Here is a 42,311-nt window from a genome sequence, read left to right on the forward strand (position 1 = left end):
GGAAATTATATAGATTATTACAACTCAGAACGAAAGCAATGGGATTTAAAAAAGATGGCTCCGGAAGCATACCGAAACCATCTCATCGCAGTCTAAACTACAAACTCTCTTTTTATTAAGTTGTCTACTTTATAGGGCTCAGTTCAAAGATCAATAGGTCTTCTTTTTTATATCTGTCTTATCTTATGCAGTTGTACTTTTTTTACTTCTTACGCGCTTCTGCTTCGTCTAAAATTTCTCTTCGAAAACCTTCGATACTTTCTTTTCGGCGTTCATTTTTCTCTCGGATAGCTTCTCGATCATTGCCGGTAGTGTGTTCCATTGTTTCTTCGGCAGCCTCCATATTTTCCTTCGTATTATTCACCATTTTCTTTAACTTTTTCAAATTATCTGATCGATCATCTGGTTTCGGCTTATTGTTCTCAGTCACTTTTATTCCTCCTTGAATTTTTTTATCATACTCAAATTATTCTTCCCTAACTTCGAAAAAAAATTCGCTGGTTTAAGTTTTTCTTTTATTTCCTGGAATAATATCTTCATATTGGGACAAGATAGTAGAAGAAAATGATGAAGGGCGGTAATGGTTATTACTACAGAATGGTTTGACAGAGTTACAGAAGAGCTACAGGATCACTTGAATTCGATTTGCGAGGAGTATGACCAAGTAGGTCATATGAATATTAATCGCGCTTCTAAACACCCAAGAATTGAATTTTTTGTTAGTACTGATGAAGAGGCACGTGACTATTTTTGTACCATTCTGTTTGATCCATATAACGAAGAGTTCTATGTAGAAAGCTTCGATATTGAACTTCTCCAAGCAACTAGAATAATATTGGATGATATTACGGATATTATAGATGCTGTTCATGAAAGCTTTCACGAGTTTCTTACACACGATAGTGATAGTGAATTGGTTTATTTGGATGATGATGACGAAGAATACGATGACGATGATGAAATCACGATTGAAGAAATTGATGTGGAATGGGAAACTCCGGAGGTCACAGCATTTCTAATTGATGATAAAATTGAAGTAACTTATCAGTTCGGGGTAGACAGTTCCAATGGCGATGGCGTTCTCCGTAGAGTGAATCGAGTTTGGGTAGACGATGAGGTGCTCGAGGATGAAAGTACCTTTACTTATAAAAAAGATGAAGCCAGTACTATTATCGCGATGATCGCCAGCCATATGGATAGCCTGGTCGGATATGATGAAATTATAGACCTTTAATATTAGCACTCTCAATTGGACAAGTCGCCAGTTGGGGGTGTTTTATTGTACTCAAAAACTAATCACTTAAAGAGATATTCTGATAAGATGAAAGTAATTATAAATGGAAATGGAGAACATAACTTGAAAACCTTCAAAAAAATGTATATTGAAATTACTAGCGTTTGTAATCTTGCTTGTAGCTTCTGTCCACCGACAAGTAGAGCAAAGAATATTCTCAAACTGGATGCATTTAATAAAACATTGGATGAAATACGACCACATACAAAATATATTTACCTCCATGTGAAAGGTGAACCCCTTTTACATCCGCGGGTCGACCAATTATTAGACGCTAGTCATGCCAAGGGTTTTAAAGTCAATATTACGACAAACGGTACGCTTATCAATAAAAATAGACATAAACTGTTAGGGAAACCAGCACTTCGCCAAATCAATTTCTCTTTACATAGTTTCGATGGTCATGAAGGATCCGAAAATCGCGAAAAATATTTAGGAGATATTCTAGATTTTGTACGAGAAGCCAAGGAACATAATATTATTAATTCCTATCGGTTATGGAACTTACAGAGGGATGAGGTTTCAGAAGATGCACAGCGTAGAAATCGTGAAACATTGGAAATACTTGAAAATGAATACAATCTAGATTTTAATATTGAAGAAAAAGTACAACCAGGTAAAGGGATAAAAATTGCCCATAATATCTATTTGAATCAGGACCATGAGTTTCAGTGGCCAAGTTTACTTGCTCCAGAGGATAATGGAAAAGGATTCTGCCATGCTCTTCGAAACCAAGCAGCTATCCTTGTAGATGGAACCGTCGTACCATGCTGTCTAGATGGAGAAGGTGTGATTGACCTAGGGAATATCCATAATGATTCATTCTCAAACATTATTGAGAGTGAACGAGCGAATAATTTGTATGATGGATTTACAAGAAGAGAAGCTGTTGAAGAAATGTGCAGAAAATGTGGATATAGACAGAGATTTGGTGTTTGATGCACTTATTGTTGGATACAAAAGAATCCGAATGGTAATATTATATTTTTAGAGAGGAGAGATATATACATGGAATTTCTAACACTTAGTAATGGATTGAAAATCCCTCAAATTGGTTTTGGTGTTTGGCAAGTTGATAACGAAACAGAAGCTCCAGCTGCTGTAGAAGAGGCTCTTCGCGTGGGCTATCGTCATATTGATACCGCAGCTACTTACGGTAACGAAGAAGGAGTGGCAAAAGGAATTGCTGCTTCTGGTGTGGCTCGTGAAGATATCTTCCTAACTTCAAAAATTTGGAACGATGACGTTCGTGCAGGCCGTACAAAAGAAGCATTTCAAGAGTCCCTTAACCGTTTAAACACGGACTATCTAGATTTATGCTTAATCCATTGGCCAGTTGACGGTATTGTGGAAGCTTGGCGTGCACTGCTTGAGCTGTACAATGAAGGAAAAATAAAGTCAATTGGTGTATCTAACTTCAAAGAACATCACTTGGAGCAATTAGAGGCAGCTGGATTGATGACGCCTATGATCAATCAAATCGAGCTACACCCCCAATTACCACAGCAGAACTATGTGAATTATTTATCCGACAAAGGTATTCATGTAGAAGCTTGGAGCCCTCTTATGCAAGGGAAATTCTTGGATTTTGATTTATTCCACCAGTTGGCTGAAAAATATGGGAAGTCTCCATCACAAATTGTGCTTCGCTGGCACTTACAATTAGGACGAGTTGCTTTACCAAAATCGATTACTCCTAGTCGTATTCAAGAAAACTTTAATGTCTTTGACTTCAAATTATCGTCTGAAGATATGGACGCAATTGCTAAACTAGCTACAAATGTTCGCATGGGTCCTGACCCAGACGAAATTCAATTCTAATAGAAAAAAGCCGGAAGAAGTGTCTAAACTTCTTCCGGCTTTTTTCATGTATTATTCTTCTGCTATAACTTCGAAAGAATAAATTGTTGTAGTATTGTACTCATCCTCTGCTCGCAGAATTGAAGACTGAAAGATGGGGATGATGAATAGAATCAGGTGGACCTTGCGTTTCCAGGCATAAACCTAAATAGTCTCTTAGTTGTACGCCTCTCATTATTTCAGAGTTACCTAAGTTATTTCCTGTATAGAGAACAACCGCAGACTCTGTCGTTTTTACTACCAGTTTACGGGTCATCTGTTAATACCATTTCTCTAAGTCCATTTTCTTTCAGTAAAAATGGATGGTCGTAACCGTTGCCGATTAATATATTTTGCGCGTGATCAGAAGCTGCTCCATCAGCAATTTTACGACTTTTTCTCAAAACCGTTATTATTTCTTACTGTAAATAATGTAACCGGCAGACCGTCTATAAACCCAAAAAGTTTCTCTTGCACTAACACTCAGCAATCCAATCCTCTCCTATATTACTTTATCTCTACGAGTTCACCTGTTTGTATAGATTGATAACAAGCCTCTATTACTTGCATATTATTAATAGTAGAAATTCCTGTAATTTCCGGATCACCATTCGTTTGTATTACATCCGAAAAATGCTCCACTTCTAGTCGATATAGATCCCCGTATATATTTTCTTCACGGATTATATCTGCGACTTGAGTAATAACTTTTCCCACTCCCCCGTTATTATCTGGTCGAAAGGCAAAGGGTGCTTTGATCGTGCCTTTTGTACCTATTACTTCATATTCATTTCTTCCGGTCATATCAAAACTGCAGTCAAACATAGCTCGAATTCCTCTACCCATGTTCAAATATCCAAATGAACTCATATCTACGCCAGTTTCAGGATCTAGTTCCGCAAAGCATTGAACAGAAATTGGCTCGGAATCTAATAAATAGCGTATGACATGGATGCTATAACAACCAACGTCATAAAGAGAACCTCCACCCATTTCTTTGTCCATTCTAAATTTATCAACACGTGATTGTAAGTGAAAGGAATGACTCGATTTAATAAGCTTTATGTCCCCAATTTCCCCTGATGTTATAATTTCTTTCACACGCTGATGCTGTGGGTGCAACAGATACATATAGGCTTCCATGAATTTTACATTGCTTTCATGACATACTTCTACCATTTCTTCTGCTTCCAAGGCTGTTAACGCAACTGGCTTTTCGCATAGTATATGCTTTCCTTGTTTAGCAGCTTTAAATACCCATTCCTTATGTAAATGATTAGGAAGAGGAATGTAAACAGCTTCAATATCAGGATCTTGAAGAAGCTCTTCATAGCTTTCATAAGCTTTAGAGATACCGAATTTGGAAGCTACTGGATGTACTTGACTTCCTCGACTCGAAATAGCAATTAGCTCCGCATTACTTGCTCTGCCAATTGCGGGTATTACTTGTTGCTGTGCTATATTCGCTGTACTTAATACTCCCCACCGAATTTTCCCCATCTAATCATCCACCTTTACTTGTGCATATTCCACTAAAAATTCATCCCTTCCATATTCGCTATATTACCTGTAAAATCCTTCAATAGTTCCTTTACGATTGTGCCGCAGCCTTCATCATGAAGCAATGATATTTAGAATGTCCCATATCAATGCTATCCCTCCTTTCTCCTTTGAATTCAATTAGTCGCAAAAGAGTCGTTCAAAAGGTTCTTTTGAACGACTCTAATATGTTATTCTTGCATACTGCAAACAACTTGTCCGACTGCTTTCGCTGCAACTAATAGTGCATCCTCGTCGATATCAAATTTTGGATGATGGTTGAAGAATGGTTTTTCAACGCCTTTTGGTGTACATCCGATATAGAAGAAACAAGCAGGGAATTTTTCTGCATAGTAGGCAAAGTCTTCCGATGGTGCCATTGGTGGGACTTCTTTTACTTCAGTAATTTCTTTTACATTCGCATTTTTCAATGCTTCCGCCACTTTTTCTGTAAGTTCAGGATTATTGTACAAAGGTGGATAGTCTGGTGTATACGTAAGTTCACAAGTTACGTCAAACTCTTCTTCCAGTCCTTTGACAAGACGTCTTACTTCACGTTCAATCGTTGCTTTCGTTTCAACCGTCATGTAACGGATATCACCTTCAAGCTCGACACTATCTTTAATAACATTAAAGGTACCTGCTCCATCAAACGATCCAATTGTAATTACTCCAATTTCAAATGGACTTAAACGGCGGCTTACGATGGTTTGAACTGCAGTTACAAAATGAGCACCCGCAACTATTGCATCATTTGCCAAGTGAGGAGAAGAACCATGTCCACCTCGGCCTTGTATTTTTAGTTTCATATAAGCTCTACCGTTGAACACATAGCCTTTGTTGTAACCAACCACGCCAGCAGGTGCAATTGGTAGTAGGTGAATTCCAAACACTTCATCTAGATCATCCAACAACCCAGATTCTACAATGCTTTTTGCTCCACCTGGTGGAACTTCTTCCGCATGCTGATGAATGATTTTAATAGTTCCTGCGAGTTCGGATTTCAGTTGAATTAAACAATCGGCAAGAACTAACAAGTAGGCCGTATGACCATCATGTCCACATGCATGCATGACACCCTCTGTTTTCGACTTGAAGGGGACAGGTGTTTCTTCGACAATTGGAAGTGCATCAAAATCTGCACGCAAACCAATTGTTTTTCCTGGTTTTTCACCTTTTATAGTTACAATAATTCCGTAACCATTGCCGACATTTGTTTGTACATTAACGTCTTTTCCTTTGTAAAAGTCAGCAATATATTGAGCCGTTTTTTCTTCTTTAAATGATAATTCAGGATTTTCATGTAAAAAACGGCGAATTTGAATCATTTCATCTTTTCGTTCATCCAATATTTCCATTAATTTGTCTTTCATAACGAATTCCCGCTTTCTGAAGCAGCCAAGCGTGTTGATCGCTTGTCCTTTCTTTTTATCTTGAAAAAGGTATATACACGCCAACTTGTGTATTCGGAACTACTTTTTTCAATGTATGATGAAGCTTTTCATAAATACGTTGTAGCTCTTTCACATCGACCGCAGAATAATAGAACTCGTAGTAAAGAATATGCCATTTAATCACATAGGCCTCACCATACACTAACAAACAATGATGTAAAAACCCGTTCAGTTTGATGAAATATGGGTCTTCATCCATTGATATATCTTGATAGTCAACATGGCTAAATATAGATAGCTCATGCTTCTTTAAAAAGTTAATAGCAAGATCTGCTGTAAAGTAAGGAGAAGAAGTAGAAATAAGTTCGTCTGTTTCTACAGTTGGAAGAAATATGGTATTACATATCAAGTTTCGAATGCCGATGAAATTGAGTCGTAGTTCATCTTTTCCGTTAGTACCTGCTCTCTTACATCTTCTCGTAAAATTTCTTTTAACTCTCGTATCATCAAGACATGATCTGGTCTGCAAATGACTTTGTATTTGGAAAACGACTTTTCATGGCAATAGAAGAAATCGAATCCTTTGTATAGAGTAAATCCTTCACACTTTGTTTAAGTCGAATATTCATAAGAAACCGACTAAAACCCATGTCCATTACCTTCTTAAAATAGTGGGATAAGTAGTAACCTGGAGACACAAATGTTTTGTGAGCCATCTACTCTAGTGTAACTGGCTCATGAAAATACTCCTCCAAATAATCAACGATTTGACTAATTCGTTGATCCTCTGTATTTATCTTTTCAAATACACTTCCTTCTTCCTTAAAACGGCGAATAAGGATTAATAGAACTTCACTTGTGAGTCGTTGCATTTCAATTGTATAGATTTCTTCATAATAGGTAATCACCAATTCGCCAAAGAATGTCCTAAGCTGGTCGAGTAAAATTTCTCTCCCCATATCGATATCACCTGAAAAACATTCAAAACACCGATTCCTATATTCTCCATAAAACTGATCCATATATGATCTGAAATGAAAAACCGGAGAACGCTATTTTGTTTATTTCCTTCCTTTTCAAAAGCTCATTTCGATTAATGATGAGCAAGTCCTTATCCTTTAGTTGATTTATCCAATTTCTTGTTTCAACCTTAAGTTCCCCATCGATTACTAAAACAATTTCGATTCCCCGATTCAACGAGGGTACTACATAACCGATTTTTTTATTCGAAGATGAAAGTCATTTTGTTGTTCATCCACACAAGTCATCACCTAACCCTTTTTTGTTGCTACTTTTGAGATATCCTCTATTATATCTCTTTAAATATAAAGATTACACGATTCGTGTTAAAGCGAAATTTTTTCTTGGAAGGGAATTTATCAAGGGGAATTTTGATACTTTATTAGTGCGTACTTTATCAAATATATATACATTTTTTCTGTTTTTCAAACCATATTAAGTGGGCATCAAAAAAATCGTCGAGAGGGGTTTTCTTATGAAAAATGGTACTCATCCAAGGGCTAATAAAAGAGGTTCTATGGCGAAACGACCAAATAGTAAGAAAGAAGAGATTTCTCTAGAGTTAGCCGAGCTTGGTTTTTTAACACCGAAGCAAGGGTCAATGTCTCCAAATCGACGTGATATGAGTGAGAGGGATAGATCTTACTAAATCTAAGATGTCAAAAACGGACACAACAATGCGTTGTGTCCATTTTTTGTACATTATATTTTACACCTATACGTTCTTATTATTCATTTTGATATACCCATTGTTGTAATGCTTTTTGATATCGTGATATCATCCAACCTAAAATTCTCCCTATAAAATAAGCAGCAACTATTGTTCCTATGCCAATTGATCCAAATGACTGTATGAAAACTAACCCAATGGCTGCTGAGATAATAACATTTAGTAAATCACTCATTATTTTTGCTTTACTAAATTTGATTTTGAACCGTTCGCTTATAACATAAGTTAAAGCATCATAGGGCATCAGTGGAAGTTTTGCAGTAAAATACCCGATTAATGCGGCCGATACGACAAATAAACTAATAATTAGATAGACACATCGTAATACGATTGATTCAGGCGGTGGTAGTAGTTGTACGAGGAATAATGTGGAGTCCATAAAGAATCCAAACACAACCGAAATAAGTAGCTGAAGTATTAAATCTTTAATATCAATACGTTTGTTTAAAATGATTTGCACTACAATAAATAAAATATTTGCAAGAACTGTGGTAATTCCGATTGATAATCCTGACGTTAACACTAGTGCATATGCCAAAGAAGAAACTGGTGATACACCAAGCCCTGCCTGAATAGACAAACTAACACCAAGTGTCAATAAAAATAAGCCACCAACGTATAAAACAAGGCGCCTTATTGTAACATTCTTATGATCCATATATAGCTTCGCTTCCTTTTCTAATCTCCTATTTATCTTAACACTGCATTTAAGATATGAAAAATATATATATGATAAACTATTCATATGAAAATACATATAAACAGAGGTGCATAAATGGATATTCGACAATTACATTACTTTAGAGAAATTGTAAAACAGTCCAGCATTTCTAAAGCTGCAGAAGCACTTCATATCGCACAGCCACCACTCAGTCAACTCTTAAAAAAACTAGAAACAGAGCTTGGCACAACTCTAATCCATCGGTATCGTAAAAAATGGGAACTGACTGAAACAGGGGAAATATTATATCGATATGCGGATCAAATGATTATGCAAATGCAGGATGTGAAACAAAGAATTCAAGAAATAGAGCAAGGTGTAGCTGGAACTGTACGTATTGGTGTTTCTTCCGCATGCTCGAATATGCTGATCGACTATATTAGCATGTATAGAACACAATTTCCAAACGTCAAAATCAGTATTATTAACGGTAACTCTGAAGAATTATTAAAACGACTCGAACAAAGAGAAATAGATCTTGCATTCCTTTTACGTCTAAGCAATAGCGAGCACTATGAGATGAAAATATTAAAAAAACAACCTTATGTCGTAATTGTCCCAACTAGCTGGGCTACACCATTTTCACACCAACACGTAACATTTAAACAAATTGCCAAATTACCCTTCATCATGTTGGGAGCGATGGAAGGCCATTCTTTTCATGGAGATATACGTAAAGCGTTTGAAGAACATCATATAGAACCAAATATTATAATCGAGTGTAAGGATATATCCATGGTAGCAACACTTGTCAGTAAAGGTTTGGGAGTATCCATCATTCCAAGCATGGATTATGCATCTACTTTTTTAGAAAACCTAACACTATTTGAATTGAAAGAATTTAGTCATAATGTGGAACCTGTCATCTTAAAACTAAAAGATGCACCTACTTCAAAAGTAGCCGGTCAATTTTGGGATATAGTAGATTAATAAGGCTTAGCAAGGTATAGAAATTATATTCTATGTTGATAATAATAAATTTTTTTTAGAGTTTTGGCACTGGAATGGTGAAATGCGAGAAATAAACGAAAGCTGGATAGTAAAAGAATACTTTTCTTCGTGGAGCATATATACAGAATAGAAACTTAGATATTTACTTTTTGGTGAAGGGAGAATTTCATGCGTAATTTAGTAAATGATAATCTGTATGAAACGAGAAATAACTTAATAAAGGAGGTTGCTTCATTAAGTTATTCCCAATTTAATTATAGGCTTAGTATCGATATGTGGAGTATAGCACAAGTTTGTCATCACTTAGTTTTAGCGGAACAAGCAACAATAAAGGCTATTGCATGGGGATTAAAAAAGGTTGATAATACGCAAACAGAACGTAAAAACGTTCAACTTATTTTGGATCGAACGAATAAGTTTAAAGCTCCCGAGATCGTTGAACCAGATGTAGAACCATTTGAATTTGAGTCAATCATTGATTTGTTAAACAATTCGAGAGAAAATTTTCTGACCTTTCTTAGCACGATGGAGGATAAATCGATATTGACGGAAAGATCAATAAAGCATCCTGCTTTAGGTGAATTACCACTTGACCAATGGATTGAACAGGTATATTTGCATGAACAGCGACACATAGAACAAATAAAAGAGATTAAATTACTTTTAGATGCGAAGAATTAATAAACAGATTCCTGCTTAAGTAAGGGGAAAAAGAATTTTTAACTATGTGAAATAATAAAAGACCCATACCAATAAAGCGGTAACGGGTCTAATTTTGTGAAAAAACTATAGTAATTTAGAAAGGATTTGTCGCTAATAGACTTGCTGTTTTCACGTAAATTCTTGGATTCAATTTTAATTGTGAAATGATGAAATCGGCAATGTCTTCTGGTTGCATAAATTGGTCGACTTTATCTTTATCTACTAAAGATGAATTTATAGCAAGCTCAGTTACTACTGTACTTGGAGTCAGTGCTGTCACCCGTATATTATTTCGGCGAACTTCTTGAGCCAATGATTCTGTTAGTCCAATAACACCAAATTTAGATGCACTATAAGCACTTGAACCAGGTGCTCCGTTTAATCCATTTGTAGAAGAAATATTAATAATATCTCCTCCATTTTTTTCGATCAATTGTGGAAGCACTGTATGAGTTACATAATAAGTACCCATTAAGTTAACATCAATAATCTTCTTCCACCCCAAAGGATCCGTATCAACTAGTTTCTCAAAGCCGCCAATTCCTGCATTGTTTATTAATATATCGGCTGTGCCTAATTCATTCGTTAATTTTTCAATTGCTTGCTGCACTTGTTCTAATGAAGAAACATCTGCTGCTGCATAAGCGACTTTAACACCTAAGCCATCTATTTCCTTCGCTACATCCTTTAACGCTTCCTCTGTTCTTGCAAGTAATCCAACATTTACTCCTTCTTTTGCCAAAGCAATAGCTATAGCTTCGCCAATACCTCTTCCTGCACCCGTTACAAATGCTACTTTACCTGTTAATGATTGTCCCATGTTTAGCAACTCCTTTGTATTTAATATTCTCTTACTATCATAATCCTCTAAAATGGAAAACTCCAATTAGCCAACTCCACTAGTAAAATCATAAAAGCTTTTCGTTATTCGTCAACCACATTTTTATTAATTTTAAAGTCCCATGAACCCAGTATTCACTAGATACTTTTATATACTTACTATTATTCTGCAAGCAAAAGACCCGAGAGAAGTGATTATCACTTTTCTCGGCCCTTTTTAGTCTTCTACTGGTAACCAGCCTTTTACATTCATTAGTCTATCCCATAATGGATCTGGAATGACTAATTCCTCCTGAGCATGTCTAGAAAGCGTTTTACGTATTTGATCTTCCCCACCCGCTTGGACTTTCTCGATCCACTTCGGTTCCATTAGTAATTCACGACCTAACGCAACGAATGGGACTCCTGTTTCGAGTGCTTCTACCACTTCATCAGGTGTATGCAATGAACCTACCCCAACTACAGGTGTACGATTCCCTATTTTTTCATGTACCTTAATGATTCTTGACTGCGTTTTATCTTCTTCGCGGAAGGAGCCATTCCAAAAATGATTAACAGACACATGTAAATAATCTAATCCTTGATCTGCCAGCTTATCGACAAGTTGAAGTGTATCTTCCAATTGAATTCCTGGATTACTACCCTCTTCTGGAGAAATACGGTAACCAATGATAAATGGAGATTTTGCGTGTTCCTGTATTGCTTTTTTGACAGAATCTACGATTGCTAAAGGAAACTTCATCCGATTATCAAGGGATCCGCCCCATTGATCTTCTCTTCTATTAGAATGAGGCGAGAAGAATTGCTGCAATAAATAAGTGTTCGCCCCATGGATTTCTACTCCATCAAAGCCTGCTTCTATTGCTCTTCTAGTAGCATCTCCAAAAGCTTGTATGGTCTTATTAATTTCATCCTCTGTCATCGCTCTCGGAACTATTGCGCCATCTCGTTCTGAAGCAATTGCACTTGCCGAGACTGGTTGTTGATCTGGCAGTAGTTGTGGCGGTGACTGTCTGCCACCATGATAAATCTGTATAATAGCTTTTGTTCCATTCGACTGAATTGTTTGCGCTAGTTTTTTTAATCCTGGAAGGAATTGATCATCGTCTATACTGAATTGCCCTGGAAATCCTTTACCACCTTTGATCACATATGCACAGGCGGTGATGAATGTACCGACTCCACCAGAACGCTCTTTATAATAGGCTAGCTCTCTTTCAGAAACTTCTCCATTTTCTTCCGAGGAATAGTGAGTCATTGGAGCGACCATTATTCGATTTTTCACTTCTACTCCTGATGGAAACGTAAATTTTTGAAATATCTTTTCATATTTTTGCTTCATTTTATTAACTCCTTTACTAGCCATTCCTTAGAAGGACAATGTATTATCAATATCAATACTACAGAACTTATCGATAATCTTCCAACAATCTGCCACATAAAAGATCCCTATGCCGCACACACTCAAAGATAATGTGTGACACAGGGATTTATTTATTGCTCGGACCTAATTTTTTCTATTTCCTTCACCCAAGCATCAATGTTTTGGTGGATGCGTTCATACTCATCATCGACCTCTTTAACTTTGCCGGATTTTAGTTGTTTATTATTAACAAGGAGCTGATCTTTATGCTGATTGACCTTCTCGGTAAGTTCCTCTCCTTGATCCTTTGTAATCACCTCTTCAGAAACTAATAATTGAATCATTTCCCTAAAACGACTACTTTCTATGTTGACTGCATTATTTAGTTTCATGGACAGTTGTCCGATGGAATATTTTGCGTTAGAAACTGCAAAACCATTTGGCCCTGAGAGCTGAATATAAACTACATCTGTCATACTTGGGAAAACCCATTTTTCTGCAATGCTATTATTTAGTTCTTCGCTATTGTCAGCAGAAATATACTCTCCATTTCCTGCTTCAGCTACCACTTTTAACTGGTCTTCTCCTTTTTGATCCACATTAAATCCAATAATATTTACCTTGCGATTTTCGTTACCCTGTGCAAATTCTTTTGCCGCTTTAACTGGGTCTCCATCACAGGTTTCTGCTCCATCACTAACAAAATAAACCGTTAATGGACCTTCCATGTTTTTACTTTCTTCATGAACAGTCTGAATAGCGGCAGCTAGTGGTGTCCATCCTTTGGCAGCCACATTATCTACCGTAGCATCAAATTCTTTTTCCTTATAATTTTGCAATGGAAATACTTCATCTATTTTTGTACATGAAAGTTGCTTGTCTTTATCTTCCTGTGTTCCTGCGTGTCCATACACATAAAGGGAGACTTCATTGTCTTCTCCTAAAGTTTTCGCAAATCGCTTAACTGCAATTTTGGCTATACCCATTTTTTGCTTACCATCCACAGAGAGTAGCATACTTGAACTCGCATCCAATAACAGAAAAGCTTTTGTCGGAACCGCCTCCTGATTCCCACCCTCAACTCCAAACTCCTTAGTCGGTTTTGGCAAATACGGCTCGGTCATTACTGCAGCATAGTTCATTTGCTTATCTATTAAATCCTTATATACATTGCTTCCAAAGTAATAACGCAGTGCCTGGAACATTGTATCTGTGTCATCAGCTGCTGCTATCACAGTTTCTAACTCTTTCTTTTCCTTTGTACTTAGTTCTCTAGCTTCTTGGGGCCAGCTAGAAGTTTCATAATCTAATGTGTAGTCAAGAGCGAATAATCCAGGCTCGACATCCTTCAATTCTTCTATTGTAGTAGGAATTACCACTTGGTCGATTACACTAAAATCCGCTTCCTTAAATTCTGTCTTCCCCACTGCTTGTTTTTCTTCTACCTCCGTCTCTTCGACTTGCTCTGTAATCTTAGCTTCTTCACTTTCGCTACAGCCCGAGAAAAGCAAAGCCAGTAATGCAACTGGAATAATTTTTCTAAACATCGAAGACCTCCTTTTAACGCATTACTCTCTATACGTATGTAACCTATATTTGTTTCATTAAAAATGGATTACTGAGTTCAAGGTACAAAATTTCACAAAAAATACCAGCTCCTAATACAAATCGAAATTTGCATAGAAACTGGTACCTATTAATGATTATTTATTTGCATTATAAGCTTCTAAAAACTCTTTTACTTTCGCTGGATCTGCAACTAACTCATTTCCAGTATCAACAAGTGGGCTTACAGTAGAAACTGCTTTATTTTTGTTTCCTTGATAATAATTCAAAATTTCATCTTGGTTAATCGAATACAGAATAGCTTTTCTTAAATCTTCGCTATCTGATACTTCACGATTTTCCGTGTTAAACAATAGATATGAAACAGCGTTACTGTCACTTTTTTGAAGGGTTAACTTACTATCGCCTTCTACTAGGTCATATTTTGTTTCTGGCACTCCGTTGAATATATGAATTTCTCCATTACGCAATGCTGAAAGTGCGCTATCCGGATCTTGTATGAAACGTACAGCTACATTGGAAATCTTCGCTTCATTTTCAGTTCCTGTCATATACGCTGGGTTCTTTAGAAATACAGCTTCGTAATCATTTTTATGTGACAAGATATAAGGTCCACTTGCATATAACGTATTGTTATATTTGGCTCCCTCTGTAACTGTGTTTTGATCTCCATAAGGAATGTCTGTATTCACATCGAATGTTTCCACGTCGTACGTATTAATACTTTCTACTTGTTTCTTAGACACAATCCCCGCAGATTGATGTGCTAAATAATTTAGTACTTGCGGGAAAGGATTTACGGTTGTAATTTTCACTACTTGATATTTACCCGCTTTATTATCTGCTGTATTTTTGTCTTCTACTAATTCGGTGATTTTAGCATCTAAGCCTTCTTCAAGTGCTTCTTTTACGGTAACGTCGCTACCAGATTGTTTTACATCAAGCTCTGTTAGGTCCGTTACAACTTCTATTTCTTCCATGCTTTCATGTAAGCTGTATGTGCGATGGTCTGGTACAGATTTTTCGTCCTTAGCACGGTTTAATGAGAATACAACATCATCTGCACCAACGCGTTCCCCAGTATCCACTGCTTTTTCATTAGTAACAGCAGCAAAGTTGATGTCGTCACGTAGAAGGAAGTAATAGGATTGATTTCCCTCTGCGATTGCGTGGTTAAGTGACAAAGAGCCATCTGAAACTACTTTATCATCATCTGTTAAATTCACTAGTCTTACATACATATTTGTATTTAGCGTATTAATCGAACCGTCATTTCCTTTAATCGGATCTAAAGATGTTAGAACTCCGATTGCTTGCTGCATGATTAATGGTTGTGTTGCTCTTTTTGAAGTATCTGCAAAGTCAATAGATTCCCATGCACTTGCACGTGATTTTGCAAGTCTTACTGTATCTACATTTAAGATTTCTTTATTTACACCTTGTGCTTTGAATGAGTTATATAGAGGTGCAATGTATGCTTTATCAAATACGAGATGTTGTTCTAATTTTTTATATGTCTTCGTAAAATCTTCTTTCGTTTCTGTACTTGCTTGATCAATTAATTTATCCACTTCTTCATCAGCCATAATACTATTATCACCATCTGATTTGAATAGCGAACGTACTGCGTAATCAGGATTTCCTGTGACTGTAGTCCAGCTAGACAATGCTAAATCATAGTTACCAGCATCTTTTTGAGCTGTAAAGCTACCGTAATCTGGTTGGATATTCAACTTCACATCAAAACCATTTTTTATCAGTTGGTCACGTACGATGTTCATATCCGCTTCCCCAGTGCTCATACCTAACAGTTCAATAGCTACTGGACTATTATCCGTTTTTACATCTTTGTTATCATTTCCTTTATCCGCAACGTCCGATTTCGTATTTACACATCCTGCTAATATCAAAACAAAAGTGAACAGGATTGCCAATAAACTTTTTTTCATATTCATTTCCTCCTAAAATAGTTTTATTTAATCCATTCTTGGATCAAAAGCATCTCGTAACCCATCTCCTAAAAAGTTGAAAGATAATACAAGACCAATAATTGCTAGCCCCGGTATAATCGCTAGATAGGAATGTGATTCAAGATAAGTACTTCCTACTTTTAAAATATTTCCCCACTCTGGAATATGTGGTTCTACCCCAAGCCCAAGGAAACTTAAGCTACTCGTAGCAATAACAGCTCCACCAATAGTTAAAGTTGCTTTTACAATCATCGGTGCAAGTGAATTTGGCACAATCTGCTTGAAAATAATTGACAAGTCAGACGAACCTAGCGCACGTGCAGAATCGACATATTCATAATTCGATACCATGAGTACGTTAGCTCTCATCGTTCGTGCATAGCTTGGAATGGCGCCAACACTAAGAGCTAATATTAGATTCATCGTGTTAGCCCCGAATGCAGCAATAATAGCTATAGCTAGCAAAATCCCAGGAATTGCATACAAAATATCTAGTAATCGCATGATAATATTATCCGCACGTTTCGTATAATATCCTGCTATTGCGCCAAGAAAACCACCAATAATTAGTGGAATGATGGTAGATGCAAATCCTACCAGAAGAGATATTCTGGCACCGAATATAATTCTAGAAAATAGATCCCTTCCAAAATCATCTGTTCCAAAAGGATGTTCTAAGCTAGGTTTCTGTAGCAAACTACCATAATCATTTTCTACAGCCATATCATAATCGAATGTGTACTTACTACAAACTGATAGAGAAAGCATTAGAATGATGAAGAACATTCCTAATATAGCTGTTGAATTTCGAGTAATTTTATTCCACATCGTGTTCCACTTCATAATTCGGGAACGATCATGGCTGCGAGTCTTCAAAACTAAACTAATACCTAGTAACAGATTAAACAAATTACCAGTTAGCGAAGTAATAATTAATACTATAGTAATAATAAGGAACCAAGAGGGTGCAGATTCATCCTGTACATATTTCGATACAAGAATTAAAGTTACTATTTGAAAAATTAGAATTCCCACCAGAACACCCATTGCAGGTAAAAAAGTATCAGTCACATAAGGTTTAAATAAATTAAATGTAGATACTGCAATAACGAACAGCTGTGTAAATACCATAAAAACCGCAAATGTGTACTCTGGAGTTTTTTTCTTTTTGATCAAGTTAAATGCAAATGATGCTGTAAAAATATTTGCACTCAAAATACTTAGAAGCTGAATATATCCTAACTTTCTTGTAATAGGTTGAATGTCACCGAATTTCAAAAGATCCTTTTTAATTTTCCAAGTTAGGAATAACTGATACATAGTGAAAATTGCATAAACTAGAAATATAGTAAAAACGAAAGACTTAATCGTTCCTTCTTTATAGTTGAAGCTATTAACTAGAAAGATTAGGCACACTACAAAAGAAAGCACCCATGCAAAGTTTGCTTGCGTATACTCCCGAGACAACTTTAAAGCATGTTTTTTATATGAATTCACCTCTACACCTACTTCTAAATTACAGTTGCTTCATCTTAGATCGAATGCGAGGGTCAAAAAACGCATACAAAATATCGATGAGCACGTTTACTAACGAAATTGTTATAGCAATATAAATTACTCCACCCATGATGGCAGGAATGTCGGGGATAAATTGTTTATCTACTATATAGCTTCCTAGGCCACTAATGTTGAAAACTTTCTCAGTAACTGCTGCTCCCCCGAGCATGTCTCCAAACAACAAACCAATTACTGTAATGATGGGGATCATTGCATTACCTATAGCATGTTTCCAAAGTACTTGCCGTTCATTTAACCCCTTAGCCTTCGCCGTAATAATATAATCTTCATTTATTATTTCTAGCATAGACGAGCGAGTCATCCTTGCAACAGAAGCAGTAAGCCCCGTCCCCAAGACTATAACTGGCATAATAATCGACAACATATTTTGAGGGTTATATGTAGCAGGTAACCATTGCATTTTAATAGAAAAATTTAATATAAATATTAAGCCCTGCCAGAAATTCGGTATAGACAATCCTATTAACGCAATAAACATAAAGGAATAATCTAAAAATGTATTTTGTCTAGTAGCTGATATGATTCCAACTGGAATTGCAATAACTATTGCCATCAAAAGTGAAAAAACAGCAATTGTTAAAGTGATTGGAAACTTATTAGCAATGCTTGCTGCTACATCCTCATTTCCAGTAAAGGATGCTCCTAGATCAAATGTGAAAATTCCTTTTAAAGCATTCCATAATTGTGCCAAGTAAGGCAGATCCAAACCATAAGTATGATTAAAAGAGGCTATCTGTTCCTTTGTTGCTGCTTCTCCCAAAAGATTCGCAGCAGGATCAAAAGGAGACAAATATAAAATGGTAAACACTAAAACGGAGACACCTGCTATAACAAAAATACTCATAACTAGACGCTCGAATATAAACTTTATAAAAAAATTACTAAACAAAAATAGTAGTATATACATAAGTATTCCAGGGATAAGCGATACTATCAAAAACAATGGCTTTTTTATTAAAGTTTGAAAATATGAAATATAAGTGAGCTTCACAAAACCCTGCTGTTTATACTCAGCATCAACTTTTTCCGCAAGTATTTTCAAGTATCGTTCCTGTGCAATCCGTTCTACTTCCCTATTCATATCCTGTTCATCCACTTTTTCCTGAAAAAAAGCATGTTTACGAACGTATTGTTCTTTAAAATCTCTTATCAATTTTTCTTTAAGCCCTGCGGTTTGTAACGAAGTATTTATTTTATTGCGAATGGTAAAATATGTATCATTTTTTCTTTTCACTCGGTAAAAGAGAAAAACAATAAGATGTAATGGGAATCCTAAAATTAGTAGTAAATACCTATATGATGTCCTCTTCATCATTTTTCCAAAAACATAAGAAAGATGATCAGCAAAACCAAAATTGACCGATGATTCCTTATGTAATCCCATCGACTATTTACCTCCTTTCTGATATTGTATAATTCCTAGTGGTATTGTATAGTATAGATAGCAAATATTGTTTAGTCAATGATATTTATTGAAATTTACATATAAAATAATTAGGCGGGTGTTTACGTTGGAGACGATCCTAAAAGTAAAAGATTTACATATCTCGTTTCTAACCAGCGACAAAGAATTTGAAGCTGTGCGAGGTGTCAGTTTTGAAGTGAAAAAAGGAGAAACTATTGGTATTGTTGGAGAATCTGGTAGCGGAAAGAGTGTCACTGCCCGTTCCATCATGAGACTTCTCCCTTCCCCTCCTTCGTTATTGAAAAACGGAGAGATTGAGTTTCTCGGGGAAAATCTTATAAATAAGTCAGAAAAAGAGATGGAAAGTATCCGAGGTAAGGATATCAGCATGATCTTCCAAGACCCGATGACTTCACTTAATCCTACTATTCGAATTGGTAAGCAAATAGCTGAAAGTCTAATAAAACATCAAAAGTACTCCAAAAAGGAAGCTAAAAACCAAGCGATTGAATTACTAAAGTTAGTAGGGATTAAAAATAGTGAAGAACGGTTCACTCAGTATCCTCATGAATTTTCTGGAGGGATGCGTCAAAGAGTGATGATTGCAATAGCATTGGCTTGCCGCCCTACTCTACTAATTGCAGATGAGCCTACAACTGCACTTGATGTCACGATTCAAGCACAAATATTAAATCTGATGAAAGATATGCAGACACGTTTTGGAACATCCATTATTTTAATTACACATGATCTTGGTGTAGTTGCGGGGATGTGTGACCGAGTTGCCGTCATGAAAAATGGGGAAATAGTTGAAACTGGTACAACGGAAGAAATCTTTGGAAATCCTCAACATGAATATACCAAAAAACTACTTAACGCTCTCCCACGTTTAGATCAGAAGAAGAAACCTAAACGTCCTGCTCTCCGTTCTGTTGGAACAGAAGATGGAAATCCGTTACTAGATGTACGTTCGCTTAAGCTGCATTTTGATACTGGAAAAGGAAATGTACTTAAAGCTGTCGATGATATTAGCTTTTTCATAAAACCTGGTGAAACGTTAGGGTTAGTAGGAGAGTCAGGTTCAGGTAAATCTACAACTGGTAGAGCAATACTGCGACTCCACGAACCAACAGATGGCGATGTATTATACCAGGGGTTAGCGATAAATAGACTAAGTAAAAATGAAATGAAAACAATGCGCCGACATATGCAAATGATCTTTCAAGACCCTTATTCTTCTTTGAATCCACGCCTTAAAGTACTGGATATAATCGGGCAAGCTCTAGATATCCATCGTTTAAGTAAAAACAATGAAGAAAGAAAAAAGCGTGTGGAAGAGTTACTCCTGATGGTCGGACTAGAACCTGAACATGCAATGCGTTATCCACATGAATTTTCTGGGGGACAACGGCAAAGAATTGGAATTGCTCGAGCACTTGCAGTTGAACCTGATTTTATCGTTTGTGATGAACCTTTATCTGCTTTAGATGTCTCCATCCAGTCACAAATCGTCGAGTTACTAGAGGATCTCCAACATCGTTTGGGACTTACCTATTTGTTTATTGCGCATGATTTGTCGATGGTCAAACATATTAGTGACAGAGTAGCAGTTATGTATGCAGGAAAAATTGTAGAGCTTGCAGAAAGCGAGGAGCTATATTCTAATCCTCAACACCCTTATACAAAATCATTATTAGCTGCAATTCCAATTCCTGATCCCAAAATTGAAGCAAAGAAAAAACGGTCTCTTATGGAAGAAAATTTGGACACAGACAAATACAAATTAAATCAATCTGAGTTAGTAGAGGTATCCCCAGGTCATTGGGTAGCTCTACCTAAAAAATAAGCTAACATGCTCTTTCCGCGATAAAAGGTGCTAGGTTCTGATACAATTCAGAACCTAGCACCTTTTAGATGTTCCTGGTTATTTAGAAATCTAATCACCCTTACATTCTCACTTATTTCTAATAAATGTATTCCGGTATCACCAGTTGCAAATGCATATCCGGTAGTATTTGGTTGTTGGAGAAATGCCTTGATGAACTGTGAAATAAACCCACCGTGAGAGACAATTGCCACCCGATTATATGCCTTATAATCTAGCATGATTTTATGAAAAATTTTCTCTGCCCGGAACCTGAAGCTCAATTCCGATTCACCCTGTTCAATAGGAATATGTATAGGTCTCCCTTTTGGAGGTAAAGGGTATTTTACACTTGCTTCTTCTCTCGAAAGACCTGCTAGCACACCATTATTAAATTCCATTAAGTCCGTTTCTAAGAGCAAGTCGCAGCCTACGAAACTTTGTAGTGTTTCGGCAGTGCTTTTTGCTCTTAATAAAGGACTCGTCAGGATAATATCAGGTGGGAGATTTTCTGCTACATATGCTGCCATACTTTTTGCTTGTTGCTCCCCTAATTTAGTTAAGGGAAAATCAGCCCTTCCTTCATGCACTCCTAGTAAATCTGCTTCTGATTGTCCGTGTCTCACTATCAGTAACTCCACCTGTACCTCCCCCCTTTACTTCATTACATATTCTGCTAGCACACTTTGAACCTTGTATATATTTAAGGATTTATTAAATCTTTTCTGAATAGGAGCAGCACTTCCTGATAACCAGATTTTCAGCTCTGCATCCAAGTCGAAGGTACCTGCCGTTTCAATTGAAAAGTGCACGACACTTTTATAAGGAATGGAGTGATACTCTACCTTTTTCCCCGTCATGCCTTGTTTATCAATCAGCATTAATCGCTTGTTCGTAAAAACGATTAAATCCCGTATCAGCTTATACGCATGCTCCACCTTTTCGGAAGGAGCAAGTAAATCTTTCAACTCATTTTGGACCACTTCATTTTCTATCTCCGACGCATTCCCCATCAAACCATCTAAAAATCCCATCCCTATTCCTCCTAAAATACATTTTAGTATTCATTCAAGAACTGTACCTAGTTCTCCTGCTAATATGTGTAAAAATTTAATAATGAGTGCACAATCATTTGAATTACCTAACACTAGACTTTAATACAACTCTAATTCTTCCACTTCTATACAAGATAAACGGTGCGTAAAGATTCCCAGTCCCTTCAGATCAAAACCTGTTTTGTCAGTTTTAATGGCCTTTGGACAGATGTTTTACTATATGATTACCGATTGGTTTTTAGGGATGCTAGAGAATAAAACGATTCATTTTAACCATGACTACTCTTATCATATAAGCTATAGGCTATGCTCTATCTTATAGTTGAGCACTTAACTTTTTTTCGACGTAACACGATTAAAGTAAGCCCGAATTACGTTTGACCTCGAGGAACAAGACCGTCAATTGACAAAATACTTAGCTGCTAAGTGGGATGCAATCCTTAAAGAAATGGGTGCTGATCATGTGGATGTTAGTGGAGACCTTAGACCATACAATGTCGCTGAAAATCAATCTACTCAGAACACTGGGGGGTAATTATGGGTGCTGATCCTGAGACTTCTGCAGTCAACAATTACTCTCAAATGTGGGATGTCGAAAACCTATTGTTGTAGGTGCGTCATCGTTCCCACAAAATGCCGGATACAACCCAACAGGTACAGTAGGTGAATTATCTTACCGTGCAGCTGAAGGTATTCTTAAGTATATGGAAAAAGGCGGATCACTAATTTAATTAATTATTTTATTCCATAGAATTAGTAACCATTAATAGCTACTCTCCTCTTATTGAGACGCGAGTAGTTTTTTTTAATAGAACCAGAGAATCTAATCCTAAATCTAAATACACAGAAAAAGAGTGACCCCGGGGGATCACTCTTTTTCTGTTATAACTGCTCAGAGGAGAAGAAAGGTAGCTTCAAATCCTAAGGCATTTGTTATCCGATTAAACCAACTTACTATTCCTGTCTACATTATCCACTACAATATCGGTTTCAATCTTATTCGCTTTATTGTTTTTCGCCTTAATAAAGAACATGATTGTCAAAATAACCGTTAATACGATTCCCACGTAGTAGGAGAGCTTCAAGTCTAAGCTAAACCCAATCTTAGCGTTTAGGATATAGACAAAAACCATATAAGTGATAAAAAGTGCTGGGACTAGCGACACAAAATAGTTCTTCCCTTTAATAAACAAATACATCGTAGCAATCCATAAGGCAATCGCGGCTGTTGCTTGGTTTGCCCAAGAGAAATATCTCCATAAAATGTTGAAGTCAATTTGCGTTAACATTGCTGATATAACAAACAATGGAACAGCAATCATTAAGCGTTTGGCAATTTTCTTCTGATCAATTTTCAAGTAATCTGCAATAATCGAACGTGCAGCACGGAACGCTGTATCGCCTGAAGTAATCGGTAGTACGACAGCACCTAGTACTGCGATTGTTCCACCAATAGCCCCTAATAAAGTCATAGATACTTCATTGACAACTGCTGAAGGCGTGCCTGTTTTGATAAACTCACTTAAAGTTTGTCCATCCAACATACTCATTGCAGCAGCAGCCCAAATCATCGCAATGACTGCTTCCGTAATCATCATGCCATAAAATACATAACGACCTTGTGATTCTTTTTCAACTGTTCTAGAAATAATTGGTGATTGTGTCGCATGGAAGCCAGATAGTGCACCACATGTAATCGTAAAGAATAGAATTGGGAAAATCGGCAAATTATCTGGGTGCATATTTGTTAATGTCAATTCTGGAATTGTATAATCAGAGAATAGTAAAGCACCACCAACTCCAACAGTACCTATTAAAAGTACTGCCCCAAAGTATGGGTACAGTCTCCCTATAATTTTATCAATCGGAAGAATAGTAGATAGGAAATAATAAATAAAAATAACTGTAATCAAAATCCACAATGCAACTTTACCATCCATTAAAATCGATAGAAGGGAAGCTGGCGTCGTCACAAATACTGTTCCTACTAATAACAGAAGCAACAATGCGAAAACATTTACAATATGTTTCGAAACATTACCTAAGAACTTTCCAGCTAGTTCTGGAATATGTGCTCCTTTGTTACGAATGGAGATCATACCTGTTAAATAGTCATGTACAGCTCCTGCAAAAATGGCTCCGAAAACAATCCATAAGAAAGCGACTGGCCCGAATAACGCACCCATAATTGGTCCGAAGATTGGACCTGTTCCAGCTATATTTAATAGCTGAATAAGCGCATTTTTTTGTTTATTCATCGGCACGTAATCGATACCATCTGCATTTGCATATGCAGGTGTTTTTCGAGCATCCGTAGGATCAAAAATCTTTTCAATCAATTTCCCATACGTAAAGTAACCAATAATTAATAGTACAATTGCACTTAAAAATGTAATCATATGAGCACCCCTCTTTTTCTTTTTTCTCCCCGTGCATTAAGTTTAAAGTAAATATTCAAAAAAAGGAGTTTTTCAGTTTAACATGCAAGTTTAAGAGTTTAACATGCATATAAAGGGGTTTAACATGTTTTTTTATAATTCCAAGCGCAATCGTAAATCTTTCACGTAATTTCTGCTAACCGAAAGCTTCTCATCTGACCCTTCCAATTCAAGCTGATACGCCCCATTAAACCATGGAGTTAATCGACTGACATACTTTAGATTGACGAGATACCCTTTATGTATCCGAAAAAACGAAAATGGTAATAGACGATTTTCCAACTCTTTCAACGTTGTCCGCACATCATAATTTTCGGTTTGCGTTATAATTTTTGTTACTTTGTCATCCCGATAAATATACAAAATATCCTGTGGAAGAACATAATGAATTTCGCCGCCTGTTTCTACTGCCAATTTGCTTAGTTTCTCCAGAGTATCTGCCGGTTGTGCTGGTGACAACGTTTTTTCAATTCGCTCGATTGTTTGACTTAGCTGTCTATCATCATACGGTTTCAATAAATAATCGACGGCATTAATTCGAAAGGCTTCCGCAGCAAACTGTGGATAAGCAGTTGCAAAAACGATGAGTGGCACTTTTTTTAATCTTACCAAAGTTTTAGCTGCTTCTATTCCGTTCATTTTAGGCATCTCTACATCCAGAAAAACAACATCCGGTTGGAGCTGTATTGCCTTTAAAATAGCAGCCTCCCCACTCTCGGCCTCCCCCAATACTTGAACAGTGGGAAACTTACTTAGTAAATACTTCAATTCATCCCGTGCATATCGTTCATCATCTACTATCAAAGCACTAATCGATCCCATTAAAGAACTACCCCCAACTTAGGAATTCTAAAGGAAATAGCTGTTCCTTCATTTACTTTGCTTGTAATTGTTAAAGCTGCTGAATCGCCAAAAGTCATGATCAGACGACGATTAATATTGAATAGACCAACACCAGTTCCGGATTCAGACTCCAACTGCATGGTGCCCAAATCAGCGAGTCGCTCAGGTGATATCCCTTTACCATTATCCTCCACTTTAATTTCAATTTCTCCACCAAGGTCACGCACCGTCATTTTGACTATACTATTATTCTCCATATCATTAATACCATGGTGGATAGCATTTTCAACAATTGGCTGTAAAGTGAAAGGCGGAATTTTTTCATACAACAAATGATCGTCCACGTTATACAAAATGGTCAGTCGATCTATAAATCTTGCTTCAATGATTTCCAAATAGGCTTTAACGTGGGAGAGTTCTTGCTCCAGTGTAATTTGCGAAGCAGTTGTCCCGGTGACATTTTGCCGCAAAAAGTAAGATAATGACGTTAATAGTTTGCGGGCCCGATCAGGATCTGTACGGATCAATGACACAATAATATTCATCGCATTAAATAAAAAATGTGGATGAATTTGTGCCTGTAGTGCTTTAATTTCCGCCTCTTTTGCCAGTTGATAAGCATAATCGGTTTCGGCAATTTCTAGTTGGTTACTTAATAATGAGCTCAGTCCAACGATCAGTTCAATATTAACATCAGTGATGACTTTTTCAGACGGATAGTACAGTTTAAGCGTTCCAATCGTTTCTCCTCGCCGAATAAGTGGGACAATAACCGCCGCTCCTAAACGGCAACCAACATAATCACAGTGAATGGTGCCATCATTCACAACGACTACCTCCCCGTGGTCAATGACATCCTTCGTTTCATCCGTCCGAATTGAGCTGCCAGCCTTATGGTGATCACTTTCTAGCCCAATATGTGCAAGAATGTCCGTTTTATTGGTCATAGCAACAGCACTTGGTTGTAATTCTCGGTATAGAATATGACAAACAGCTTGTGCAGTGTCCATGTTCATGCCTGTGCGCAAGTAACTTAGTGTTTGGTTGGCAATGCGTAGCATTTTCTGCGCCTGCAATGCCATTACTTTCTCTTGTTGGCTCATCACATTATAAACAATTAATAGAAATAGTGCAGTTCCAATACCATTTGCTAAAATCATCGGTAAACCAATAACCTTAACCAATGTAAGTGCTTGTTCAAAAGGTTTAGATATCAATAAAATCATCGACATTTGCATCGCTTCTGTAAGTGCCCCGATGGCAAACACAGTAAGCGGTTTAAGGGCTCTCCTTTTCCTATAAAAGAAGCCCGCTATAACTCCCGCAATGATGGTCGAAACTCCACAGGAGATAGCTGTAAATCCGCCCAATGTCATACGATGAATACCTGCTATCATGCCTGCTCCAATTCCCACACGATAGCCACCTAACAGTCCTGCAACTACTATACCGACGACACGTGAATTCGCGATTGCCTCTTCCGAACTCAATACTGCTGAGACACTATTAAAATGCAGTGTATTCGTATCAAGTGCGACTCCAAGATACGTACCGACAATACCAAAAAAGCCAAAGAACAAAATCGCAGTAATCTCCTGCTTGCGATTCAATTTATCACGATATATCAGGTTTTTAAAAAACCGAAAACGAGTCAATAGGAAGGCGACCGCAACAATCATGCCAACCCTCTCAAGCATTATTACAAGCAAGTCCAACAACGGAATCCCACCTTATTTTATAAAACAGATTGGTTAAATTATACAGTAGTTACAGAGGAATATATATCTCTCTATTTCAGTTCTTGGGAACAAGGACTCCTACTATCTCCTGTTCTACTAGCTGTCTTCTAAAAGCAAAAAAGAATGGATACTTCTACTACTGTAGAGTATCCATTCTTTCCCACCAGATTGTTCATTTTAACGGAATTTGCACGTGGACGGTTGTTTCTGATTCTGCAGATGACTCAATGGAAATCTTCCCATTATATTTATTTACAACTTCTTTCACGATAAACAAACCTTGCCCTCTTACTTTGCCTTCTTCTGCTTTTTTCGTTGAATAGCCTTGCATAAAGATCAGTTCATTATCGTAAATTTCACGTCCTGTATTCCTAACTTCAAATAAATAATGAGTATCATTCGCATTACATTCAATCGTTATTGCCCGCTCTCCCTCTGGCAGTTCGATCGTTGAATCTATCGCGTTATCGATTAAATTGGATAAAATAATTATCAAATCGGTAGTTTTTATCCGCTCGAATGAACTATTATTGATCACTATATCCATATGAATACGATGATTTTGAGCAGCGATCTTCTTTGTTTGCAACAATATCGAAAGACCTGGATGATCTATATCTATTTGAAACGACTGTATTGTTTTTACTTCCTCAAAAAGAGAGCTCGCATATTGTAAAGCCTTATCTGGATTCCCTATTTTTAATAGTCCATGTAAAACTAGAATATGATTCGAAAAATCATGTCGTAGGGAAGTAACGGAAGTTATTAATGTTTTTATCTCTGTTTGATATGTGTCCTCCGTATATCCTACTTCCTTGTTAACCTCCCTTTGGTACCATCTTTGTATTAATAGGAAGGAGCCTATCACGATGAAAATGAATAGACCGTTGAAGATAAGCATTAAATTATTCCTTTCTAACGCTGCCCCTTTAATCTGATTGATGGTATCTACACTCGTATCGATGCCTAAATAACCTATTATTTTTCCTTCATCGGTCTTTATCGGTGCTCCTACAGATAAATAATCTCCATAATTCGGATCATTCAGCACTCCGGTTATATATGTCTTTTCCTCATAGGCTTTCTTTACTTGCTCTTCTGGTACAGTGCATGGATCTCCTATCTGATAATTATCTAAACTTGCAATTTTACCAGAGTGCCCCAATATCATCGATTTAGATACTTTAGGATTATCGACCTCTAATGTATAAACATATAAAGCACCCAACTTTTCACGTGCGTCTTTCAAATAGATTTGAATCTCTCGAAAATGTTCATTTTTCTCTGGTTTATCCAAAAATTTCTGATACGTTTCGGTATCTATAGAGGATGCTATGGACTTGGCCGCCTCTAAACTTTGCTTTGCGACTGATTCTTCGATTGTATTTTCCATTCTCACGTATGAAGTATACATATTTATCGCTGGAAAAAAGATTAGTAAAATAGCAGATAAGATAAAAATTTTATGTCTTTTCATTTATGTACTTCCTTCGGTTATTTCTATTTTAAAGTATATTTTTCGACATTTATTTTGTAAATAATGTAAGTATACTATATTACTTTACTAATAACCGTGTTTGTTTCATATATTCTATTTTTCAATAACACCGTTTGCGTGTATACTACATTTGTTTACATACCATTTAAAGGAGGAATTTGAATGCACAAAATAGAAAATATTATAGAAACGAGAGATTTCATTAGGAGCAAGACAGATTACCAACCCGTTATTGGAATGATTCTAGGATCCGGCTTAGGAAAACTTGCTGATGATATTAAAAACCCCATCAAAATTCCTTATAGTGAAATCCCACACTTTGCAAAATCTGAAGCAATTGGTCATGCGAACGAATTGGTCATTGGGGAATTAAACGGAAAAATAGTTGCCGCTATGAAAGGTCGTTTTCATTATTATGAAGGTTTTACTTTAGATGAAGTAACCTTCCCAGTGCGCGTGATGAAAGCACTTGGGATAGAAAAAGTACTTATTACAAATGCTTGTGGTGCAGTAAATACAAGCTTTAAACCTGGGGATTTAATGTTAATTACGGACCATATAAACTTAGTTGGGGCTAATCCTTTAATAGGTCCAAATAATGACGAATTGGGAACACGTTTCCCTGATTTATCAGAAGTATATAACAAAGAGCTACGTAGTATTGCAACAAAAGTAGCGGATGAGCAAAACATACAATTGCAAGAGGGAGTGTATGCTTGGTGGAGTGGACCTACTTACGAAACTCCGGCAGAAATTCGTATGTTCCGTACATTAGGAGCCGACGCAGCAGGTATGTCCACAGTACCAGAAGCGATTATAGCAACTCATGGCGGTATGAAAGTACTTGGTATTTCTTGCATTACAAATATGGCAAGTGGAATATTAGACCAGCCACTAAACCATGAAGAAGTTATAGACGTTGCAGGAAAAGTTAGAGTTAAATTTGTTGAATTAGTTAAAGGAATTTTAGAAGAGATTTAGTACGGGAAAGTAAAGTGAATTATACACAAAAAGAGTGATCCCAAGGGACCACTCTTTTTGTGCTGTCATAGCTGCTCGGAGGAGAAGAAAGGAAGTTTCAAATCCTTTGGCACCTGTTACCCGAGATTTTATAGATTTTTTATAGCTGAATATTGAACGTTAAAATGTAAGAATGTTGAGCGCTAACCTTTTAACTTTGAACGCTAAGCTTTAAGCTTTCTACCATTCGTAGTGGTTAAATTTGAGAGCAGGATTTAACCCAGATCCTGCAAACGGGGAAACTTTCTTCTTTTTCGCTAGAACAGCAAGTTCCAAACTTATTTATTGTTTAATAGTAATTAACGTACGTGCATTAATTTCACTTAGCGCTACATCAACGTCATCTTCGAAAGACTCAATGTCTAAAGCCATCTTTGTGGAGACTTCTTTTACGTGTATTGGGTCAATTAGTTTTGTTTCCTCAGATTCCCAAAATAATTTTTTATACCCTTCAACCGCGGTTAAATCCGTTTTACCATCTTTAGAGATCATACTATTTAGCTGCGTGTCTAGTCTATCTTGTGCAAGTTCATTATTAACCTCTGCTTTTTCTTGAGACTGAGCATAATCTGTATTCATTTTGCGAAGGAGTGTTTTTTCTATTTCAATAAAGTTTTTACGCTCAATTGCATCAGCTACCGTCATTTTGACTCCAGAAACTTCGACCATAGTTGTAGCGTTAGATTCTACAATTGATTTTTTTATTTGTTTTCTGCGATCCATCAAATCTTTTATAGATTGTAGGCTCTCTTTCGCTTCCTTTTCAAATTCATCCACTGTTTTAAAACCACGAATATTCTCTTTTGGTTTTTTAGAAGCTGCGAAAGTTGTCTCGTTAATCTTTTTCAAAATACGTGCATCCAATGTTTTTAACTCACGCAAAGCTTTTGTAATAGAAAATTCCATCGGCGTTTCACTCCTCAGTTGGGTCATTATGGTAATTATTAGTCTACTTTAGATTACTAGAGTATTCAAGTAATTGGCTAATCGCTTAAGGTATAGCCCATCGATGGGTTACTTTTCATAGTTAAATGATAGAACTGATCCATCAATCGGAAATATCTATATTCATGATTTGATAAAACCCAGAGCTATCGATCACTACGGTATACACTTTATCCCGATTATAATACATATATTCACCAGCAGCATTAATAAAGTCAAATTCCTCATTAGTCGAAACTAGTGCATAATCATCATACATCTCTACGCCAGTAACAGTATTATTAGTGAAGTCAAAGGTCATCCCCTGCCCTACATAGTGTGAGGTGCCAGGTTCTAATACCATTCAAAAACATTATAAAATCTGGCACAATAAAGCAAAGCTAATGATTCTAAAAACGAAAAATCTTACTTAACAAATAACCTTCCAAATATATTGGAAGGCTAAATAATATTATTACTCTCTTTATATAATCATTCCGAAAGAAGACGTTTTCCCTTCATTACATAAACTTGATTCAAGATAAGTGCTCCAATCATCTGAATAACTGTTTTTACGATAATTTGCCCTACGATAGCAGCTGGTACTGCCTCCCACGGAAGAAAGTTCGCTCCAAGTGGACTTAACCCAACCACAACAAAAATGACTGAATCCAGGAATCCTCCCACGATGCCACTATAGAATACCCGCCAAGCCATTGGTAGTTTCAATCTTGTGTAAATCTCTGTATCTGCTGTTTCAGCGACAACAAATGAAATTGCTGAAGCAAGCACAATTAATAACGTATCCCCCAACATAAATGAAGCCAATGCAGAAAATGCTAAAGCTACAAATATGAATATGTACGTCTTCCCCCTACCGTATTTGTTTTGTACAAGATCTCGGAAAATGAAGGTCGCTCCTATTAATAGCGTTCCCATAGGGACGATAAACATGCCAAACTGTAATGGTGCAAAAGCTGCTGTTACAACATTAGCAGTCACAATAGAGATTAAATAAAATAAGATTCTCATAACGTTTCTCCTCCAGTAAAATTAAATAAAGTTTAACGCTGACCACTATACGCCTCTTTTATTTCCCCAAACAAGGGCGTGCAGCTGTGGCAGTACTTTGACATCTCTTAATTCTTCATCCTCAATCACCCAGTCGATGAGCTCTTGGTATTTCTCTAATAGATGGCTGATTAGCCGTGGGTTGTCAGTCGTCGTGATATCATCATTACCGATTTGGAGATAAAAAGGGATTTTCGGGTATCGAAGGTGAACTTGCTTGGCATATTCATAATCCTTTTTATTAAAAACGACTATTTTGAGGGATATATGCTGCTCGCTATTCCGATTGTTAAGCTTTTCGATGATATCCGAAAGCACAGAAAAGTCCGTGATCATTCCGGAACTGGGAGGCTTTGGTGAAATCGTCAGTTCATCGATATCATACAGCCACTCCTGCCATCTGCTTCCCTGTGTCTCCACTCCGATCTTTATGTCGTTTTCCTTTAAAATAGCAATAAGTGCATCCAAGTTTCGAAGGAGTGCCGGATTTCCACCCGAAACCGTGACAAAAGAAAAACCACTGCCTCCAAGGCGTTTTAACTCAGACCAAATCTCTTCTGCAGTCATTTGGACAATAAGATGCTTACCACTACCATCCCATGTAAACGATGAATCACACCAGGAACAGGAATAATCACAGCCTGCAGTCCGCACAAACATTGTCTTCTGGCCCACTACCATTCCTTCGCCTTGAATCGTCGGTCCAAAAATCTCCATAATGGGTACCTTACTCAACTTCCATCCACTCCCTTCTTGCTTCAGCATAGCTTGTCGGAGTTTCATACAACTTGATAAATTCTACACGTGCCCCATTATATCGTTGTTCACCAAGCAAATGTTCAGCCAACTTTTCGTAAATCCAGACGACGATATTCTCTGCCGTCGTATTCATCGTTGGAAGGGTTTCATTCAAATAACGATGATCCAAATATATTTCTATCTTTTGTTTCCATATTTCTTTTATATCGCCAAAATCAATCATCAAACCGCGGTCATCCGTGTATCCACTCAATCCTAATACGGCACGATACGTATGGCCGTGTAGATTTTTACATTTCCCTTCATAATTATGTAAATGGTGGGCAGCATCGAAGGTAAATTCCTTGCTCACGAGAACACGCTTTGAATGATACTTTAATTGACTACTTTGAATATCTTCATCTATTTTTTGAAGCTTATCGACAATTCTAAAACCAGTCATTTCTTAGGACCCCTTCTTGAAGCTTAAATACTCATCAAGCCCTCTTTTTCTCAGCTTACACGCTGGGCATTCCCCACAGCCATCCGCTATTACTCCGTTATAACAGGTTAGCGTTCTCTTTCGAACAAACTCCAACGCTCCAAGCTGATCTGCAAGTTCCCATGTTTGCGCTTTGTTCAACCACATGAGTGGTGTATCAATCACAAACGTCGTATCCATAGATAGATTAAGTGTTACGTTTAGGGACTTCACGAAAATATCACGACAATCCGGATAACCACTAAAATCAGTCTCACAAACGCCCGTTACGATATGTTTTGCTCCTACCTGGCTCGCTAAAACCCCGGCAAAAGATAGAAAGAGCAGATTTCGACCAGGTACAAAAGTCGACGGCAATCCACCATCTTCTCCGTCCTCTACTTTTATGTCATCTCGTGTCAATGCATTCGGTGCAAGCTGATTTAAAAGCGACATATCTAGTATGTGATGTTTAACACCAAGCTCCTTAGTTATTTCCTTGGCACATTCGATTTCAAGACTATGTCTTTGCCCATAATCAAACGTCACTGCCTCGATTTCTTTAAAACGTTCCTTCGCCCAAAACAGACAGGTCGTGCTATCCTGTCCCCCACTAAACACGATAATTGCTTTTGCCTGCTTCATCCATACAAACTCCCTTTTAACGACAAAACAGCACCCTAAGAAGTGCTGTTGTCTTCTTTGTTTTTTAAAGAGGGTAGCTAATAACCTCTTCCTTCAATAAGAATAATTTAATTAACGATTATCAATTTTTTCTGGATATAGATCATGGTTCATCAAACGGAAATCCGCCATTTCTACATATTTCGTACCAGGTCTTCCATAGTTACACCAAGGATCAATCGAAATACCTCCACGTGGAGTGAATTTCCCCCAGACCTCAATATACCTTGGATCTAACAATTCAATTAAATCGTTCATAATGATGTTAACGCAGTCTTCATGGAAATCACCGTGATTTCTAAAGCTGAATAAATACAATTTTAACGATTTACTTTCTACAATTTTTTTATCCGGGATATACGAGATATACATCGTTGCAAAATCCGGCTGATTTGTAATTGGGCATAAACTTGTGAATTCTGGACAATTAAACTTCACAAAATAATCCCTAGTAGAATGCAAATTATCTACAGACTCTAATACCTCAGGTGCATAATCAAATGAATATTTGGTGCCTTGGTTACCTAACAACGTTAAATCCTTCAAACCTTCATCATGACTTCTTCCAGACATAATAAAAAACCTCCCATAAAAAATGTTTCCCAACACTTTCCAAAGAGGCTTCATAAACCAATCTATACAAACAAAAGGATAAAAACAAAAAAGCCACGTCCAAATTATATGGACATGGCAAATAGTCATGTATCCATAGTTTTTTATAGAGGGTATAAGCTATGAACCTCTCCCGATCAAATGCCGGTACTAAATTATAATATAGAATATTGACCAAAACGTCAATTAGACATTTTAGTGAAAAGAACATCCAATTCTCTTTTTAAGAGATTTAAAAACTTTTTTATAATATCATGCATAAACTTGAACTAGATTGCCTATATTGTTAATAGAATACGAGATTAAAGGAGGAACAGAAATGAAACATCCATTAAGCTTACCGGAACAATTACCAGAAACAACAGAAGAGTTATTAAAGCTTATATTACAAACTATCTTAGCCTAGGAGAGATTTAGATTATCAAAGAGATTAGGAAACATATAAAAGTAGATACCTCTACTTATGTGGAGATATCTACTTTTTTCTATGTTCATCCCCTTCTTGTTCAATAAGCATCTCCATTGCCCTCGTCGTATATCGCTAAATACCCTTCCCACAACCCTTCCAATTTCTTTTTACTTAATTGTACGGAACTTAAATTTTTATAATAAAAAACTAACTCAACATGAATTAGTTTAATAATTATAGTAAAAAAAGTGCAGCCTATCTAATTACAGCGAATATAGACTCTTTCATACTAATTAGTTAATTTCACAAGGAACCCACCATTAAATCTAGTGGGTTCATATGAAATAATAAATGCTTTTGGAGATATTGAAGTTATAAATCTTTTTAATTTCTGTTCATTTTTCCTCTTCGCTAATACTTTCATGCAAAGTCTTTTACCATCTTTTCCGTCTGCAACCCAAGATGTTACACCATACCCTTTTGCACGGATTTGACTAGGTAGCTCAATTTCTAATGAATCTACAATTACTTCAAATACAACATAACCAAGTGCTAATCGATTTTCAATAATACTACCCAGGTATACCCCAAGACCCCATCCAATACAATATGCCGCTATATTTAATGGGTCGTCAAGATTATCTAACACCATTGTCAAACCCATCAAATAAATAAATACTTCTGCCATTGATAAAAATGATGCTATTACCCGATAACCTTTAATGACTAATATTAATCGTAAAGTAGTGAGTGACATATATATCACATTAATAACAATGATAAGCAATATTATTGAATTCACATTCTGATCCAGCTTTCTTTAATAATAGTAATTAAACAAAATCACGGTCCACTTCGAATTTTTTTAACTCATCATAGACTACTTCTTCACCTTCAAAAGCTTTTAAATGATTTGTAATATAGAACTTGGTTCCACTTGATTTCATCGTACTTGATGATTCTAATCGAGTTTGCCATTCTTCCCTACCTACTGTTAAAGTCCAGTCACACTGAACGAACGCAGATAATGGGTCTCCCTCGACTATTTTGTAAACATTACGATTTTCACTTCCATATTCAATCCCGTTATATGGCAAAAGTCGGAAACCTTCATCCGAGAAATCGTCTAAAATCCATTCATTCGTAATGGTATTATGTCTAATTTCTCTTGTTCTTACGGCTTCTCTTAATATTTCTCGTTCCATAACTTCCGCAATTTCGGGAGATTCAAAAGGTCGGATTTCTTGTACTTCATCAGTCTTTGTATAAATAGGTAATAATAACTTAGACTCTTCATCCTTAATAACTTGAATTACTGCTTCCTCAGCAGAAGGCCATGCATGCGGCCAATTCGTTGGAGAAATAGATACCTGAAGCTTATGACCCTTTGGCATTTTATACCCAATGGCATCAAGCTCAATTGTTACTATAATTTCTTCATTAATCGGTACATCTTCTGGAAACTCATGGCTATTTCTGTGTGTCAAATTCAATTGACCCCATGTGATTAACTTCGAAGTTCCCTCAGGAGATAAATCACTTAGACGTACAGTTATATTAGCTTGTTTTTTATCGCATAATAGCTTTAACTGAATACTTGGGAAACCTAAAATAGCTACTTCCTCTACTAGTTCCTCACTAGTAAATGTTGTGGAAAGACCGTTTTCGATGCCTTGGTCAGAAGCCATATCCCCTTCTTGACCAAATGGACAATAGACCCCAGAATAAAGACCATGCTGTTGATGTGTTTTCAAGTTCTCCAATCCATTTTTAGGTTGTTCAATTAACTCTTGGACACCAAAATAATATGTTTTGTCTGTTACATTTTCCGTCGTCCAACCATCTTCCACAATCCACTCTCCAGGTCGAGTATAATAATCTGTTTTAGGAGGAACTGCGTCTTGCATATATACTCGGAAGTTTGGCTCGTCCATAATTCCAGTTTCTTGACCTTTCAACCAATGATCCCACCAACGTAGACATTCTTGTAAAAATCCTATTTGTGGGCCTGGAGTTGCTACCTCTGGATATTCATGTGCCCATGGACCAATCAAACCTTTTACTGGCCCTTTTAAATTCTTCATCAAGCGAAATACCGCGTTTGTATATCCATCTGCCCAGCCACCTACTGCATACACAGGAATTTTGATGTCATTATAATTTTCACCAACCGAGCCATGCTTCCAAAACTCATCTTTACGCTGATGACGCATCCATTCCTCTATAAAGGGTGGTGTTTTTTCTAAGCGTTCCAACCAATTTTCTCGCCAGCTATCTCCTACATACTTTGGATCAGCGGGACGTGCATTGTAAATTAGCATTGTCGAAGCCCACCAGAGCATGTCCGATGCTAGTAAAGCTCCACCTTTATAATGAACGTCGTCTGAATAACGGTCATCTGTAGAACATAATGTAATAATTGTTTTCAAAGCAGGATGTTGTCTTGCAGCTACCTGTAATCCATTGAAGCCACCCCAAGACTTACCGATCATTCCAACTGAACCCGTTGACCACTTTTGCTTTTCAATCCAATTCAATACTTCTATTGCATCATCTTGCTCTTGTTTCAAGTATTCATCGTATAAAATACCATCTGAATCTCCTGAACCCCGTATGTCTACTCGAACACATGCATAACCATGACCAGCAAAGTATGGATGACGAATAGAATCCCTCAACGCTGTAAAGTCATTTCTTCTATATGGAATATATTCTAAAATGCTAGGTACCGGATTCTCTTCTGCATCTTTTGGCATCCAAATGGTTGCAGCCAATTTTGTTCCGTCAGACATTGGAATCCATATATGATCAATTTGCATAATTTCTTTTGGAAATTCTGTTTTTACTTTTCGTGTATCGGAATCTTTTATATTGAATACCAATTTTCTCACCCTTTTAGTTCCTATTTTTACTTATGCTAATCGTTTTTTAGTCTTTTTCTCGATTTTTCCCAATACAAAGTCAGCAATAATCGCAAGTAACGCAGCTGGGATTACACCGGAGTAAATTTTTGTAGTATCTAGTGTATTAATACCAGACACTATCTCTACACCTAGACCATCCGCACCTATGTAAGGACCAAGACAGGCAACAGAAACCGCTATTACAACTGCCACTCGTAAGCCGGCCATCAAAAAAGGAATAGATAAAGGAATTTGTACTTTTGTTAGAACCTGCATTGATGTCATTCCAATCCCAACTCCTGCTTCTAAAATCCCTGCTTTTACTTCCTTAATTCCAACATACGTATTACGAACAATTGGCATCAAAGAATATAAACATATGCCGATAGTCATCGTAAGATTTCCTAACCCAAAGTAAAGCATTAATACTGCTAACATAGCGATACTAGGGATTAATTGTAGTACATTTGTTAATGAGAGTATCACTGGCGCAGCTTTTTCAAATTTAGCTGCAATAATCCCTAGTGGAAAACCTATAATTAATGCTAAACATATTCCAGCTACCACCAGGAATATATGCGTACCTGTTAACGATAATAAATCAGTAAAATTTTTACTAATATACTGAATAAATTCCATATAGAATCACCTTTTTTTGATTAGTTTATCAATCCTTTTTCTTGTAAGTATGTCTTAGCTGCTTCTTCAGTACTACTACCAGAAATATCTACTTCATACATTAGTTGTGTCATATCTTCTGTGCTAATTGAACCTACAATTGAATCTAGTACTTCTGCAACCTCTGGATATTCTTTAATGAGTTTGTTTCGTGCTACGAGAGATGCCTCATATGGCGGGAAGAAGTTTTTGTCATCTTCCAACAGTTTTAAATCATATTCTATTATTTGAGGATCTACTGTATAGGCTGTAACTACATCTAGCTGATCGTTTTTTATACCTTGATACATTAAAGAAACTTGCATACCTTTTGCGTCACCAAACTTATATCCATACATTTCTTGATAAGCGCGATATCCATCGTTTGGTCGCTCAAGCCATGACGTATCTGTACCAATAGTTAAGTCTGGAGCATATTTACTTAAGTCTGACATCTTCGTGATATTATTTTGTTCTGCAAAATCACGTTGGGTTGCAATACCATATTGGTTACTAAATCCAATGCTGTCATACCATTTCAAATCATATTTTTTTCCAAACAAAGACTGTGCTTGTTCCAGTGTTTTCGCTGGTTCTGTTGAGAATTCTACTTGATCATCGTCAAAATGATTATTATATACTTCCCCTGAATACAATACCGCAAGGTCAAATTCTTCTTTCTCTAGTGCAGTCATAATTTGTGGACTTGCTTGAATATCTTCCGTAATCTCTACTTCATGATCAGTCTGATCTTCAATCAATAACTTCACTATCTGTGCCATAATTTTAGGATCTGTATTTGTTTGTGTTCCAAATTGAAGCACTTTTCCACCATCCGAGGAAGTCTCCTCTTTGCCACAAGCTACTAACATTAAAACAAGTGCTAAAAATAAACTTCCTAGTATAAATCTCTTCATATTGTTCATCCCCTTTTATATTTTTTAAAAATACTTTTTTCCACTCTTCCAAGTAGACCATCCAATATTAATGCTATTAATATGGAAAGAATAGTCCCCGTAAAAATCATGTTTTTATCATTAAATCCTATTCCGGCTAAAATGAGATCCCCTAAACCTCCTGCACCAACAACAGCAGCTAATGCCGTCCAACTAATTATGTAAACACTAGTCGTGCGAATCCCCGACATTATATAAGGTAACGCTAATGGCAACTCTATTTTTAAAATACGCTGAATAACGCTAAAACCCATTCCCTTTGCAGCTTCTACTATACTTTGGTCTATCGAACTGATACCAGAATAGGTGTTTCGTAATAATGGCAGTATAGAGTATAAAAACAATGCTGCAACTGCAGGTTTAAACCCAATTCCTAGAAATGGAATCATTAGTGCCAACATAGCTATTGTAGGAATAGTTTGCAAAATATTCGAAATACTGAAGATAGCATTCTTCACTTTTTCATTTTTTATTTTGGTCATATATATCGCTAGAGGAATGATAATGACCACCGCTAACACTATTGCAACAAATGAGATTGTAATATGTTGTAATACATATTCAAAAATTGAATCATACCTATCCTGCCAAAATTCAATGTAATCCGTAATCACTTCCATTTATCAAACACCACTCTTACTGCCAATGACTTGACTCATTGCAAGGAATAAGCTGTGTCTATCTAGCACACCTACATACTTTTCCGCATCCGAAACAACTGGCAAAATAGCAGGATTTAATTCTTCTATTTTTGTAATAACATTACCAATTCCAGTGGTTTCCAATATGGGAGGTTGACTCTCTAATATATCTTCTACTAATTTCGTACTGTTATCTAATGCCTTATAGAGACTAACTACACCAAGGTATCTCTTGTCATCATCAAGAACAGGGAGGTGAGAAATATTGTGATTTAACATTGTCTTAATCGCACCTTTTATACCACTCTGCAGAGTAACGGTCGGAAAATCAGATTGAACAAATTCAATTACCGATGGCAGTAGATTCTTATTCTTATTTCGCAGTCGTTCTTGTCCAATAAATTGTTTAACAAATTCATTTGCAGGATTAGTTAATAATTCTTCAGGTGTTCCCTTTTGAACGATTACGCCATCCTTCATTAAAATAATTTCGTCTGCTATTTTAATAGCTTCATCCATATCATGTGTAACAAATATTATTGTTTTTTTAATTTCTTTTTGAATACGAATAAGCTCTTCTTGAAGATTTTCTTTACTGATAGGATCTAAAGCACTGAAGGGTTCATCCATAAGAATGGTCGTTGGTTCTGCTGCAAGAGCACGAATAACACCTATTCTTTGTTGTTGACCTCCACTTAGTTCGGAAGGGTATTTGTGTTTGTATATTTTTGGGTCAAGATGCACCATTTCTAATAACTCATCTACTTTATTGTTGATTCGATTTTTATCCCATTTTAATAGCTTGGGAACAGCTGCAACATTTTCGTAGATTGTCATATGTGGAAATAAACCGATGCTCTGGATTACATACCCCGTTCTTCTCCTAAGTTCAATTGGATCGATTTCTTTAATATCTTTCCCGTCAATGGTTAACTTTCCGCTAGTATGCTCGGCTAACCTATTAATCATCTTCATGGTTGTGGTTTTTCCACATCCACTAGGACCAATTAATACATTAATCTTTCCTTCTTCAAATATTAGGTCTATTTCTTTTAAAGCCTGAAATCCATCAGCATAAACTTTACTAACTTTCTCTAACTTAATCAAAAAAATTCCTCCTATCGTTATAAGCGGAGAATCCATTTTGATAAACCTTTTTTCAAAGCTACAAAATCTACTCCAAAATGATGAATGCTTTTCTATCAATCTTTTCTTTGGTATTACATTATTTTTTTAATTTTTTATTGTTATTAGAAATATCCCCAGAGCATTGTAAAGTATAAGTATGTAACCCTTTCCTTCTCCATTTAATTTCCCCTTTATGGTCATTACTAATCGAGTTTAAAAAATAATCATGATTACATTTTGTTACTTCGCTATTGTATCATGGTATAATTACGACATCAATATGTATTCTGAAAATTATTTTTATTCTAAAAGTGAGGAGATTGAATGGATAATAGAGAAATTAAGCGAAGAAGAATGTGGACGTACTTTATCGATGCCACCGAAGAACTTATAAAAACGGAGGGAATCCAACAAGTTACGATACGAAATGTCGCAGAAAGGGCCGGTTATAATAGTGCCACCATTTATAATTATTTTAACGAATTCTCCCACCTACTATTTTTCGCATCTTTTAAGTTTTTGAAACCCTATCAAGTAAAAGTTGGAAGTGAGATGAACAAGGTAGACGACCCTGTACAAAAATACATAGTAGCCTGGCAATGTTTTAGCGAATACTCATATAATAACCCTGATATTTTCAATGCTGTTTTCCTTATGGACCTTGGTGATCATCCTGAAAATTTATTGGTTCACTATTATGAACTTTATCCTGCTGATTTACTAGAGGTACCCGAATCGCTACAGCCAATAATATTGGACAGAAATCTCTCAACTCGAGGACGGTTTGCACTAAGCGGGATTGTTAAAAGTGGTCTCTTAACTGAAGAGAAAGCGGAAGAATTAAATGAATTGACCAATTTAGTATGGCAAGGGATGTTCTCCAACTTGCTAAATAATCGCACTTTGTATTCGCCTAAAGAAGCACATGAACGCACGATGAAATATATAAAAACAATAATCAATTCTATGATTAATAATAATAATTAATTAAATAACATTTAGATATCGATGAAAATTAAACTTTCAAAGTAAATGACTTGCTATTTTAAAAATCGTGATATAATCGCTTGGAATTTATTTCATAAAGATAGGGGAAGATTTTATGTTGTTACGAGACGTTTTTATATACTTATCAGAAAACCGCACGTTGAATGCGGCAGCAAAAAAATATGGTTTAAAAATGGGTGTGTAATGCATAATGAAAGTACAGAACTTTGCAATGAATTTGTACAGAGTTCTGCATGAGAAAATCATGTAAATAAAAAAGGACTTGCCAGCCACCCAAGTCAACCTCTACTGTTAAAGTGCGAACTCAAAACAGATGGAGGTTAGGAAGGATGCTAACAATGTCCGATATTAATTGTATCAAACACTTACGAAATGAAAAAGGTTTATCGATCGGTGCGATTGCAAAGGCGCTTAATATTAATTGGAGAACCGCTAAAAAGTATGCAGATGAAAACGAGCTACCATCTTCCATCATTAAGCCACGAAAAGGTATGATGTATAAGGAAAAATGGGGTCTAATGGTATCCGATTGGTTATTTGAGGATGCTAGAGAAAAGAAAAAATTAAGACGTAATAACTTACAAATTTTTAATGAGCTAAAAACCTATGGTTTCAAAGGTTCTTATAGAACAGTATGTAATTTTATTGAAGAATGGGAAGTTCAAAATGATCCGACTGTACCTGATAAAGGATCTGAAAGGTTAGAACACCCTTCGGGAGAAGCACAAGT

General features: G+C 36.5%; 45 protein-coding genes, 2 pseudogenes and 1 riboswitch. Of the genes and pseudogenes, 13 read left to right on the top strand and 34 right to left on the bottom strand.

The genetic code is table 11. The features are described from left to right. Window positions 1-9 precede the first annotated feature (9 nt). Window positions 10-96, top strand: coding sequence for an IS3 family transposase (locus LDK52_RS15940; RefSeq protein WP_407081798.1), 87 nt, complete (start codon window positions 10-12; stop codon window positions 94-96). Between the two features lie 106 nt (window positions 97-202). On the opposite strand, the gene tlp is transcribed toward LDK52_RS15940, so the two are convergent. Next, on the bottom strand, window positions 203-430 hold the full coding sequence (gene tlp, locus LDK52_RS15945) for a small acid-soluble spore protein Tlp (protein WP_277586934.1): 228 nt from the start codon (window positions 428-430) through the stop codon (window positions 203-205). A gap of 156 nt (window positions 431-586) precedes the next feature. On the opposite strand from tlp, the gene LDK52_RS15950 reads away from it, so the two are divergent. From LDK52_RS15950 to LDK52_RS15960, 3 genes are all read left to right on the top strand, one after another. Further along, window positions 587-1,234 carry a hypothetical protein gene (locus tag LDK52_RS15950; RefSeq protein ID WP_277586972.1) on the top strand — a complete coding sequence of 216 codons (648 nt, stop codon included), beginning with the start codon at window positions 587-589 and terminating at the stop codon, window positions 1,232-1,234. Between the two features lie 123 nt (window positions 1,235-1,357). Beyond that, a complete protein-coding gene (locus LDK52_RS15955) occupies window positions 1,358-2,233 on the top strand; it encodes a radical SAM/SPASM domain-containing protein (RefSeq protein WP_277586973.1) in 876 nt (291 codons plus the stop codon). 69 nt (window positions 2,234-2,302) lie between these two features. Further along, window positions 2,303-3,115: an aldo/keto reductase gene (locus LDK52_RS15960; RefSeq protein ID WP_277586935.1), complete on the top strand. Its 813-nt coding sequence runs from the start codon at window positions 2,303-2,305 to the stop codon at window positions 3,113-3,115. Between the two features lie 100 nt (window positions 3,116-3,215). Here the strand turns inward: LDK52_RS15960 and LDK52_RS20150 are convergent, their stop codons facing one another. The 7 genes from LDK52_RS20150 to LDK52_RS15990 all read right to left on the bottom strand — a co-directional run bounded on the left by LDK52_RS20150 (window position 3,216) and on the right by LDK52_RS15990 (window position 7,025). Continuing rightward, window positions 3,216-3,410 carry an aldose epimerase family protein gene (locus LDK52_RS20150; protein ID WP_407081829.1) on the bottom strand — a complete coding sequence of 65 codons (195 nt, stop codon included), beginning with the start codon at window positions 3,408-3,410 and terminating at the stop codon, window positions 3,216-3,218. Continuing rightward, window positions 3,400-3,537, bottom strand: a complete 138-nt coding sequence (locus LDK52_RS15965) for a hypothetical protein (protein ID WP_277586936.1) — start codon at window positions 3,535-3,537, stop codon at window positions 3,400-3,402. The genes LDK52_RS20150 and LDK52_RS15965 overlap by 11 nt, the downstream gene beginning before the upstream one ends. A gap of 103 nt (window positions 3,538-3,640) precedes the next feature. After that, complete coding sequence (locus tag LDK52_RS15970; protein ID WP_277586937.1) at window positions 3,641-4,633, bottom strand: Gfo/Idh/MocA family protein; 993 nt, start codon at window positions 4,631-4,633, stop codon at window positions 3,641-3,643. 230 nt (window positions 4,634-4,863) lie between these two features. Further along, window positions 4,864-6,045 (bottom strand): amidohydrolase, encoded by a 1,182-nt coding sequence (locus LDK52_RS15975; RefSeq protein WP_277586938.1) that lies wholly within the window; start codon window positions 6,043-6,045, stop codon window positions 4,864-4,866. A gap of 55 nt (window positions 6,046-6,100) precedes the next feature. Then, window positions 6,101-6,475: a hypothetical protein gene (locus LDK52_RS15980; RefSeq protein ID WP_277586939.1), complete on the bottom strand. Its 375-nt coding sequence runs from the start codon at window positions 6,473-6,475 to the stop codon at window positions 6,101-6,103. A gap of 97 nt (window positions 6,476-6,572) precedes the next feature. Next, window positions 6,573-6,782 (bottom strand): helix-turn-helix domain-containing protein, encoded by a 210-nt coding sequence (locus tag LDK52_RS15985; RefSeq protein ID WP_277586940.1) that lies wholly within the window; start codon window positions 6,780-6,782, stop codon window positions 6,573-6,575. Further along, entirely contained in the window at window positions 6,783-7,025 is a 243-nt protein-coding gene (locus LDK52_RS15990; protein WP_277586941.1) for a hypothetical protein, read from the bottom strand. A 536-nt stretch (window positions 7,026-7,561) separates the two neighbouring features. Between LDK52_RS15990 and LDK52_RS15995 the strand changes: the two genes are divergently transcribed. Continuing rightward, window positions 7,562-7,735, top strand: coding sequence for a hypothetical protein (locus tag LDK52_RS15995; RefSeq protein ID WP_277586942.1), 174 nt, complete (start codon window positions 7,562-7,564; stop codon window positions 7,733-7,735). A gap of 79 nt (window positions 7,736-7,814) precedes the next feature. On the opposite strand, the gene LDK52_RS16000 is transcribed toward LDK52_RS15995, so the two are convergent. Beyond that, window positions 7,815-8,474, bottom strand: coding sequence for a YczE/YyaS/YitT family protein (locus tag LDK52_RS16000; RefSeq protein WP_277586943.1), 660 nt, complete (start codon window positions 8,472-8,474; stop codon window positions 7,815-7,817). A gap of 117 nt (window positions 8,475-8,591) precedes the next feature. Here LDK52_RS16000 and LDK52_RS16005 point away from each other — a divergent pair, with 117 nt between their 5' ends. Then, window positions 8,592-9,467, top strand: coding sequence for a LysR family transcriptional regulator (locus tag LDK52_RS16005; protein WP_277586944.1), 876 nt, complete (start codon window positions 8,592-8,594; stop codon window positions 9,465-9,467). 189 nt (window positions 9,468-9,656) lie between these two features. After that, window positions 9,657-10,169, top strand: a complete 513-nt coding sequence (locus LDK52_RS16010; protein WP_277586945.1) for a DinB family protein — start codon at window positions 9,657-9,659, stop codon at window positions 10,167-10,169. 115 nt (window positions 10,170-10,284) lie between these two features. Here LDK52_RS16010 and LDK52_RS16015 read toward each other — a convergent pair whose 3' ends face one another. The 6 genes from LDK52_RS16015 to LDK52_RS16040 form a co-directional block, all read right to left on the bottom strand. Continuing rightward, window positions 10,285-11,010: a 3-ketoacyl-ACP reductase gene (locus LDK52_RS16015; RefSeq protein WP_277586946.1), complete on the bottom strand. Its 726-nt coding sequence runs from the start codon at window positions 11,008-11,010 to the stop codon at window positions 10,285-10,287. A gap of 237 nt (window positions 11,011-11,247) precedes the next feature. Continuing rightward, on the bottom strand, window positions 11,248-12,372 hold the full coding sequence (locus tag LDK52_RS16020; protein ID WP_277586947.1) for an NADH-dependent flavin oxidoreductase: 1,125 nt from the start codon (window positions 12,370-12,372) through the stop codon (window positions 11,248-11,250). Between the two features lie 152 nt (window positions 12,373-12,524). Then, entirely contained in the window at window positions 12,525-13,940 is a 1,416-nt protein-coding gene (locus LDK52_RS16025) for a vWA domain-containing protein (protein WP_277586948.1), read from the bottom strand. Window positions 13,941-14,096: 156 nt separating this feature from the next. Then, on the bottom strand, window positions 14,097-15,908 hold the full coding sequence (locus LDK52_RS16030; protein ID WP_277586949.1) for an ABC transporter substrate-binding protein: 1,812 nt from the start codon (window positions 15,906-15,908) through the stop codon (window positions 14,097-14,099). A 27-nt stretch (window positions 15,909-15,935) separates the two neighbouring features. Beyond that, entirely contained in the window at window positions 15,936-17,426 is a 1,491-nt protein-coding gene (locus tag LDK52_RS16035; RefSeq protein WP_277586950.1) for an ABC transporter permease, read from the bottom strand. 19 nt (window positions 17,427-17,445) lie between these two features. Next, complete coding sequence (locus LDK52_RS16040) at window positions 17,446-18,891, bottom strand: ABC transporter permease (protein WP_277586951.1); 1,446 nt, start codon at window positions 18,889-18,891, stop codon at window positions 17,446-17,448. A 127-nt stretch (window positions 18,892-19,018) separates the two neighbouring features. Between LDK52_RS16040 and LDK52_RS16045 the strand changes: the two genes are divergently transcribed. Further along, window positions 19,019-20,758 (top strand): ABC transporter ATP-binding protein, encoded by a 1,740-nt coding sequence (locus tag LDK52_RS16045; protein ID WP_277586952.1) that lies wholly within the window; start codon window positions 19,019-19,021, stop codon window positions 20,756-20,758. 47 nt (window positions 20,759-20,805) lie between these two features. Here the strand turns inward: LDK52_RS16045 and LDK52_RS16050 are convergent, their stop codons facing one another. Both LDK52_RS16050 and LDK52_RS16055 read right to left on the bottom strand, forming a co-directional pair. Beyond that, window positions 20,806-21,417: a histidine phosphatase family protein gene (locus LDK52_RS16050; protein WP_277586953.1), complete on the bottom strand. Its 612-nt coding sequence runs from the start codon at window positions 21,415-21,417 to the stop codon at window positions 20,806-20,808. A gap of 15 nt (window positions 21,418-21,432) precedes the next feature. Beyond that, on the bottom strand, window positions 21,433-21,810 hold the full coding sequence (locus tag LDK52_RS16055) for a PH domain-containing protein (RefSeq protein ID WP_277586954.1): 378 nt from the start codon (window positions 21,808-21,810) through the stop codon (window positions 21,433-21,435). Window positions 21,811-22,198: 388 nt separating this feature from the next. Here LDK52_RS16055 and LDK52_RS16060 point away from each other — a divergent pair. Continuing rightward, window positions 22,199-22,562: pseudogene (locus LDK52_RS16060) on the top strand (GMC oxidoreductase); the annotation flags it as partial. 210 nt (window positions 22,563-22,772) lie between these two features. Here LDK52_RS16060 and LDK52_RS16065 read toward each other — a convergent pair. The 4 genes from LDK52_RS16065 to LDK52_RS16080 form a co-directional block, all read right to left on the bottom strand. Continuing rightward, window positions 22,773-24,230 (bottom strand): carbon starvation CstA family protein, encoded by a 1,458-nt coding sequence (locus LDK52_RS16065; protein ID WP_277586955.1) that lies wholly within the window; start codon window positions 24,228-24,230, stop codon window positions 22,773-22,775. 132 nt (window positions 24,231-24,362) lie between these two features. Continuing rightward, a complete protein-coding gene (locus tag LDK52_RS16070) occupies window positions 24,363-25,091 on the bottom strand; it encodes a LytR/AlgR family response regulator transcription factor (protein ID WP_277586956.1) in 729 nt (242 codons plus the stop codon). Next, a complete protein-coding gene (locus LDK52_RS16075; RefSeq protein WP_277586957.1) occupies window positions 25,091-26,830 on the bottom strand; it encodes a sensor histidine kinase in 1,740 nt (579 codons plus the stop codon). Before LDK52_RS16075 ends, LDK52_RS16070 begins: the two co-directional genes overlap by 1 nt. Before the next feature lie 193 nt (window positions 26,831-27,023). Beyond that, window positions 27,024-28,328, bottom strand: coding sequence for an ATP-binding protein (locus tag LDK52_RS16080; RefSeq protein WP_277586958.1), 1,305 nt, complete (start codon window positions 28,326-28,328; stop codon window positions 27,024-27,026). A 183-nt stretch (window positions 28,329-28,511) separates the two neighbouring features. On the opposite strand from LDK52_RS16080, the gene LDK52_RS16085 reads away from it, so the two are divergent. Next, window positions 28,512-29,330, top strand: a complete 819-nt coding sequence (locus tag LDK52_RS16085; protein ID WP_277586959.1) for a purine-nucleoside phosphorylase — start codon at window positions 28,512-28,514, stop codon at window positions 29,328-29,330. Window positions 29,331-29,651: 321 nt separating this feature from the next. Here the strand turns inward: LDK52_RS16085 and LDK52_RS16090 are convergent, their stop codons facing one another. The 7 genes from LDK52_RS16090 to queF all read right to left on the bottom strand — a co-directional run bounded on the left by LDK52_RS16090 (window position 29,652) and on the right by queF (window position 33,840). Further along, complete coding sequence (locus LDK52_RS16090; RefSeq protein WP_277586960.1) at window positions 29,652-30,275, bottom strand: hypothetical protein; 624 nt, start codon at window positions 30,273-30,275, stop codon at window positions 29,652-29,654. Window positions 30,276-30,417: 142 nt separating this feature from the next. After that, entirely contained in the window at window positions 30,418-30,615 is a 198-nt protein-coding gene (locus LDK52_RS16095; RefSeq protein WP_277586961.1) for a TcaA NTF2-like domain-containing protein, read from the bottom strand. Window positions 30,616-30,785: 170 nt separating this feature from the next. Beyond that, a complete protein-coding gene (locus LDK52_RS16100; protein ID WP_277586962.1) occupies window positions 30,786-31,325 on the bottom strand; it encodes a VUT family protein in 540 nt (179 codons plus the stop codon). A gap of 45 nt (window positions 31,326-31,370) precedes the next feature. Then, window positions 31,371-32,099, bottom strand: coding sequence for a 7-carboxy-7-deazaguanine synthase QueE (queE, locus tag LDK52_RS16105; protein WP_277586963.1), 729 nt, complete (start codon window positions 32,097-32,099; stop codon window positions 31,371-31,373). Further along, a complete protein-coding gene (queD, locus tag LDK52_RS16110) occupies window positions 32,092-32,565 on the bottom strand; it encodes a 6-carboxytetrahydropterin synthase QueD (RefSeq protein WP_277586964.1) in 474 nt (157 codons plus the stop codon). The genes queE and queD overlap by 8 nt, the downstream gene beginning before the upstream one ends. Before the next feature lie 3 nt (window positions 32,566-32,568). Then, window positions 32,569-33,228, bottom strand: coding sequence for a 7-cyano-7-deazaguanine synthase QueC (queC, locus tag LDK52_RS16115; RefSeq protein WP_277586965.1), 660 nt, complete (start codon window positions 33,226-33,228; stop codon window positions 32,569-32,571). 111 nt (window positions 33,229-33,339) lie between these two features. Continuing rightward, window positions 33,340-33,840 (bottom strand): preQ(1) synthase, encoded by a 501-nt coding sequence (queF, locus tag LDK52_RS16120; RefSeq protein WP_093061915.1) that lies wholly within the window; start codon window positions 33,838-33,840, stop codon window positions 33,340-33,342. Between the two features lie 129 nt (window positions 33,841-33,969). Beyond that, window positions 33,970-34,016: riboswitch (PreQ1 riboswitch) on the bottom strand. Between the two features lie 146 nt (window positions 34,017-34,162). On the opposite strand from queF, the gene LDK52_RS16125 reads away from it, so the two are divergent. Then, window positions 34,163-34,285, top strand: coding sequence for a hypothetical protein (locus LDK52_RS16125; RefSeq protein WP_255553287.1), 123 nt, complete (start codon window positions 34,163-34,165; stop codon window positions 34,283-34,285). 292 nt (window positions 34,286-34,577) lie between these two features. Here the strand turns inward: LDK52_RS16125 and LDK52_RS16130 are convergent, their stop codons facing one another. The 6 genes from LDK52_RS16130 to LDK52_RS16155 are packed head-to-tail and all read right to left on the bottom strand — an operon-like array spanning window position 34,578 to window position 40,552. After that, entirely contained in the window at window positions 34,578-35,090 is a 513-nt protein-coding gene (locus LDK52_RS16130; protein ID WP_277586966.1) for a DUF2179 domain-containing protein, read from the bottom strand. Between the two features lie 31 nt (window positions 35,091-35,121). After that, window positions 35,122-37,179, bottom strand: a complete 2,058-nt coding sequence (locus tag LDK52_RS16135; RefSeq protein ID WP_320415370.1) for a CocE/NonD family hydrolase — start codon at window positions 37,177-37,179, stop codon at window positions 35,122-35,124. Window positions 37,180-37,200: 21 nt separating this feature from the next. Continuing rightward, a complete protein-coding gene (locus LDK52_RS16140; protein WP_277586967.1) occupies window positions 37,201-37,830 on the bottom strand; it encodes an ABC transporter permease in 630 nt (209 codons plus the stop codon). 20 nt (window positions 37,831-37,850) lie between these two features. Further along, the gene (locus tag LDK52_RS16145; RefSeq protein ID WP_277586968.1) at window positions 37,851-38,765 is read right to left on the bottom strand and encodes an ABC transporter substrate-binding protein; all 915 of its coding nucleotides are present in this window, start codon (window positions 38,763-38,765) and stop codon (window positions 37,851-37,853) included. A gap of 5 nt (window positions 38,766-38,770) precedes the next feature. Continuing rightward, window positions 38,771-39,424: an ABC transporter permease gene (locus LDK52_RS16150; RefSeq protein ID WP_277586969.1), complete on the bottom strand. Its 654-nt coding sequence runs from the start codon at window positions 39,422-39,424 to the stop codon at window positions 38,771-38,773. 3 nt (window positions 39,425-39,427) lie between these two features. Continuing rightward, window positions 39,428-40,552, bottom strand: coding sequence for a betaine/proline/choline family ABC transporter ATP-binding protein (locus LDK52_RS16155; protein ID WP_277586970.1), 1,125 nt, complete (start codon window positions 40,550-40,552; stop codon window positions 39,428-39,430). 345 nt (window positions 40,553-40,897) lie between these two features. Between LDK52_RS16155 and LDK52_RS16160 the strand changes: the two genes are divergently transcribed. Both LDK52_RS16160 and LDK52_RS16165 read left to right on the top strand, forming a co-directional pair. Beyond that, on the top strand, window positions 40,898-41,560 hold the full coding sequence (locus LDK52_RS16160) for a TetR/AcrR family transcriptional regulator (RefSeq protein WP_277586971.1): 663 nt from the start codon (window positions 40,898-40,900) through the stop codon (window positions 41,558-41,560). 350 nt (window positions 41,561-41,910) lie between these two features. Then, window positions 41,911-42,311: pseudogene (locus LDK52_RS16165) on the top strand (IS21 family transposase); the annotation flags it as partial.

The organism is Psychrobacillus antarcticus (assembly GCF_029533155.1).
GTDB lineage: Bacteria > Bacillota > Bacilli > Bacillales_A > Planococcaceae > Psychrobacillus > Psychrobacillus antarcticus.

Bases quoted from the DNA above. Each gene is read 5' to 3' on its own strand.
- LDK52_RS16025 (WP_277586948.1), bottom strand. From the start codon at position 13,940: ATGTTTAGAAAAATTATTCCAGTTGCATTACTGGCTTTGCTTTTCTCG.
- LDK52_RS16040 (WP_277586951.1), bottom strand. From the start codon at position 18,891: ATGGGATTACATAAGGAATCATCGGTCAATTTTGGTTTTGCTGATCAT.
- LDK52_RS16085 (WP_277586959.1), top strand. From the start codon at position 28,512: ATGCACAAAATAGAAAATATTATAGAAACGAGAGATTTCATTAGGAGC.
- LDK52_RS16065 (WP_277586955.1), bottom strand. From the start codon at position 24,230: ATGATTACATTTTTAAGTGCAATTGTACTATTAATTATTGGTTACTTT.
- LDK52_RS15960 (WP_277586935.1), top strand. From the start codon at position 2,303: ATGGAATTTCTAACACTTAGTAATGGATTGAAAATCCCTCAAATTGGT.
- LDK52_RS16095 (WP_277586961.1), bottom strand. From the start codon at position 30,615: ATGACCTTTGACTTCACTAATAATACTGTTACTGGCGTAGAGATGTAT.
- LDK52_RS16055 (WP_277586954.1), bottom strand. From the start codon at position 21,810: ATGGGATTTTTAGATGGTTTGATGGGGAATGCGTCGGAGATAGAAAAT.
- LDK52_RS15985 (WP_277586940.1), bottom strand. From the start codon at position 6,782: ATGGCTCACAAAACATTTGTGTCTCCAGGTTACTACTTATCCCACTAT.
- LDK52_RS16100 (WP_277586962.1), bottom strand. From the start codon at position 31,325: ATGAGAATCTTATTTTATTTAATCTCTATTGTGACTGCTAATGTTGTA.
- LDK52_RS20150 (WP_407081829.1), bottom strand. From the start codon at position 3,410: ATGACCCGTAAACTGGTAGTAAAAACGACAGAGTCTGCGGTTGTTCTC.
- LDK52_RS16020 (WP_277586947.1), bottom strand. From the start codon at position 12,372: ATGAAGCAAAAATATGAAAAGATATTTCAAAAATTTACGTTTCCATCA.
- LDK52_RS15990 (WP_277586941.1), bottom strand. From the start codon at position 7,025: ATGGGGAGAGAAATTTTACTCGACCAGCTTAGGACATTCTTTGGCGAA.
- LDK52_RS16030 (WP_277586949.1), bottom strand. From the start codon at position 15,908: ATGAAAAAAAGTTTATTGGCAATCCTGTTCACTTTTGTTTTGATATTA.
- LDK52_RS15975 (WP_277586938.1), bottom strand. From the start codon at position 6,045: ATGAAAGACAAATTAATGGAAATATTGGATGAACGAAAAGATGAAATG.
- LDK52_RS16000 (WP_277586943.1), bottom strand. From the start codon at position 8,474: ATGGATCATAAGAATGTTACAATAAGGCGCCTTGTTTTATACGTTGGT.
- LDK52_RS16080 (WP_277586958.1), bottom strand. From the start codon at position 28,328: ATGAAAAGACATAAAATTTTTATCTTATCTGCTATTTTACTAATCTTT.
- LDK52_RS15970 (WP_277586937.1), bottom strand. From the start codon at position 4,633: ATGGGGAAAATTCGGTGGGGAGTATTAAGTACAGCGAATATAGCACAG.
- queF (WP_093061915.1), bottom strand. From the start codon at position 33,840: ATGTCTGGAAGAAGTCATGATGAAGGTTTGAAGGATTTAACGTTGTTA.
- LDK52_RS16010 (WP_277586945.1), top strand. From the start codon at position 9,657: ATGCGTAATTTAGTAAATGATAATCTGTATGAAACGAGAAATAACTTA.
- LDK52_RS16090 (WP_277586960.1), bottom strand. From the start codon at position 30,275: ATGGAATTTTCTATTACAAAAGCTTTGCGTGAGTTAAAAACATTGGAT.
- LDK52_RS16070 (WP_277586956.1), bottom strand. From the start codon at position 25,091: ATGGGATCGATTAGTGCTTTGATAGTAGATGATGAACGATATGCACGG.
- queC (WP_277586965.1), bottom strand. From the start codon at position 33,228: ATGAAGCAGGCAAAAGCAATTATCGTGTTTAGTGGGGGACAGGATAGC.
- LDK52_RS16160 (WP_277586971.1), top strand. From the start codon at position 40,898: ATGGATAATAGAGAAATTAAGCGAAGAAGAATGTGGACGTACTTTATC.
- LDK52_RS16015 (WP_277586946.1), bottom strand. From the start codon at position 11,010: ATGGGACAATCATTAACAGGTAAAGTAGCATTTGTAACGGGTGCAGGA.
- LDK52_RS16005 (WP_277586944.1), top strand. From the start codon at position 8,592: ATGGATATTCGACAATTACATTACTTTAGAGAAATTGTAAAACAGTCC.
- LDK52_RS15995 (WP_277586942.1), top strand. From the start codon at position 7,562: ATGAAAAATGGTACTCATCCAAGGGCTAATAAAAGAGGTTCTATGGCG.
- LDK52_RS16140 (WP_277586967.1), bottom strand. From the start codon at position 37,830: ATGGAATTTATTCAGTATATTAGTAAAAATTTTACTGATTTATTATCG.
- LDK52_RS16145 (WP_277586968.1), bottom strand. From the start codon at position 38,765: ATGAAGAGATTTATACTAGGAAGTTTATTTTTAGCACTTGTTTTAATG.
- queD (WP_277586964.1), bottom strand. From the start codon at position 32,565: ATGACTGGTTTTAGAATTGTCGATAAGCTTCAAAAAATAGATGAAGAT.
- LDK52_RS16150 (WP_277586969.1), bottom strand. From the start codon at position 39,424: ATGGAAGTGATTACGGATTACATTGAATTTTGGCAGGATAGGTATGAT.